The organism is Paraburkholderia sp. Ac-20340, from assembly GCF_017104965.1.
Taxonomy (GTDB): domain Bacteria; phylum Pseudomonadota; class Gammaproteobacteria; order Burkholderiales; family Burkholderiaceae; genus Paraburkholderia.
The window spans coordinates 399,888-455,554 of sequence record NZ_JAAGPR010000002.1 but is presented as its reverse complement, the minus strand read 5'-3'; the positions used below and the strand labels follow the sequence as shown (position 1 = coordinate 455,554).

Sequence of the window (55,667 nt, the reverse complement as noted above, 5' to 3'; positions counted from 1 at the left end):
CGTATTATTCGGAGATCATTCGCGCGGGCATTCAGGCGGTGCCGCGCGGGCAGGTCAACGCGTCGTTTGCGCTCGGCATGCGTTATGGCCAGGCGATGCAGCATGTGGTGCTGCCGCAGGCGTTTCGCGCGATGGTGCCGCTGCTGCTCACGCAGGCCATCGTGCTCTTTCAGGACACGTCGCTCGTGTATGTCATCAGTCTCGCCGACTTCTTCCGCACGGCCACCAATATCGGCGATCGTGACGGAACGATGGTCGAGATGGTACTGTTCGCGGGCGCATGCTATTTCGTGATCTGCGTGATCGCGTCGAGCCTTGTGAAAGGACTTCAGAAAAAGGTCGCAAGATGATTTCAATTAAGAACGTTTCGAAGTGGTACGGCCAGTTCCAGGTGCTGACCGACTGCACGACGGAAGTGAAGAAGGGCGAGGTGGTGGTGGTGTGCGGGCCGTCGGGCTCGGGCAAGTCCACGCTCATCAAGACCGTCAACGGACTCGAGCCGTTCCAGCAGGGCGAGATCCTCGTGAACGGCCAGTCGGTGGGCGACAAGCGCACCAATCTTTCGAAGCTGCGCGCGAAGGTGGGCATGGTGTTCCAGCACTTCGAGCTGTTTCCGCATCTGTCGATCACCCAGAATCTGACGCTCGCGCAGATCAAGGTGCTCGGCCGCGGCAAGGACGAAGCCACGCAGAAGGGCCTCAAGCTGCTCGACCGCGTGGGTCTGCGCGCGCACGCCGATAAATTCCCCGGCCAGCTTTCGGGCGGTCAGCAGCAGCGCGTGGCGATCGCGCGTGCGCTGTCGATGGACCCGGTGGCGATGCTGTTCGACGAACCCACTTCGGCGCTCGATCCCGAGATGATCAACGAAGTGCTCGACGTGATGGTGGAACTGGCCCAGGAAGGCATGACCATGATGTGCGTGACGCACGAAATGGGCTTCGCGAAGAAGGTCGCGCATCGCGTGATCTTCATGGACAAGGGCGCCATCGTCGAAGACGACCGCAAGGAAGACTTCTTCGCCAATCCGAAGTCGGATCGCGCGAAGGATTTCCTCGCCAAGATCCTGCACTGACCGATGCTGTGGCGCGCCGTGGGTTGCAAACCGCGGCGCACGCAACGAAAAAGCCGCGTAAGCTGTGGAGCTTGCGCGGCTTTTTTCATTCGGCGGATTCGATGCAGGAAAGCGCTTATTCGCCCCAGCTTTGCAACGCGGCGACCGCTTCCGGGTCGACTTCGCCCGGCTGCTTCGAGCAAGGCGACACGCGCGACGCGCTCGCGGAGGCATCCAGCGACGGGTTCTTGAGCTTGTCGAGCACCTTTTGCGGCACCGGCACGCTGGTCTGCGCGATTACCTCGCCGTGCTGGAACATCAGCAGGTCGCCGGGCGCGAAGCGGGTCCAGACTTCGTTGTCGGTGAGCGGGGCGGTGGCGATCACGGCCACGCGGTCTTCCGGCGTGGTGTATTTCGCGAAGTCGATGGACACGTCGGCGTCCACCAGATGCGCGGTGGAGAACGGCCAGCGCCGCACCAGATAGTGCAGATGCGTCGAGCAGTGCGCGAACAGCGCCTGGCCATTCGACATCAGGAAATTGAATACGCCGAACTGCGTGATTTCGCGCGTGAGCGTTTCGAGCGCGGCGAACAGTTCGTCGAGCGGCGGCTGCGAACCCGGAAATGCCTTGCGCAACCCTTGCAGCAGCACGCAGAACGCGCGCTCGCTATCGGTCGTGCCCACGGGCTGATACTGGCCCGTCAAGACCGGATTGAAGTCCTGCAGGTCGCCATTGTGGGCGAAGATCCAGTGGCGGCCCCAGAGTTCGCGCTGGAACGGGTGGCTATTTTCCAGCGAGCAACTGCCCTGGGTGGCCTTGCGGATATGCGCGATGGTGTTGCGGGATTTGATCGGATAGTGCTTGACCATCTCGGCGATGGGCGAGCGGGCCGATGCTTCGTTGTCGATGAACAGGCGGCAGGCCTTGTCTTCGAAGAATGCGATGCCCCAGCCGTCGGCGTGGTGATCGGTGGCGCCGCCGCGCGCCGCGAATCCTGTGAAGGAGAACGTGACGTCCGTCGGCGCGGCGCAGTTCATTCCGAGAAGTTGGCACATGGCGCGTATCTGATGCTGTGAAGCTGGGCCAAAGCCGGTCCGGGTCGGGCCCGGGTCTGGCCTCGTGACCCGGTACAATGATGATTTTCCAAGCATATCACCGGGCTGCGGCGCGCCAATACGAAATTTGTCGGATGCTTTCCCGCCTCGCGCGAAAGCCCGCCGCCAGAGCGTGTGCGCCGGATTGCGCGGCCAGCCGGCTGTCGTGTGCGCGCGACGCCTCGCGGCCGCTTGTGGCAGTTCGTGGCCGCTGACGGTCGCTAATGGTCGCTGATGGTCGCTGATGGTCGCCGCCTTCGCGTGTCATGCCTGGAAACGCTTGTAGCTGTCGTTTGCTGTCCCTTCCGCGCATCACGTATCAGATCAGAGTAGCCATGAACGCCACCACCCCCACGACTCTCACGCTCGCCCGCCCCGACGACTGGCACCTGCACGTGCGCGACGGCGAGATGCTCGCCGCGGTCCTGCCGCACACCGCCCGCCAGTTCGGCCGCGCGATCATCATGCCGAACCTCAAGCCGCCGGTCACCACGACCGAAATGGCCGCCGCCTATCGCGAGCGCATTCTCGCGGCGCTGCCGGCCGGCATGAAGTTCGAACCGCTGATGACGCTCTATCTGACCGACAACACGCCCGCCGACGAAATCCGCCGCGCCAAGGCAAGCGGCTTCGTGCACGGCGTGAAGCTGTATCCGGCAGGCGCGACCACCAATTCGGACGCCGGCGTGACCGACATCCGCAAGTGCGCGAAGACGCTGGAAGCGATGCAGGAAGTGGGCATGCCGCTGCTGGTGCACGGTGAAGTCACGAGCGCCGACATCGACCTGTTCGATCGCGAAAAAGTCTTTATCGACCGCGTGATGACGCCGCTGCGCCGCGATTTCCCGGGCCTCAAGGTGGTGTTCGAGCACATCACGACCAAGGATGCCGTCGATTACATCCGCGCCGATACCGCGGCTCCCGGCCTGCTGGGCGCGACCATCACCGCGCATCACCTGCTGTACAACCGCAACGCGATCTTCCTCGGCGGCATTCGTCCGCATTACTACTGCCTGCCGGTCCTGAAGCGCGAAACGCACCGCGTCGCGCTGGTCGAAGCGGCAACCTCGGGCGACGCGCGCTTCTTCCTCGGCACCGATAGCGCGCCGCACGCGAAGGGCCTGAAAGAGCACGCCTGCGGCTGCGCGGGTTGCTACACGGCGCTGCACGCGCTCGAGCTGTACGCCGAAGCGTTCGACAACGCCGGCGCGCTCGACAAGCTCGAAGGCTTCGCGAGCTTCTTCGGCGCGGACTTCTACGGCCTGCCGCGTGCGACCGAAACGGTCACGCTGCGCCGCGAAGACTGGCAACTGCCGACGGAAATCGAAGCGGGCGGCGTGCCTGTCGTGCCGCTGCGCGGCGGCGAAACGATCGGCTGGAAGCTGGCTTGAGCATTGCCATGCCTGCCGCGGCGCCCGGTGACGCGGTGCCTGCCGCGGCGCCCGGTGACGCGGTGCCGGACGTGGTCGATGCGGGCGCATCGATGCGCCCGGCATTGCCGCCGAAGCCGCCGCGCCGCAGCCTGCCCGAAGGCAGTTTCGCCGACATCGACTGGGCGCACCCGTGGTTCGCCCAGCACGAAGCGCGCGGACGCCGCTGGCAGCAGGCAGCGCTGGTGGGCTACGCGTGCTATCTGGAAGAGCTGAATGCCGATGCGCGCGCAACCGGCTATCGCACGGGGCGCGGGCAGACGCTGCACTTCATCGCGCAGGACGATCTGCCGGAAGGCGCGTCCTACGAAGGGCACATCGCCGCGACGGGCGGCGTGCCCACGCGCCATAACCTGCACGACTTCTTCAACGCGCTGCACTGGTTCGCATTCCCGCGCATCAAGGCGGCGCTCAACGCACGACAGGCCGATGCGATCGACGTGCTGGGCGTAGGCGCCACGCGCGGCAATGTCCGCGACGCCCTCACGCTGTTCGACGAAAACGCCGTGCTGTTCGCGAGCGCCGATCCCGCGCTCACGCAGGCGCTGCGCGGCTTCGACTGGCGTGCGCTGTTTGTCGAGGGGCGCGCGAAGTGGGAATCGGCCTGCGAAGTTCGCGTGTTCGGCCATGCGCTGCTCGAAAAGTTGATCACGCCCTATGCGGCGTGCACGGCGCACGCGTGGGTGATCGACGTGCCCGAAACGTATTTCACGTGGTCGCGCGCCGAGCGCAACGCCCATCTCGACGCAACGGTGAGCGCGACGCTCGCCGCCAATGCCGACCTGAACGGCCGCAGCTTCGCGCCGCTGCCGGTGCTGGGCATTCCGGGCTGGTGGGGCGCGAACGAAGCGCCGTCTTTCTACGACGACACCTCGGTGTTTCGTGCTGGCCGGCGTCAGCGCCCACGTTGAAGGCGTGCTAAGATCGCGCCTCGCAAAGCAGGCCAGGCAGTCGCGGCCCCGAGATTTCGGTCGAGGGGGCGAGGAAAGTCCGGACTCCACAGGGCAGGGTGATGGCTAACGGCCATCCGTGGCGACACGCGGAACAGGGCAACAGAGAACAGACCGCCGATGGCCCGATTTCGGTCGGGATCAGGTAAGGGTGAAACGGTGCGGTAAGAGCGCACCGCGTCTGCGGTGACGTAGACGGCACGGTAACCTCCACCCGGAGCAATTCCAAGTAGGCAGGCGCGCATCTTCGGGATGCAGGATGGGGCCCCCATTTCGTCTGCGGGTAGGAAGCTTGAGCGCGTCAGCAATGGCGCGCCTAGAGGAATGGCTGCCACGCGCGGCGCGTCTTCGGACGCGGCGTGTGCACAGAATCCGGCTTATCGGCCTGCTTTGCAGCCTCATTCATGCAAAAAGCCGGCGCGGTTCATCAGAACCGCGCCGGCTTTTTCTTTTCCCGCAGCGTTTTTAGACCGCGACGATCTCGAACGAATGCGTGATCTCGGCAGTCTTGCCGATCATGATCGACGCCGAACAGTACTTGTCGTGCGACAGGTTGATCGCGCGCTCGACCGTCGCCGGGTTCAGATTCTTGCCCGTCACCGTGAAGTGGAAGTGGATCTTCGTGAAGACCTTGGGATCTTCGCTCGCGCGTTCGGCCTTGAGCGTCACGTTGCAGCCGCTCACTTCCTGACGGCTCTTCTTCAGGATCAGCACGACGTCATAGGCCGTGCAGCCGCCGGTGCCCAGCAGCACCATTTCCATCGGACGCGGCGCGAGGTTGTGACCGCCGCCTTCCGGGGCGCCGTCCATGTTGACCAGATGGCCGCTGCCCGTTTCGGCTGCGAATGCCATGCCATCCTGACCCATCCAGCTTACTTTGACTTCCATGCTTTGCCCCTGCGCAAATTATCTCGATTCAGCCGGCATTGTAGCCCGCGTCATACTGGTATGTCCGGGGGGACATGGCGCATGCCGATCATGCGCTTCGCTTGAATGTTGCGGCGCGAAAGCGGCGTCTCAAGAGGATTTCCCTGTCGGAATTAGGGGTTTCGCTCTAGCTAAACGGACGGCTGCTTTCGCGGGTCTTTCGTAATGGACTGATTTATATGGAAAATATCAGCGCGACCGCTAAATTTCATCGTTTCACATTATGAATTGTACTTTCACAATGCAAATTCTCTTGCGTCGCACAAGGTCGATCTGTATAGTTCATCTCATTGGTTGTCGTGCTTCACGACACCTCAGCATGTCTCCTCCACCCTCCTCCAAAGAGTGGATTAAGCCCGAGCTAACGCGCTTGGGCTTTTTTTCGTCCGCGTTTTTTGCCCCGTCGGCCGCTTCCCGGCAGCCTCGCCGCAGATATTTTGACGGCGCTTCAAATTTCCCTTTATAATCCAAGGTTTCCCGCATCATGCCCGCGGGGAAACTGGGTTTTTCGTGGATCACTGCGGAAAGCCCGGACCAGGGAGAGCCTGCGCCGGCGCCAACGAGTGCCATCACACAAGCAGGACCGAATCAGGGCACAAGTTATTTTTTGGATCGATCATGAAGACTTTTTCCGCCAAGGCACATGAAGTGCAGCGCGAATGGTACGTGATTGACGCGACGGATAAGGTTCTCGGCCGTGTCGCCAGCGAAGTGGCGCGCCGTCTTCGCGGCAAACACAAGCCTGAGTTCACCCCGCACGTCGACACTGGCGATTTCATCGTCATCATCAACGCCGGCAAGCTGAAGGTCACGGGCAACAAGACGACCGACAAGAAGTACTACCGTCACTCGGGCTACCCGGGCGGTATCTACGAAACGACGTTTGGCAAGATGCAAGAACGCTTCCCGGGCCGCGCGCTCGAGAAGGCGGTCAAGGGCATGCTGCCGAAGGGCCCGCTGGGCTACGCGATGATCAAGAAGCTCAAGGTCTACGCAGACGCAACGCATCCGCACTCGGCTCAACAGCCGAAGGCGCTCGAGATCTAAGGGAGCCCATATGATCGGTAACTGGAACTACGGTACGGGCCGCCGCAAGAGCGCAGTCGCACGTGTCTTCATCAAGGCTGGCAAGGGCGACATCATCGTCAACGGCAAGCCTATCGCTGACTACTTCTCGCGCGAAACGTCGCTGATGATCGTGCGTCAACCGCTGGAACTCACGAACCACGGCGCGACGTTCGACATCAAGGTGAACGTGACGGGCGGCGGCGAAACCGGCCAGGCCGGCGCAGTTCGCCACGGCATCACGCGCGCTCTGATGGACTACGACGCAACGCTGAAGCCGGAACTGTCGAAGGCTGGCTACGTTACGCGTGACGCACGTGAAGTGGAACGTAAGAAGGTCGGTTTCCACAAGGCACGTCGCCGCAAGCAGTTCTCGAAGCGTTAATCCGCTTCGTGGTCCATGCGCTCCTCGCGGAGGCGCATGGCTGCTGCAAAAAACCGCCTCGCGCAGGAATGCGCCGGGCGGTTTTTTCGTTTATGAGAAGCATGACCACGCGCCACTTGCTTGACTCATATTCAAGATGTGAGTCACGAATGTGAATCAAACAAGTGGCGAGAAACCCTTGATTTCCTGGGCTTAAGCACGATCTCAGGAACAGCCCTACAATAGCGGCTAGAAGCTTTTTTGGAGAGTTCGAATGAACGCTGTCACTGAGACCCCCGTGACTGAAATGCCCGGTCCCTTCGTTTTTACCGACGCAGCGGCTGACAAGGTCAAGCAACTGATCGACGAGGAAGGCAACCCGGAGCTGAAGCTGCGCGTGTTCGTGCAAGGCGGCGGCTGCTCGGGCTTCCAGTACGGATTCACGTTTGACGAGACCGTCAACGAAGACGACACCGTGATGACCAAGAACGGCGTCGATCTGCTGATCGATTCGATGAGCTACCAGTATCTGGTCGGCGCTGAGATCGACTACAAGGACGATCTGAATGGCGCGCAGTTCGTCATCAAGAACCCGAATGCCTCGACCACCTGTGGTTGCGGCTCGTCGTTCTCGGTCTGATCGAACCGGTCTGTCGCATTGAAAAACGGGGCTTCGGCCCCGTTTTTTATTGAGCGTCGTGCAGGCGTTTAGCGCGGATAGATCGCGCCCAGCACGCGTTCGCCCGCCGCGCCCGTCACCGCCGGCAGATTGCCCGGCTCGCGCGCCACGCAGCGCATCGCCAGCCACGCGAAGGCGAGCGGTTCCACCTGTTGCGGCGGCACGCCCAGCGCTTCGGTCGTCATGACCGGCACACCCGCCACGCCGCCCGTCTCCAGCGCTTTCTGCAGCGCTGCCATCAGCGCCGGATTGCGCGCGCCGCCACCGCAGACGTACACCGCACGGCAATCGCCGGCATGACGCTCGATCTCGCGCGCGACGCTCACCGCCGTCAGCGCAACGAGCGTGGCCTGCACATCGGCGGGCGTCAGCGATTCGAAGCCTTTGAGCTTTTCGTCGAGCCACTGCGCATTGAACAGATCGCGACCGGTGCTCTTGGGCGGCTGCTGTTCGAAGAACGGTTCGTCGAGCAGCGCGTTCAGCAGCGGCTGATGCAGATTGCCGCTCGCCGCGAACTGGCCGTTTTCGTCGTAAGGCTTGCCCAGATGGCGCTCGGCCCAGAGGTCGAGCAGCGCATTGGCCGGGCCGCAGTCGAAACCGCGCACCGCGCCCGTCGCGCTCAGCACCGTGATATTGCTGATGCCGCCAAGATTGCAGACCACGCGCGTCTCTTCCTGCGAGCCGAACAGCGTCGCGTGAAACGCCGGCACGAGCGGCGCGCCCTGGCCGCCGGAAGCCACATCGCGGCTACGGAAATCGGCGATCACGTCGATGTGCGCGAGTTCGGCGAGCAGGGCGGGATTCTGGATCTGCACCGTGAAGCCCTTTTCGGGCCGATGGCGGATGGTCTGGCCATGCGCGCCGATCGCACGCACCTCGGCGGACGTCAGATTGCCCGCGCGCAGCAACTCGTGGCAGCAGACCGCGTAGCGCGCGGCGAGCGCATTGCCTGCGAGCGAGGCGCGCTCGATCTCGTTTTCGCCCGGTTGCTGCAGCGAAAAGAGCGCCTCGCGCAGGCCTTGTGCGAAGCCGACAAAGGCCTCGGCCAGCACCACCGGCCGCTGGCCATGCTCGAAACGCACGGCGATGCCGTCCACGCCGTCCATGCTGGTGCCGGACATCAGGCCGAAATACACGCCGTCGCCCGGGTGGGCGCTGTCATCTTTCTGTGCGTCGCGTGCCGCCACGTTGTGCTCCTTTCGTGAGTGCGAGGAAGATTCCGACGATGATTATCGGGGCAATAGCCGTTCGGCGTAAGCCGGAAAGCTAGTTGTGGCGCGATGGGGAAAATAGGACGCTGGTGGGCAGGATTCGCGGGCTGGGGATGACGCGGCGCTTGAGCAGGATCAATCGATGGCATGCAGCAGATTGACCTTGAACGCGTCGATTCGTATAGTGAGGCTATACGCTACACAACTCCGAACGCTCCGCGAGCTTTCTTCAATTCGCATCGTCCGGGGAATCATGATCAAGTCGTGGAAACACAAAGGTCTGCGGGATTTTTTCTTCTCAGGCAACAAGGCGGGTGTTCGGCCCGATCACGTACCGCGTCTGCGGCGTCAACTGGCGCGTCTCGACGAAGCGCAGACGCCGCAGGACATGAACGTCGTGGGCTGGCGTTGCCACGCGCTGGAGGGCAGTCTGGACGGCCATCACGCGGTCAGCGTGAGCGCCAACTGGCGGCTGACGTTCCTGTTCGAGCGCGGGCATGCACTGCTCGTCGATTACCACGACTACCATTGAAAAGAGGCGGCAACGATGAATGACTCGAAGGAAACGCGGGGTACGATCCGCATGCACAATCCGCCGCATCCCGGTGAAACGCTGCGCGAAGACATCCTTCCCGAACTTGGCCTAACGGTGACCGAAGCCGCGGCCCAACTGGGCGTCACGCGCGTTGCGCTCTCGCGCGTGCTCAATGGGCGCGCCGGTATCTCGCCGGAAATGGCGCTGCGGCTCGAGCAGTGGCTCGGCGTGGAAAACGGCGGCCGCGCCGATCTCTGGCTCGCGATGCAGGCGGCTTACGACCTCTGGCAGGTGCGCTCGAAAGCGTTGCCGCAGGTGGCGCCGGCCGTGCGTGCATGAGCGTGGCCGCGCTCAAACTCGCCCAAACCTCGGCCCTGTGTGTCGAATCACGTAAAATCCCGCTCTAGACCCAGACTTAACGACATCGAACCGATCGAAGCATGAGCGACTCCACTCCCAACAGCGGCGCCAAAGACGCCTTTCCGGTCACCGACGAAGTCCGTCACGCGCTCGCCGTCACGAAGCGCGGCGTCGACGAACTGCTGATCGAAGAAGAATTCCAGCAAAAGCTCGCGCGCAGCGCCGCCACCGGCAAGCCGCTGCGCATCAAGCTCGGCCTCGATCCGACCGCGCCCGATATTCACATCGGTCACACGGTCGTGCTCAACAAGATGCGCCAGTTGCAGGATCTCGGCCACAACGTCATCTTCCTGATCGGCGACTTCACCTCGCTGATCGGCGATCCGTCGGGCCGCAACGCCACGCGCCCGCCGCTCACGCGCGAGCAGATCGAGTCGAACGCGAAGACCTATTTCGAGCAGGCCGCGCTCGTGCTCGACCGCGAAAAGACCGAGATCCGCTACAACAGCGAATGGTCGATGCCGCTCGGCGCCGACGGCATGATCAAGCTCGCGTCGCGCTACACCGTCGCGCGTATTCTGGAGCGCGAAGATTTCACCAAGCGCTTCCAGGGCGGCGTGCCGATTTCGATCCACGAATTCCTCTATCCGCTGATGCAGGGCTACGATTCGGTCGCGCTCAACTCGGATCTGGAGCTCGGCGGCACGGACCAGAAGTTCAACCTGCTGGTGGGGCGCGAACTGCAGAAGCAGTACGGCCAGGAACAGCAGTGCATCTTGACGATGCCGCTGCTCGAAGGCCTCGACGGCGTCGAAAAGATGTCGAAGTCGAAGAACAATTACATCGGTATCAGCGAAAAGCCCAACGACATGTTCGGCAAGCTGATGTCGATTTCGGACACGCTGATGTGGCGTTACTTCACGCTGCTGTCGTTCCGTCCGCTGGACGAGATCGAAGGCTTCAAGCGTGAGATCGAAGCGGGCCGTAATCCGCGCGATTTCAAGGTGCTGCTGGCGCAGGAAATCGTCGCGCGTTTCCACTCGCAGAACGACGCCGAGCGCGCGCTCGAAGACTTCAACCATCGCGCCAAGGGCGGCGTGCCGGACGATATCCCGTCGGTGACGCTCGCGGGCGCGCCGCTCGCCATCGGCCAGTTGCTCAAGCAGGCGGGCCTCGTGCCGTCGACCAGCGAAGCGCTGCGCAATATCGAGCAGGGCGGTGTGAAGATCGACGGTGCGACCGTGTCCGACAAGGGCCTGAAGGTCGAAGCCGGCGAGTTCACCGTGCAGGTTGGCAAGCGCCGCTTCGCGCGCGTCACGCTCACCGCATGATCGCGCTGATCCAGCGTGTACTGCGCGCCGATGTGCGCGTGGACGAACGTGTGACGGGCGCGATCGGCCAGGGGTTGCTCGCACTCGTCTGCGCAGAACGTGGCGATACCGAGGCAAACGCGGACAAACTGCTCGCGAAGCTGCTCGGTTATCGCGTGTTCAGCGATGCGGCCGGCAAGATGAATCTGCCGGTGCAGAACATCGACGGCCACGGCACGGCGGGCGGTCTGCTGCTGGTGTCGCAGTTCACGCTGGCGGCGGACACCAACAGCGGTCTGCGCCCGAGCTTCACGCCGGCCGCGCCGCCCGATGAAGGGCGGCGTCTGTTCGACTACTTCGTCGCTGCTGCGCGCGCAAAGCATCCCACGGTCGAAACCGGCGAGTTCGGCGCGGATATGCAGGTGTCGCTCGTCAACGACGGGCCGGTCACGTTCTGGCTGCAAGTGCGGAATTAACCGGGCGCGAATCCATGACTACGCAGATTCTCTTTATCCGCCACGGCGAAACCGACTGGAATCGCATCAAGCGCATCCAGGGGCACATCGACATTCCGCTCGCCACGAGCGGCGTCGATCAGGCCGTATTGCTGGGCGCACGGTTCGCGCGCGAAGCGCAGGAAGGTGCGCGGCTCGATGCAGTCTGGTCGAGCGATCTGATGCGCGCGCAACAAACTGCACAGCCCGTTGCGCAGGCGTTCGGCCTCACGGTGCAACTCACCGAAGGCCTGCGCGAGCGCAACTACGGCGCATTCCAGGGGCATGACAGCGATCAGATCGCCGAGCGTTTCCCCGATGAATACGCGCACTGGCAAACGCGCGATCCTGGCTTTGCGCCGCCCGAGGGCGAGTCGCAGCGCGAGTTGTATCATCGCGTGCTGCACGCGCTGGAGCCCATTCTGGCGAAGCATCCTGAAGGGCGCATTGCATGCGTGGCGCACGGCGGCGTGCTCGACTGTATTTATCGATTCGCCAATGGGATCGAACTCGAAGCGCCGCGCGCATGGCCGTTGCTCAACACGAGCGTGAACGTGGTCGATTTCGAGCGCGACAGTGCGGGCCTGAAAGCGCGTGTCGTTGCGTGGGGCGATGTTTCGCATCTGCCCGCCAAAAGCGACGACGACAGCATCAAGCGTCGCAGCCCGCTGTAATTCCCACACCGTCTATTTCCGCGCGTCGCGTTCCCAACCGGAAGCGTCGCGCGCGTCAAGTCTCCTTCCTGCTGTTTTTCCAGAGCGTTGCGTGCGCAACGACCGCCAACCGTAACGCGCATGTGCCTGCTACCATTCATCGGACCTTTGCGCTTTGCCGCGCCGGTGGGGCCTCGCAGCGATTCTCGACGTCTGCGTGCGCCGGCCGTGCGTTGAAGAGGGACGCGCGCGCACCACGCGCTTGCGGTGCGGCGAAGCCTTGGGTTGCATACGAAACGCAGTTCCCAGAACGGGTTCCAGAAAAACGCAGGAGATTTGCAATGACGTTCAAGCTTCACAAGCTGTTGCCGGTGAGCGCCGCTGTGCTGGCGTTCGGCGCGATGTGCGCCAATGCGTCCGCCGACCAGGTCGTCAAGATCGGTCACGTCGGTCCGCTCACGGGCGGTTCGGCCCACCTCGGCAAGGACAACGAAAACGGCGCGCGCCTCGCGGTCGAAGAGATCAACGCCAAAGGCCTGACCATCGGCGGGCAGAAGGTCACGCTCGTGCTCGACGCCCAGGACGACGCCGCCGACCCGCGCCAGGCCACCCAGGTCGCGCAAAAGCTCGTCGACGATAAGGTCGTGGCGGTGATCGGCCATCTGAACTCGGGCGCCTCGATTCCGGCTTCGAAGATTTATAGCGATGCGGGCATCGTGCAGATTTCGCCGTCGTCGACGAATCCGTCGTACACGCAACAGAACTTCAAGACCACGTTCCGCGTCGTCGCGACCGATGCGCAGCAAGGTCCGGCGCTCGCGAACTATGCGGCAACGAACCTGAAAGTGAAGCGGGTGGCCGTGGTCGACGATTCGACGGCCTACGGCCAGGGTCTCGCGAACGAGTTCGAGAAGACCGCGAAATCGCTCGGTCTGAACGTGGTTTCGCACGATGCGACCAACGACAAGGCCGTCGATTTCCGCGCGATTCTCACCAAGATCAAGGGCGAGAATCCGGACGCGATCATGTACGGCGGCATGGACGCCACGGGCGGCCCGTTCGCGAAGCAGGCCAAGCAGCTCGGCCTGCGCGCGAAGGTGCTGTCGGGCGACGGCGTCTGCACGGAAAGCCTCGCGCAACTCGCGGGCGCAGCGGCGGACAACATCGTCTGTTCGCAGGCCGGCATGGCGCTCGAGCGCATGGACGGCGGCGCGGCGTTCTCGGCGAAATATCAGAAGCGCTTTGGCCACGCGATCGAATTCGATGCGCCGTTCACGTATGACGCGGTGTATATCGTCGTCGATGCGATGAAGCGCGCGAACTCGACCGACCACGCGAAGATCCTCGCGGAAATCCCGAGCACCGACTACAAGGGCGTGATCGGCGAAACCGTGTTCGATTCGAAGGGCGATCTCAAGCACGGCGTGATCTCGCTCTACAACTACCAGGCAGGCAAGAAGACGCTGCTCGACGTGGTGAAGATGTAAAAGCGCACGAACGTTGCGCACACAACGGTCAGTCCGCGTGAGCGGGCTGGCCGTTTTTTATTGCACGGCGTTCAGGAGGCGGGCGGCATGGCGGCGCGGCGGCGCGCGCGTTTCGATACGCCGTTCACGAGCGCCCAGCGCAGCACGGGCGCGACCGCACGCATGCCCGGCTGCACGACCGTGCGACGCGCGAGCGCATAACGGTCGAAGCCGAGCAGCGTCTGCGCGAACGGCGGCAGCAGGTCGATGCCCGCCTGGCGCATCAGCGCGCCTGCGGGCCGCATGGCCGGGCGCGGCGCGGGCGCTTCCATCAGCACGCGCACGACTTCGCGCGTGCGCTCGCTGGCGACCAGTTCGGCTTGCATCGCTTCGAGGTACGCGGCAATTTCCGCACGCGAATGCGGCACCTGGGTGGCGCCGAGCAATTCGGCGATGGTCGCGACTTCGGCGTAATACTGATCCTGCAACGCGCCCGGCAGCGCCGGATTCACGTAGCGCAGATACGCCGCAAGAAAGCTCGATACCTCGGCGACATGAACCCAGGTGAGCAGCGCCGGATCGCTTGCGCGATAAGGCCGGCCATCGGGCGCGGTGCCTGTCACGCTGTCATGGATGGTTTTTACGCGCTCGATCAGCTTGAGCGCGTCGGCGCGGCTGCCGTAGGTCGTGCCCGCGATGAAGGTGGCCGTGCGGCGCAGGCGTCCGAGAATGTCGGTGCGAAACGTGGAGTGATCCCACACGCCCGCCAGTGCCAGCGGATGCAGCGCCTGAAGCAGCAGCGCGCTGATACCGCCCGCCATCATCCCGGCGAAATCGGCGTGGACCTTCCAGCAGATCGAATCGGGGCCGAACAGGCCGGGGTCGCCCGGCGGATTCGAGTAGTCGAGCTTCGGGCCGCTGCCCGTGGTCAGGTGCGTGATGCTCTCGGCGAGCGCCATGCGCAGGCGCTGCGCGAGCTGGCCGGCGAAACCTTTCGGCTCGGGAGCATCGTGGCGGCGGCCGGCGTGATCGGACATGGAAGCAGCCCGGCGGCTTACGCTTCGTTCGGGTCCCAGTCGCCGCCTTTGGAGGCGTCGTCGGGAACGGTGAGGCCGAAGTGGCGGTAGGTCATCTGCGTGGCCACGCGGCCGCGCGGCGTGCGCTGCAGGAAGCCTTGCTGGATCAGATACGGCTCCAGCACGTCTTCGATGGTGTCGCGTTCTTCGCCGATTGCGGCGGCAAGGTTATCGACGCCCACCGGGCCGCCGTCGAACTTGTACAGGATCGCTTCGAGCAGCTTGCGGTCCATCAGGTCGAAGCCGACCGGATCGACGTCGAGCATGCGCAGCGCCGCATCGGCAACCTGGGCGGTGATATTGCCGTCGGCTTTCACCTCGGCGTAATCGCGCACGCGGCGCAGCAGACGGTTGGCGATACGCGGCGTGCCGCGCGAACGGCGCGCGATTTCGAGCGCGCCCTGCGGGTCGATCTGCGCACCCAGCAGCGCGGCGGAGCGCTGCACGATGCGCGAAAGTTCGCCCGCGTTATAAAACTCCAGTCGCGACACGATGCCGAAACGGTCGCGCAGCGGGTTCGTCAGCATGCCCGCGCGCGTGGTCGCGCCAACCAGCGTGAACGGCTGCAGGTCGAGCTTCACGCTGCGCGCGGCCGGCCCTTCGCCAATCATGATGTCGATCTGATAATCCTCGAGCGCCGGGTACAAAATTTCCTCGACGACCGGCGAGAGCCGGTGGATTTCGTCGATGAACAGCACGTCGTTGGCTTCGAGATTGGTGAGTAGCGCGGCAAGGTCGCCCGCGCGTTCGAGCACGGGACCGGAGGTCTGGCGCAGACTGACCCCCATTTCGCGCGCGATGATGTGCGCGAGCGTGGTCTTGCCCAGACCCGGCGGCCCGAACAGCAGCACGTGGTCGAGCGGTTCGGAGCGGCGCTTGGCGGCTTCGATAAAAATCTCGAGCTGGCCGCGGACTTTTTCCTGGCCGACGTATTCGTCGAGCTGGCGCGGCCGCAGCGCGCGCTCGAACGCTTCTTCGCCGGAGGAGACGGGCGTGGGCGCAATCACGCGGTCGGCGCCAGCGCCCGATGCGCGATTCGCGGCGAGTTTGTCGGTTTCGATCATGCAGCGATTGTACCGCGCGCCTGGCGAGCGGAACGCCGCGTTTGAGGCGTGGCAGCGGGATCTCCGGGCGTTTCCGCCGCTTCGCAACTAACAGCCAGATGTGGGCGGAAGGACCGTGCGCGCGGTGTTGGGCGGCGGTTTTACGCGCCGCGCGCATCGCCCGTGGTCACGTCGCGCGATTACTTCGCGCGTGCCGCTCGCCTGACCGCCGCCGTCTTGCGATCAACCCTTCGAAAGCGCCTTCAACGCGGCCTTGATGCCGTCGGAAACACCGGTGCCGGCCGGCACGTTCTTGATCGCGGCCAGCGCTTCTTTTTCCGAATAACCGAGTGCGAGCAGCGCGTTGAGAATGTCGTTCGCGTGATCAGAAGGCGAAGCCGCCGCCGCCATCGCGCCCAGATCGGCGCCCAGCTTGCCCTTGAGTTCGAGCAGCAGGCGCTCGGCCGTCTTCTTGCCGATACCCGGCACGCGCGTGAGCCGCGCCGAATCCTGCATGGAAATCGCCTGGGCAAGATCGTTCACGCTCATGCCCGAAAGAATCGCCAGCGCCATGCGCGCGCCGATGCCGGTGATCTTGAGCAGTTCGCGGAACGTCGCGCGTTCCTCGATGGTGGCGAAGCCGAACAGCAGATGCGCATCTTCGCGCACGATCATCTGCGTGAGCAGCACGACGCGTTCGCCGCAGCCGGGCAGGTTGTAGAACGTGCTCATCGGCACATCGACTTCGTAGCCGACGCCGTTGCAGTCGATAAGCAGGTGCGGCGGGTTCTTTTCCAGCAATACGCCGGCAATGCGACCGATCATGGCGGATTCAACGATAGGAGAAAGCGGAGAGTGTAGCGCAGCATGCCGGGCCGCAAAGCTGCCGAACGGCTAATCGGCCGAAAGGCGTAATCAGCCGATCAGGCGCCCGCGCCGCACGCGTACGCCCTTTTTCGCGAGCGTGGGTGCAATGCCGCCGAGCGTCGCGAGCGTGTCGCCGCTGTGCGCGTGACAGATCGCCATGCCGAGCGCGTCGGCGGCGTCGGTGCCGGGCATGCCGGTGAGGCACAACAGGCGCACGACCATCTGCTGCATCTGCTCTTTGGTCGCGCGGCCGTAGCCCACCACCGCCTGCTTCAGTTGCAGTGCCGTGTATTCGGCGACCGGCACGCCGCCGGATACCAGCCCGCAGATGGCCGCGCCGCGCGCCTGGCCGAGCAGCAGCGTCGATTGCGGATTGACGTTGACGAAGACCTTTTCGATCGCGGCCTGATCGGGCGCGTGCTGGCGGACCAGCGTGCTGATGCCTTCGAAGATGGTGCCCAGACGCGTGGGCAGATCGGCATCGGCGGTACGGATGACGCCGCTTGCGACATACGTGAGCTGATGGCCGTGACGTTCGATCACGCCGAAGCCGGTCACGCGCAAGCCGGGGTCGATGCCGAGAATTCTCATGAAATACGGGGAAAAACGAGTGTGTTTGGGATGGTACAACGAACGATGACGATCTCGCGAGCCATGACGCGCCGCGCAAGCACCAAGAAAAAGCCCGCTGGACCGTGAAGTCCAGCGGGCTTTGACAGCGCTACAGCGTGCCGATCGGCTATCGATCAGTGACGGAAGTGGCGGATGCCCGTCATCACCATGGCGATGTTGTGCTCGTCGGCGGCGGCGATCACTTCGTCGTCGCGCATCGAGCCGCCCGGCTGGATCACGCAGGTTGCGCCTGCGTTGACCACCACGTCGAGGCCGTCACGGAACGGGAAGAACGCATCCGACGCCACCGCCGAACTCGCGAGCTTCAGACCCGCGTTTTCCGCCTTGATGCTGGCGATGCGCGCCGAGTCCACGCGGCTCATCTGGCCCGCGCCCACGCCCATCGTCATGCCGTTTGCGCAGAACACGATGGCGTTCGACTTCACGAACTTCGCGACGCGCCATGCGAACAGCAGATCGTCCATTTCCTTCGGGGTGGGGTGACGCTTGGTGACGACGCGCAGTTCGTGCGGCTGCACGTTCTTCGAATCGAGCGATTGCACCAGCAGACCGCCGCCCACGCGCTTCAGGTCGAACGCGTTGTGGCCTTCGCCCAGCGCGATTTCGAGCAGACGCACGTTCTGCTTCGCGGCGAACACGGCCTTGGCTGCGTCCGAGAACGACGGGGCGATCAGCACTTCGACGAACTGCTTCGACACGGCTTGTGCCGCTGCTTCGTCGACTTCGCGGTTGAACGCGATGATGCCGCCGAACGCCGAGGTCGGATCGGTCTGGAACGCCTTCGAATATGCTTCGAGCGCGTCTGCGCCGACTGCCACGCCGCACGGGTTCGCATGCTTGACGATCACGCAGGCCGGCACGTCGAAGGTCTTGACGCATTCCCACGCTGCGTCGGAGTCAGCGATGTTGTTGTACGAGAGTTCCTTGCCCTGGAGCTGCGAGTAGTTCGCGAGCGCGCCGGCCGGCGAAGCCAGATCGCGATAGAACGCGGCGCTCTGGTGCGGGTTTTCGCCGTAACGCAGATCCTGAACCTTGTCGAACGCGAGGTTCAGCGTGGCCGGGAAGGCGTTGCGCGACTTGTGCTCCAGCGCTTCGGTCAGGCTCGTCAGGTAGTTCGTGATCGCGCCGTCGTACTGCGCGGTGTGCGCGAACACCTTGGTGGCCAGGCGGAAGTTCGTTGCGTAGCCGACGTTGTTGCCGTTCGCGCGCATCTCTTCGAGCACCTTCGCGTAGTCGGTCGGGTCGACCACGACCGTCACGTCACGATGGTTCTTTGCCGCCGAGCGCAGCATCGTCGGGCCGCCGATGTCGATGTTCTCGATCGCGTCTTCCAGCGAACACTCTTCCTTCGAGATCGTCTGGACGAACGGGTAGAGGTTCACGACCAGCAGATCGATCGTCGGGATGTCGTGCTTTTCGAGCGCTGCCATGTGTTCCGGCAGGTCGCGGCGAGCGAGGATGCCGCCGTGAACCTTCGGGTGCAGCGTCTTCACGCGCCCATCGAGCATTTCCGGGAAGCCGGTGTAGTCGGCCACTTCGGTAACGGGAAGGCCCGCGTCCGCGAGCAGTTTCGCGGTGCCGCCGGTCGAAAGGATCTTGACGCCGAGGTCCGACAGCGATTTCGCGAAGTCGACGATGCCTGACTTGTCGGAAACGGAGATGAGCGCTTGCTTGATCATGATGGGGGAGAGTTGCCGGGAGATCGAGGAGGGAGCGCTGGAAGTCCAGATATGCGGCGGACCGCGACGGCGCTTACAGCAGGCCGTGCTGCTGGAGCTTCTTGCGCAGCGTATTGCGGTTGATGCCGAGGTACTCGGCGGCCAGCGACTGATTGCCGCCGGCCTGCTCGAGCACCACCTCGAGCATCGGTTTTTCGACGCACGCCATCACCATTTCATAGACGTCGTGCGGATTGCTGCCGTCGAGATCCTGGAAATAGACTCCCAGGCTATCGCGGACGGATTGTTCGATATTGTGCTTGCTCATGCTGCCAGTCGATCGGTTGGTTCGCGCTCGCCTTGTGCGCCGTTTTCATCGTCTTCGTAGACGAGGCGCTCGGAAACGGCCTTCTGCTCGTCGAAGAACTGATTGACGGCGGCGAGTTGTTCGCGTGTGGTGTCCAGCGTGTTCATGCGATGCCGGAACGCGTTGGCGCCGCAAAGGCCGCGAGTGTACCAGCCGATATGCTTGCGCGCAGTACGCACGCCCGTAAACTCGCCATAAAACGCGTAGTGGTCCTCCAGATGCTCGTTCATGATCATCTGGATTTCGTCCACGCGCGGCGACGGCAACAGCTCGCCGGTGGCGAGAAAATGCTCGATTTCGCGGAACAGCCACGGGCGCCCCTGCGCCGCGCGGCCGATCATGATGGCATCCGCCCCCGTCACTTCGAGCACGTGTCTGGCCTTCTGCGGCTTCGTGATATCGCCGTTGGCAACCACCGGAATGCGCGCCGCGGCCTTCACGGCGGCGATGGTTTCGTATTCGGCGTCGCCGTGATAGAGGTCGGCGCGCGTGCGGCCGTGGACGGTCAGCATCGAAATGCCGCTCTCTTCTGCAATGCGCGCGATGGTGAGCGCATTGCGGTGATCGCGGTCCCAGCCGGTGCGGATCTTCAGCGTGACGGGCACGGCATCTGGCCCCACACCGACGGCATCGACCACGGCCTTGACGATGCGCGCGACGAGCGGCTCGTTTTGCAGCAGCGCGGACCCGGCGGCCACGTTGCAGACCTTTTTGGCCGGGCAGCCCATGTTGATGTCGATGATCTGCGCGCCGTTTGCGACGTTATACCGCGCCGCTTCGGCCATCATTTCGGGGTCGGCGCCCGCGATCTGGACGGAAATGGGTTCGACCTCGCCCGCGTGATTGGCGCGGCGCATGGTCTTTTCGCTTTTCCAGAGCTGGGCGTTGGAGGCAACCATTTCCGACACTGCATAGCCCGCGCCGAGGCGCTTGCACAGCTGACGGAACGGCCGGTCCGTGACACCCGCCATAGGGGCGACGAACAGGTTGTTGCGCAGGGTGTGGCGGCCAATTGTGAACATGATGCGCGGACAAAAGCGGTAGCGCGCCTGGCTGCGCTCCGGCAGGGCCGGGGGCGGTGGCGCGGTGCTGCTCGAAATGGGGAAACGCGTATTTTAGCGTTAACGGGATGGGAGGGTTTGGGTTGTGGACCCTGGTGTGGTTTGGGGTGCGTTGGATGTCGCGTTGTATTGCGATGCGACCCTTTAGTTGTTGTACGACCCCGCCCGACCCCAGATCAACTGCGCTGCCCAAACATCATCTGCCTCGCCAGCGCGGTTTTAACCGGCGGCACGAATTCAAGCGCAGTAAGCGCAAGCCCGCGCAGCGTTCCAAGCGCCGGAAAATCCACGGTAAAGAGCCGCGCAAGCGTATCGGTCGCGCCAATCGTCATACGCCGATCAAACGCGCGCCGCCCCGCGAACTCAGCCAGCGCAACCGGCGTCGCGCCATGCTGCGCCAGCGAATCCGCGAGCGCGTGCGCATCGCGCAAACCCAGATTCAGCCCTTGCCCGGCAACCGGATGCAGCGTCTGCGCCGCATTGCCCACCGCTGCAATTCGCCCATGCCCCGACACCAGCGTATCGAGCGCATTCAACCCCAGCGGAAACGCCGCGCGCCCCTGAATCTGCGTGAAGCGCCCCATGCGCGACCCAAACGCCTCGCCCAGTGCGGCGAGAAATTCGGCATCGGACAACGCAGCACGCCGCGCCGCTTCCACCGGCTCCGAACACCACACCAGCGCGAAATCGGCGTCGCGCGCACCACCCATCGGCAACAGCGCGATCGGGCCTTCGTCGGTGAAACGCTCCCACGCGACATGCGCTTGCGGTGCGGACACGCTCACCACGCCAACCAGCGCCGTCTGCCCATAATCCCGCGTGCGCTTTTGCGGACGTTGCACTGCGCCGGGTTCAGCCGCAGCCGCAGCCGCAGCCGCATCCGCATCGGCGTTCGCGGCAGCCTGCACGCGATACAAACCGCCTTCCGCATTCACGAGCACGCGCGTGCGCAACGTGCGCGCCACTCCCGCGCTTTCCACGCGCAACGTCACGCCATCGTGCTCGACCACCGGTTCCTGCGCATGCGTGTGATGCAGCCAGTGCACGTCAGTCCCGCGCACCGCCTGCGCAAGCGATTGCACGATCGAGCCATAACGCGCGACATAACCGAGCGCCGGCAGATCGTAGTCGTGCCGGTCGATCAACGTGCGGCCAAAGCGGCCACGCTGTGAGACATGAATACGTTCGATCGACGTTGCATCCTGCGGCCACGCGAGCGCCTGCAGCAAGGTGCGGCTGCCTTGTGACACGGCGATCGCGCGCGGATCGCCCGCGCTGTCTTCCGGCTCGCGCGCATCGATCAGCGCAACCGACAACGACGACGTCGCGCTGCGCTGCGCGAGCCAGCCCGCGAGCGCGAGCCCAACCGGCCCGGCGCCGACGATGGTGACGTCATGGTCGAAAGGGGCGGGCGTCGTTGGCTGGCTGGCTGCGTTCACTGCACTCATGTCGCTGCGTTGGTATCGGTTGATTGGCGGTTGTGATGGAAATCACGCGGAATTTACGCGGCACTCACGCTTATGCGCCGCGTTGCGCGTTCTGCATCAGCGCTTCGATTTCGTCGGCGTTCACGGGCACGCCGCGCGTAATGAGTTCGCAGCCGGTCTCGGTGACGATGGCGTCGTCCTCGATGCGAATGCCGATGTCCCAATAGCGCTCCGGCACGTCTTCGGCCGCGCGGATATAAAGCCCCGGCTCGATGGTGAGCGTCATGCCCGCGCGCAGCGTGCGCCACGGCGGCGTATCACCCGACGTATCTGGCGTGCCGCGCTCGCGATAATCGCCCACATCGTGCACATCCATGCCGAGCCAATGGCCCGTGCGATGCATATAAAAGCGCGCGTAGGCGCGATCGGCGATCACTTCGTCGACGCTCGCGTAGCGCTGGCGATCGAGAATGCCCGTATCGAGCAGACCTTGCGCGAGCACGCGCACGGCCGCTTCGTGCGGCGCTTCGAAATTCACACCGGCGCGTGTGGCGTCGACGGCCGCTTGCTGCGCGGCCAGCACGATGTCGTAGAGTTCGCGTTGCGCGCTCGTGAAGCGCCCGCTCGCGGGAAACGTGCGCGTGATGTCCGAGGCGTAGCCGTTCAGTTCGCAGGCCGCGTCGATCAGGATCAGGTCGCCTTCGCGTGCGACGGCGTTGCCGGCCGGATAGTGCAGCACGCAGGCATTCGCGCCCGCGGCGACGATCGAACCGTAGGCCGGCGCCTGTGCGCCATGCTTGCGGAACGTATAAAGCAATTCGGCTTCGATCTCGTATTCGCGCATGCCGGGGCGGCATGTCTGCATTGCGCGCACGTGCGCGAGCGCGGAAATCTCCGCGGCGCGGCGCATCGTGTCGAGTTCGTGCGTGTCCTTGACGAGGCGCATCTCGTCGAGCAAGGGCAGCACGTCATAGGCGGCTGCGGGCGCGGTGACGCCGCTGCGTCCCTGCGCGCGCACGGCATCGATCCAGCCGCGCACCTGCGCGTCGAATTGCTCAGATGCGGCCAGCGCGTAATGCAGCGCCGGGCGATTGGCGATCAGACGCGGCATCTGCGTATCGATATCGTCGATGGGAAACGCCGCGTCGAAGCCAAATGCTTCGCGTGCGCCATCGGGGCCGAAACGCAAGCCTTCCCATGTTTCGCGCTCGACGTTTTTCGCGCGGCAAAACAGGATTTCGGCGGGTTCGTTTTCGCCGGCATTCGCGTCCAGCACGAGCAGCGCCTCGGGCTCGGTAAAGCCGGTGAGGTAGTAGAAATAGCTGTCGTGCCGATAGGGATAGTCGGCGTCGCGATTGCGCATGACTTCGGGCGCCGTGGGCACCAGCGCCACGCCGCCGCCTTGCGCTCGCAGGGCAGCCAGCACGCGCTCGCGGCGCGCGCGATAGAGCGATGCGCCGCCATCGGGGCCGCGCGGTGCGTCGGCTGCAGCGGCTGCAGCGCCGGGCGCCGCAGCGTTTTCCGTAAGGGTCGTGTCCATCGTGCGATTGTAGCGCCTGAAGGTTGGCGACGTCCGCCGGAACACGGTGCCTGGACACCGCGTTATCGCCGGTTTTATGCAGGGCGCAAGGCCCGCCGCGCCGCGCGCGGTGTTGCATCCTGTCGACAAAGCACGACATCGACGCCCGCCGAATATGCGCTATCCAGCGGACAACCCGTCAGAATTTGTCGATTACCACGTATACTTCGGCCGGATTCCAGAAAAGGCAGGTGCGATGAAACTTATCGGTTCGCTCGGCAGCCCGTATGTCCGCAAGGCGCGGATCATGCTCGCCGAAAAGAAAATCGACTACAAGCTGGTGCTTGAAAACGTGTGGGCCGCCGAAACGGCGATCCACGATTTCAACCCGCTCGGCAAGGTGCCGTGTCTCGTGATGGAGGACGGCGAAGCGGTGTTCGACTCGCGCGTGATCTGCGAATACGTGGATATGCTCTCGCCGGTCGGCAAGCTGATTCCGCAGGGCGGACGCGAGCGCGTGGAAGTGCGGTGCTGGGAAGCGCTCGCCGACGGCATGCTCGACGCCGCCGTGCTGATCCGCGCGGAAGGCACGCAGCGCACGCCCGAACAGCAATCGGCCGCATGGATCGAGCGCCAGAATCGCAAGATTCACGAAGGCCTGAAAGCGATGGCCAAGGGCCTCGCAGGCAATGCGTGGTGCGCGGGCAACCGTTACACGCTCGCCGATATCGCAGTGGGTTGCGCGCTCGGCTATCTCGACTTCCGTCAGCCGGAACTGAACTGGCGCGAGCTGCATCCGAATCTCGAGAAGCACTTCGAGAAGCTCATGCAGCGTCCGTCGTTCGCGGATACGGTGCCGCAGGCCTAAGCCTTAAGCCCTGAGCCTTAAGCCCGACAAGCAGCATCATCGAAGCATGAAAAAAGCGCGCATTCAGAATGCGCGCTTTTTTTTCGTCATCGAATTTTCGATGATGGTTGCGAGCGCAACCATCACGCAAACTCATAGAAACATCAGACGATTTTTTCTTCGGCTGGCGCGAACGAATCGCTGCGCGCCACCGGCCACCACTTCTCGTACAACTGATAGCGATAGCGCGCTTCCAGCAGATCGCCGGGCTTCAGATACTTGAGCAGTTCCGACATCAGCTTCACTTCGTATGAAGAAACGCGCCGGACGATGTGATGCGCGCGCAGATCGGCGGGACTTGCGAGGCCGGCGGCCTGAATGATTTCCTGCAGCGCGTGCAGCGTGTTGCGATGGAAGTTGTAGACGCGCTCGCCCTTGTCGGGCACGTCGAGCGCGCGCTGGCGCACCGGATCTTGCGTCGCCACGCCCGTCGGGCAGCGGTCCGAATGGCACTTCTGCGCCTGGATGCAGCCCACCGCGAACATGAAGCCGCGCGCCGAATTCACCCAGTCCGCGCCAATCGCCAGCGTCTTCGCCACGTCGAATGCCGTGATGATCTTGCCGCTCGCGCCAATCTTGATCCTGTCGCGCAGGCCGATGCCCACGAGCGTGTTGTGCACCAGCAGCAGGCCTTCCTGCAACGGCGTGCCGATGTGATCGGTGAACTCGATGGGCGCGGCGCCCGTGCCGCCTTCCGCACCGTCCACGACGATGAAATCGGGCAGGATGCCGGTTTCGAGCATGGCCTTGGCGATGCCGAAGAACTCCCACGGATGGCCGATACACAGCTTGAATCCCGTGGGCTTGCCGCCCGACAGCTTGCGCAGCCGATCGACGAATTCGAGCAGGCCGCGCGGCGTCGAAAACTCCGAATGACGCGCGGGCGACACGCAGTCCTGGCCCATCGGAATGCCGCGCGTTTCGGCGATTTCCGGCGTGACCTTGGCCGCGAGCAGCATGCCGCCGTGACCCGGCTTCGCGCCTTGCGAAAGCTTCACCTCGATCATCTTCACTTGCGGCTCGTTGGCGAGACGCTGGAATTTATCGGCGCTGAAGGTGCCGTCATCATTGCGGCAGCCGAAGTAGCCCGAGGCGATTTCCCAGATGATGTCGCCGCCGTGTTCGCGGTGATATTTCGACATCGAGCCTTCGCCGGTGTCGTGCGCGAAGCCGCCTTTTTTCGCGCCCAGATTGAGCGCGCGGATCGCGTTGGCCGACAGCGCGCCGAAGCTCATCGCCGAGATGTTGAAGATCGACATCGAATACGGCTGCGGGCGGTTTGCGCCCACCAGCACGCGGAAGTCGCTGCCATCGAGTTTGGTGGGCGCGAGCGAATGGCTGATCCATTCGTGGCCGACGGCCTTGACGTCGAGTTCGGTGCCGTAAGGGCGGCTGTCGACGACATTCTTCGAGCGCTGGTACACCACGCTGCGCTGCACGAGCGAGAAGGGTTTTTCGTCGGTGTCGTCTTCGACGAAGTACTGGCGGATTTCAGGCCGCACGAACTCGAACAGGAAACGCAGATGGCCCCAGAGCGGATAATTGCGCAGGATGGCGTGGCGCAACTGGGTCATGTCGTAGAGGCCGAGCGCGACGAGCAGCGCGGGCACGATGGCGCAGAACCACGACAGGTGATGGAACGCCGCTGCGATGACACAGGCCGCGAGTAGCAGCACCGCGCACCACATGGCGAGGTAACGTCGGGAAAACATGGGGGGACTCCTCGATCTCTTGATTTGCCGCGCGAAATCCGGTCAGGTCCGCGCGAACCCGCCGCGCTGGGGTACGGCGCTGGCGTGCCCGCATAATGCCGCAAGTTTGTGAAACTGGCCGGCAAGCGGGCAGGGTTTGGCGGGGCCGGAGTCGACGCCGCGCAAAGCCGCGTGCAATAACGCGAGAGAACGAACGAGGAGGGAGCGCGGCGCAGAACGCGCCGCGCGAATCAGCTTACGCCTGGCTTTCCGTGGTGGACGAAGCCTTGGCCGCGAACTGCGGCGACTTCTTGCGCGGCGAGCGCTTTTTCTTCGGCGCAACCGGCGGCAGCACGGCGGGCACGTGCGGTTCGAGCGTCGTCACGGCTTCGATGATGCCGCCGCCCAGGCAGACTTCGCCGTCGTACAACACGGCCGACTGGCCCGGCGTGACGGCCCATTGCGCATCCGGGAAATGCAGCGAGAACTGGCCTTCGCCGAACTCGGCCGCGCCCGCGAACGAGCAGGGCGCATCGGCCTGGCGATAGCGCGTTTTCGCGCCGCACGCATGGCCTTCGGCTGGCGGCTCGCCCGCGACCCAGCTCACGTTGCCGGCGCGCAGGTCATGCGCGAGCAGCCACGGATGATCGTGACCCTGCACGACGTAGAGCGTATTGGTTTCGATGTTCTTGCCGGCGACGAACCACGGATCGCCGCTGCCGTCCTTGCTGCCGCCCAGACCGATGCCCTTGCGCTGCCCGAACGTATAGAACGCGAGGCCGATGTGCTCGCCCACGGTCTTGCCGTCGGGCGTCATCATCGGGCCGGGTTGGGTTGGCAGATAGCGGTTCAGAAAGTCGCGGAACGGCCGTTCGCCGATAAAGCAGATGCCGGTCGAATCCTTCTTCTTCGCGTTCGGCAGACCGATCTGTTCGGCGATCTCGCGCACCTTCGTCTTCGGAATTTCGCCGAGCGGGAACATCGTCTTCGACAACTGCGCCTGGTTCAGCCGATGCAGGAAGTACGACTGGTCCTTCGTATGATCGAGCGCCTTCAGCAGTTCGAAACGTCCGTTGTCCGGGTTCTGGCGCACGCGCGCGTAATGGCCCGTGGCGATGGTTTCCGCGCCCAGCGACATCGCGTGGTCGAGGAAGGCCTTGAACTTGATCTCGGCGTTGCAGAGCACGTCCGGGTTCGGCGTGCGGCCCGCGGAATACTCGCGCAGGAACTCCGCGAACACGCGGTCCTTGTATTCGGCGGCGAAGTTCACGGCTTCGACGTCGATGCCGATCAGATCCGCGACCGACACCACATCGATCCAGTCCTGGCGCGTCGAGCAGTATTCGCCGTCGTCGTCGTCTTCCCAGTTCTTCATGAAGAGGCCGACGACGTCGTAACCCTGCTCCTTGAGCAGCCACGCGGTCACCGACGAATCCACGCCGCCCGACATGCCTACCACCACTCGTTTTTTACTCATCTCTGCTGCCTTTTTGTGCTGCATCTAGTGGGCGACTAGCCCTTGCTGCCTGTCTGGTTCGCTAACCTGGGTCCGACCGCGTGCGTCTGCACGAAATCGAGCGGTACGCGCTTGCCCGCGAGGTAATCGTCCACGCACTGCATGACGAGCGGCGTGCGATGGCGCTCGCTCGCGGCGCGCAGCTCATCGACGCTCATCCAGAGCGTGCGGACGATATCGGGATCGAGCGCGCGATCTTCCGGCTCGCTCGCCACGCTGCCGCAATACGTGAAGCGCAGATAGGTCGTGCCGGACTCGCCCGGCTTGCCGAAGTGAGTCATATACATGCCGACCAGCGCTTGCGGCGCGAACGAGTAGGCGCTCTCCTCGAGCGTCTCGCGCACGACGGCTTCAAACAGCGTCTCGCCGGCTTCCAGATGGCCGGCCGGCTGATTCAGGCGCAAGCCCGCAGGCGTGTGTTCCTCGACCAGCAGAAAACGCCCGTCGCGCTCGATCACGGCGGCCACGGTGACGTGGGGTGCCCAGGTTTCATCGTTCATGGGCCGGTATTTTACCGGCACGCGCCCAAGGCTGCCCGGGGCCGGATCAGGCCCCGACCGTCCGGTCGGACGACATGCAGTGTTGTGTGCAGTGCACAAAAAGGGATAAATCCCGCTTCAAAGCCGTCGCTGCTTTCGGTTAAAGTGGTGCGTCGTTTGCCGTTGCATTGCCCGTTTCAGCCGTACCAGAACGTTGCAATAAGAGCCGGCGAGCCTCGTCGGCCTTACTCCGCTCTGTCCTTTGACACGAGCCATATCAAAAAGAGAAGCAGGCCGAGGAGGAAACAACGATGCATATCGGAGTGCCCGCGGAAACCCGGGCGAACGAAGGCCGCGTGGCCGCGACGCCGGAGACAGTCAAGAAGTACGTCGCGCAGGGCCATACGGTCACGATCCAGTCCGGTGCCGGCACCGGCGCCAGCTTTCCCGACGAAGCCTATGCGGCGGTCGGGGCGCAGATTGCCGACGCGGCGGCCGCCTTCGGCGCCGACCTCGTACTCAAGGTGCAATCGCCCAGCGTCAGCGAACTCGCGTTCATGAAACGCGGCGCGGTGCTGGCCGGCATGCTCGATCCATTCAATGCGGATAACGCCCAGAAGCTCGCCGATGCGGGCCTGACGGCGTTCGCGCTCGAAGCCGCGCCGCGCACCACGCGCGCGCAAAGCCTCGACGTGCTGTCCTCGCAGGCCAATATCGCCGGCTACAAGGCGGTGCTGGTGGCGGCGAATCTGTATCCGCGCTTCATGCCGATGCTGATGACGGCCGCCGGCACGGTCAAGGCCGCGCGCGTGCTGATCCTGGGCGCGGGCGTGGCGGGCCTGCAGGCGATTGCGACGGCCAAGCGCCTTGGCGCGGTGATCGAAGCATCGGATGTGCGTCCGGCGGTGAAGGAGCAGATCGAATCGCTCGGCGCCAAATTCCTCGACGTGCCGTACGAAACCGATGAGGAGCGCGAAGCAGCGGTGGGCGTAGGCGGTTATGCGCGACCGATGCCGCCTTCGTGGCTGGCGCGGCAATCTGCCCTGGTGCACGAGCGCGCGCGTCAGGCCGACATCGTCATTTCGACCGCGCTGATTCCGGGCCGCGACGCGCCCACGCTGCTGCCATCGGAAACGGTGCAGGCGATGAAGCCGGGTTCGGTGGTCATCGACCTCGCGGCGGGACGCGGTCCCATCGCCGATCAGGCTACGGGACGGCGCGGCGGCAACTGCCCGCTGACCGTCGCCGATCAGGTGATCACGCAGCACGGCGTACAGATCTGCGGCTACACGAATCTCGCGTCGATGGTGGCCGCCGATGCCTCGGCGCTCTACGCGCGCAATCTGCTCGACTTCCTCAAGCTCATCATCACGAAGGAAGCCACGCTCAACATCGATCTCGCGGACGATATCGTCGCGGCCACGCTGCTGGCCCGCGACGGCGCCGTCACGCGCAAGACCTGAGAGGAGACCGGCAATGGAACTGATCAACCATACCGTCATCAACCTGATCATCTTCGTGCTGGCCGTGTATGTGGGCTATCACGTGGTCTGGAATGTCACGCCCGCGCTGCATACGCCGCTGATGGCCGTGACCAATGCGATTTCGGCGATCGTGATCGTCGGCGCGATGCTGGCGACCGGCTTGACCGTGGGCGGCGCGGGCAAGTTCTTCGGCACGTTTGCCGTGCTGCTGGCGGCCGTGAACGTGTTCGGCGGCTTTCTGGTCACACGGCGAATGCTGGAGATGTTCCGCAAGAAAGAGCCCAAAAAGCTCCCCGCGGCTGGCAAGGAGGGCGCGTAAATGAGCATGAACGTCGTTACGCTGCTCTATCTGGTGGCGTCGGTTTGCTTTATTCAGGCGCTCAAGGGCTTGTCGAATCCGCGCAGCGCGCGCGCCGGCAATATGTTCGGCATGGTGGGCATGGCCATCGCCATTCTCACCACGCTTGCGCTGATCGTGAAGGAGTCCGCACAGTTCGGCTCGAATCTCGGGTTGGGGCTTGGGCTGCTGTTTGGCGCGCTGATTATCGGCGGCGGGCTGGGTGCGTTCGTGGCGGCACGCGTCGAGATGACGAAGATGCCCGAACTCGTTGCGGCCATGCACTCGCTGATCGGTCTCGCGGCGGTGTGCATCGCGTATGCGGTGGTGTCGGAGCCGGCTGCGTTCGGACTCGTCGCGGAAGACGCGCCGTATCCGGGCTTCCTGCCGTACGGTAACCGCATCGAACTGTTTATCGGCACCTTCGTGGGTGCGATTACCTTCAGCGGGTCGGTGATCGCCTTCGGCAAGCTCTCGGGCAAGTACAAGTTCCGGCTGTTTCAGGGCGCGCCCGTGGTCTACCCGGGCCAGCATCTGATCAACCTGATGCTGGCGATCGGCATGATCGGCTTTGGCGTGCTGTTCTTCATCACGCAATCGTGGCTGCCGTTCATCATCATGACGGCGATCGCGTTCGCGCTGGGCGTGCTCATCATCATTCCGATCGGCGGCGCGGATATGCCCGTCGTGGTGTCGATGCTGAACTCGTACTCGGGCTGGGCGGCGGCGGGCATCGGCTTCTCGCTGAACAACGCGATGCTGATCATCGCCGGGTCGCTGGTGGGTTCGTCGGGCGCGATTCTGTCGTACATCATGTGCCACGCGATGAACCGCTCGTTCTTCAACGTGCTGCTGGGCGGTTTCGGCGCGGAAGCGGGCGCGGCGGCCACGGGCGGCGCGCAGGAGCAGCGTCCGGTGAAGTCCGGTTCCGCCGACGATGCCTCGTTCATGCTCGGCAACGCGGAAAGCGTGGTGATCGTGCCGGGTTATGGTCTGGCCGTGGCGCGCGCGCAGCATGCGCTGAAGGAACTCACCGACAAGCTCGTCGAAAAAGGCGTGGATGTGCGTTACGCGATTCACCCGGTCGCGGGCCGCATGCCGGGTCACATGAACGTGCTGCTCGCCGAAGCCGAAGTGCCTTACGACCTCGTGTACGAGATGGAAGACATCAACAACGAGTTCGGCCAGACCGATGTGGTGCTGGTGCTCGGCGCGAACGACGTGGTGAATCCGGCCGCGAAGAACGATCCGAAGTCGCCGATCGCGGGCATGCCGATCATCGAGGCGTACAAGGCGCGCACCATCATCGTCAATAAGCGTTCGATGGCGGCGGGTTACGCGGGTCTCGACAACGAACTCTTCTACATGGATAAAACCATGATGGTGTTCGGCGATGCGAAGAAAGTGATCGAGGATATGGTGAAGGCGGTGGAGTAAGCGCCTCTGGCTGTCATGCTCGATGGTCGTGAAAAAGCCCGCTAACTGGCGGGCTTTTTCGTTTGCACGTCATCGCGATGGCGCATTCACATGGCGCAGATAATCGGCGAGCCGCCGTCCGCTGACATCGGGAAACGGTTCGAGCACTTCCACGCTATTCATGCGCTCGATATTGAAATTGCGAAAGCCCTCGCGCATCTCGCACCACGCGCCCACGGTCCATTGCGCGCCCCAATACACGAGCCCGAGCGGCCACACGCGCCGTTCCGTTTGCGCGCCGATACGGTCGCAATACGCGAAGCGCACCACGAGCCGCGAATCGACGGCGCGATGCAGCGCGTCCACTTTTTCCGAGTACGCCGGATCGACGTGATACGACGGCGCGAACACGGCGATGCGTTCGAGCACGGCGCGTTTTTCCGCCGGCATCGCAGCGGCGATTTTCGCCAGCGCCCCGCGCGCGCCGCCCGCGAGTGCCGCGCCGCCCCAGGATTCGGCCATGCGGGCGCCGACGGCGAGCGCGGTGAGTTCGTCGGCGGTGAAGGTGAGCGGCGGCAGGCTGGCCGTGCGCGCGAGCCGGTAACCGATGCCCGCTTCGCCTTCGATCGGCACGCCCGAAAGCTGTAGATCGCGCACATCGCGATAAACCGTGCGCGGCGACACGGCGAGCCATTCCGCAAGCTGCTGCGCCGTGGTGAGACGGCGCCCGCGCAGCAGTTCGGCGATCTGGAACAGGCGGTCGGCGCGACGGGTCATGGTGGGGCCGCTGGAGAAGAAGGAAGGGCGCGCTTGAGGGAGCGCATGAGGGCGCGCCCGCGGGTGAGGCTGTGCAGATGATAGCGCCGCCCGCAGCACGGCCCGCGCTGCGTGGCGGCGTGAGCGCCCGGCTTAGCCCAGCTTCGCGGCATGCAGCCCGACGCGGTTGCCTTCCGTATCGATGAAGAAGCCGATATAGCCGTAGTTGTTCGGCAACTCCAGCGCCGGGCCCTGCTTCTTGCCGCCGGCCTTCTCGACGCGATCGAGCACGGCCGTGACCGAGGGCTGCGCGTTCAGATACACGAGCACGCCTTTCGGGTCCGGCTTGGCGTCCTGCGGATTGAAAACGATGCAGCCGCCGGTGGCGTTATCGGCGTGACCGAAGATCGCCATCGGCACGCCGCCGACGACTTCGCGCTGCAGCGAAGTATCGAGCGCGGATTCGTAGAAGCGGGCCGCACGATCGAGATCGTGAGCGGGGATTTCGAACCACGAGATGACGCGGGCAGCTTGGGACAGCTGGGGCACTTCGAGCATTTCGGTGGACATGATGCACTCCTTGAGTGGCGACGGCGGATGCGGTTCGATGGCGGCGGCTGGCGGGATGCCGGGGCGCCGTCCCTGGCCGCTTGTGGCGTGCGGCGTGGGGTAGAGGCAGTGTGCAGACCCCCTGCTGACAGCGTGCTGTCAGTAGCTAGCGGTATGACCCGCCGCGCGGCGTTTCGAACTTTTTCGAGAGAGCCTCGCGCGCGGATTTGTTGTAATCGACGCATCGCATCTCCATTGCCTCGCTTTCATCTCATGTCTCCAAACGTCTCCATCATCACGCCGACCGCGAATCGCGAGGCGTTTCTGCCGGCGATTGCGCGCTGTGTCGCGCGTCAGCGCGTCGACTGGGAGTGGCTGGTGCTCGACGACAGCCCGCAGCCCAGCGCCTTCATGCAGCAACTCGCGCGCAACGACGCGCGCGTGCGCTATCACTGGTCGAAGGAGCCGATGTCGATCGGCGCGAAGCGCAATCTGCTGGTCGCCGAATCGCGCGCCGACACCATCGCCCATTTCGACGATGACGATCACTACGCCGCCCACTATCTCGAACAGATGACGCGCTTGATGCGCGAGAACGACGCGGCGCTCATGAAGTTATCGACGTTCTGGATGTTCGCGCCGCACACGCAGTTTCTCGGCTATATGGATCTGAATGCACGCGTTGGTCTGCACTACGAACTGAGCGGGCAAACGGTCAACACGGTGACGTTTCACGACAAGATGAAAATCGGCGCCGATTTCATCCTGTTTTATGGCTTCGCGTATGTGTATCGCAAATCGCTGTTCGACATCGCGCATTACGACGATGTGAATCTGGGCGAGGACGAGAGTTTCATCCGCCGCGTGGTGGCGGCGGGAGAAAAGGTGCTGGCGGCGGACGATACGCAGGCGAGCTGCCTGCATCTGATTCATCCGGCTTCGACGTCGCGCTGTTTCTCGCGGTACGCCTTGCCGATGTTTCTGCTGCCGAGATTGTTTCCCGACTACGCAGGCTATCCGCTGCCGGTCGCGCCGGGCGGCGCGCAGATCGGGCCCGCGCGCGTCTGAAGCGCGCGGCGGCCCGATGCGAGGCTATTAGCCTTCGCTGTTTTCGCTCGATGCATCCTTCGCCGGACGCTGGCGGACGCTGCCCGCGATCAGGTCGAAGCGGAACAGACGGCATTCGAGCGCGCCGTTGAAGAGCGGCGTCTTGGCGGCTTCGCGCAGACGCAACTGGCCCGGCAGCTTGCGATCCGAGGTGAGGAAGAACGCGCGCCAGCCGGTGAAACGCTGCTTGAGCGCGTCGCCGAGCGCGTGGAAGAACTCGGCGTCCGGTGCGTCGGTGTGGACGCGGCGGAACGATTCGGGTGCGTCGTAGCCGTCGTCGTCACGCGGATTGCGCTCGCGCAGTTCGCCGCGCGCGTTGCGGCCGCGCACTTCGATACGCTCGCCATACGGCGGGTTTGCCACGAGGATGCCGTCGCCCTCGGCGGGCGGCGTCATGTTGCGCGCGTCGATCTGCTTGAGCGGCACATTGCCCAGACCGGCGCGTGCGAAGTTGGCGCGGGCCTTCTCCAGCATGACGTCGGAAATGTCGCTGCCGAAAATCTTCAGATCTTTTGCGCGGCTCATGGCCGTGTTGCGCGCCGTATTGGCTTCGCTCTTCAGATGGCGCCAGGCGGCCGAATCGGACTGCTTCAGACGCTCGAAACCGAAGCTGCGCGACAGGCCCGGCGCGATATCCAGCGCGACCTGGCAGGCTTCGGCGAGGAAGGTGCCGGAGCCGCACATCGGGTCATACAGCGGCTGTTCGGGCGACCAGTTGGTCAGACGCAGGATGCCGGCGGCGAGGTTTTCGCGCAGCGGCGCCGCGCCCTTGTCCAGACGCCAGCCGCGCTTGAAGAGCGGCTCGCCGGACGTGTCGAGGTAAAGCGTGCAATCGGTCGCGGTCAGGAAGGCGAAGATGCGCACATCAGGGTACGCGGTATCGACGCTCGGACGCGAGCCGGCCTTGTCGCGCATGCGGTCGCAGATCGCGTCCTTCACGCGCAGCGTGGCGAATTCGAGGCTGCGCAGCGGCGACTTGATCGCGGTGATGTCGATGCGGATCGTCTCGTTCGGCGAGAACCATTTCTCCCACTGCTGCTCGCGGGCGAGCGCGTAGATGTCCTGCTCGCCGCGATAGGGACGCTGGGCGAGCTTCAGGAGCACGCGGCTCGCGATGCGCGAATGCAGGTTCGCGGCCATGCCGCCGGCCCAGTTGCCGCGGAAATGCACGCCGCCGGGGACTTCGGCGCCGACCTGGAGCGCGCCGGGCGGCAGACGCCGTTGCGCGGTTTCGGCCAGTTCGGCGGCGAGCGCGGCTTCAAGGCCACGCGGGCAGGGAGCAAAGAAATCGAAAGACATGAGGAGAGAGGTGACGCTGCGGGGAAGGCGCTATTGTACGCGGGTTAGGCGGCGGGGCCGGTGGGCGTGGTGTTCGCAACATGTTTGCAGCATGTTCGCCACATGTTCGCCGTCCGGACAGACCTCACAGCGTATCCCGAACCAAAGGTTTGATCTTCGGCCGGGGCTGCTGGCTGGCCTGCCACAAATCCCACTGGTTCTGCATGCCGAGCCACAGATCGGTCGACGTGCCGAGCCACGCGGACAGGCGCAGCGCGATATTCGCCGTCACGTTGGCCTTGCCGTTCAGCAGATTCGACAGCGTCACGCGGTTGATCTGGAGCGCATTTGCGGCTTCGGTCACGGTCATGTCCTGCGGAATCCAGTCGCGCAGTACCTCGCCGGGGTGCGGCGGGTTGTGCATTCTGCTGCTCATGCCTGTCCTTTAATGGTAGTCCTGATAATCGAGGAGAATGGCGTCCTCGCCTTCGAACGTGAAGGTGAGACGCCAGTTGCCATTTACCCAGACGGCCCAATGATCGCGTAGATTGCCGCGTAGCGCATGCAGGCGCCAGGGCGGCGAGTTCATGTCCTGCGGGCCGCACGCCAACTCGAGCGCGCCCAGCAAAACGCGCAATCGCGGAGCGTGATGCGCCTGAATACCTGCCTTGTTGCCGTCCAGAAAAAACGATGCAAGACCTTTGTGCCGAAAGGTTTTGATCATGCGACTGTAGCCTATGTGACTACACGAGGCAAGCGCCTTGCGATGCCACGCCATCGTGCAGAAAGTTGAGGAACGCTCCCTGGAAACACGGAGCGCGAGCGTTCCTCAGCGTGGCATCAAGGCTGGCCGGACAGTTTGGGCCGCATCAGGGCGACCCGCATCACTGGCCATCCGGCATACAAAACCGCACGCTCATTCGTTGTCCTCGCGCAACTGTGCGCGCCGGATCGGCCAGACCAGATCGATCGGATGGCGCGTGACGCGGCGCCAGAATGCGCGCATCAGCGGGCGCACGTCGCGGCGGCCAAGGTCACGCGAGCGCAGCGCCATTTGCAGCGCGAGCGCAAAACTCACCGACACGTTGAGCACCGCCATGCTGGCGACGCCGGCCACGGCCCACCAGAGTTCGCCGCTTTTCAGCGTGCTGGTGCCCAGCACGCCCATCGCCACGCCGATCGAGCCCGCCGACAGCGTCACGTGCCGCACCTCGAAGTGGAACGCCACCGCCGACACGATCGCCGGCACCACGCCCAGCATCATGCCGAGCACGACATTGCCCCACACGCCCGCCGCGTTGATTCGGCAAAAGTGCGCCAGACGCGCCGCGCCCGAAACGCCCAGCGTCATGCGCAGACGCCGGTTCCACGCAAGCGCATCTTCGACGCGATGGAGTACGAACCAGTTGTCGGCCCAACCGGCGAACAGGCTCGACGCCCACAGCAGCACGCCCGTGAGCGCGGCGTAGAACGGCGTAGGCCCGAGCAGCGAGAACGATTGCAGCGTCGCGTGCGCTTTCTGCGGCGAGATCAGGTTCGCGTGGAACAGCCAGCCGCACACCAGTTGGATCGCCAGACACGCCGGGAACACCAGCAGCACGTTGCCGAGCACCGCCGCAGCCTGGGTGCGGATCAGCGCCACCACCGACGAGACAAAGCGCGCACGTCCCGCCGCCACATGCGTGCCGTCGAGTTCGCGTGCGAGCGTGGGCGCGGTCATGGCGGGCTGCTTGGTCGCCAGCGAGAAGTGGCAGAAGTGCATCACCAGAAAGCTCACCGCGTAGTTGAGACCGGCGAACACCCCTTCGATCATCGATGGCAGATGCGCGCCCGTCACGCCGAACTTCACATACACCGTCACCGCGGTGACCAGGCCGCCGCCGGCTGCCATGCGCAGCATCGTCAGATATTCGGCGCGATCGCGTGCGATGTAGTGCTCGCCGGTGTCGGCGGACAACTCCACGACCTTGCGCGAAAGCAGCGCGAAGTTGCTGCGCACGAGATGCGAGACGCTCTGGCTGCGCTGGTTCGCGCGCACCAGATCGGCGATGAGGCGCGCTTGCGTCGGGGCATCGTCGGCGGCCATCCAGGCGTCGAGCAGGCGCTCGGCGCGCACGATGCGCATGCGCATGCGCTGCACCTGAAACACCGTGTCCACGCGCACGCCATGGCGATAGAGATGCGCGAAGACATCGTCGGTGGCCTTGCGGCAGTCGTCGAGCAGCAGACGCAGCCAGCTCACTTCCTGCAGCAGCCGCGCGGGTTCGCCCGCGTCGCGGGCGTTTTCCACCGCGAGCATCGCGCGCGTGAGGCGGAAGAACGGCAGCTTTTCGACGGCGACGCGCGCTTCGTCGCTGGACAGGCGGCTGCGCACCGTCGGCGAAAGGCCCGTCGAGCTGATCTGGCAGGTCAGGTTGTGCAGCGCCGTAAGCAGGTCGAGCGAAAAATCGCCCGGCAGTTTCACCGTCGCGGCTTCGGCGGGCGGGTCGCTTGCCAGCACGGGCGCGGGTTCGGCGATCAGCGCCTGCAGGCGCTTGAGCAGATCGGCGGGCAGCGTCGAGATCCACTCGGGATCGTAAGCGGCCGGAAACATCAGCGTGACGAGCGCGGCGAGGTCGCGGCGATTGGGCGCGGGCGGGATCAATTGAGCCTGCACACGCTCGACCAGCGCGCCGACCAGGCCCGAATGCACCGGCATGCCGGCATCGCAGAGCAGCGAAATGCTGTCGCTATCGCGCAGCAGCTTGCGCACCATGGCGCCGACGTTCGCTTTCCAGGCCGGATTGCGCTCGAGCACGTGCAGCAGATAGCGCACGCGCACATGCTCGGGCGGCGTGCGCTGCGGGGCGTCGTCGGCGGGAACGGTGTTGAGCGCAGCGTCGGTGTCGAGCTTGCCACGGCGGTGGAGCCAGTGCGCAAGCTCGATCAGCCAGTCGCTGCGTTCGGCGTAAGGGGCGTCGGCGTCGGCGCTCGCCAGCAGCGCGTCGAGTTGCTGTCCGGCGCTGCGCGAGGCGCGCCATTTTTTCCAGAGCGTGGTGATCGAACGAAACATACAGAAGAGTCGGGCAGCGAGGCAAACCGCCATTATCGCGGGCCGCGTGCTTCGAGCCGGTTTTGTTGGGCCGACTTTGCCGGACCGGCTGCGCGCGGGCGCAGAAATGCAACGAGGGATGAGGCAGCGCATCGCGCCGCGTCATCCCTCGTTGTGAAGCGGGTCGGAAACCCGAACGCGTCAGCTTGCCGATGCCGCCGGAACGAGCGTCGGGCAGGCCACGCTGGTTACGGGCTTTGTCGGCATGGCGGATTTCGCGCCTTTCTTCGTCGCCGCAGGCACGCTCACCTGCGGCATGGCGGCGAGCGAGCGCACGCCGCTCGAAATCGCCATCGACAGATCGGATACCGCGCGGCGATGACCGATCACCAGCGCGTCGTAACCGTCGCCCACCGGTTCGTTGAGCACGCTGCGGCAGGTCATGACGGTCTGCGAATCGAGCGCGCGCACGCTCCACACCGCGTCGATGAGCGCGTGCGAGCCGGGCCACGATTCGAAGCGCTGCACGTTCACGCTGACGCGATACACCGGCACGCCGTCAGGACGCGGCGAGCCATAGACGTCGATGGTATCGAGCTGCTGGGTGAGATCGCCCGACAGCGCGCGGCGGATTTCGTCGCCGGGCATCGACGCCCAGCGCTCCTGTTCCAGCACCTTCACCTGCGTGGCGTCGGTCTGCACGACCAACTGGGCCTTGGAGACCTGCGGCGGCACATCGACAGGCGCCAGTTCGATCAGCCACGCCGGATTGCCGGCGGTGGCGGCCGGGGCCGTGCGCGCCGTGTCGTCGCTTGGGCTCAGCGTGTAGAAACGGCTGCCTGGCGAGGCGCAGCCCGCGAGCGCCGCCGCGAGTGTCACGGCGATCGCCAGCGCTGGGGCGAGCGTCGAAAGGGCGGCGGGACGCCGCAGGGGAGGCAGGCGAAACGTCATGGCTTGTCTCCTGATTTGCCGCGCAGCAGCGATTCGGGATGGCGCTCCAGATAATCCGAGAGCGAGTTGAGCGATTGCAGCGTGCGCGTGAGTTCCTGCAGCGCCTGATGCACGTCCGATTGCAGCGGCGAATCCTGCTGCAGTGTGGATTGCGCGGCGCTGAAGGTCTTTTGCGCTTCGTCGAGCGTGCCCTTCATCTGCGGCAGCAGTTCGTCGTTGACCTTGCCGAACAACTGGTTCGCGTTCTTCAGCGACTCGTTCAGGTTGTTGCCGATCTTGTCGAACGGAATCTGATTGAGCTTCTTCGTGATGTCGGCGACCTGCTGTTGCAGTTCTTCCAGCGAGTTCGGTACCGTCGGCAGCTCCATCGGGTCGCGGTCGAGATCCGCCTTCGCGGGACCGGCCTTCGGGAACACGTCGAGCGCGATATACAACTGGCCGGTGATCAGGTTGCCCGTGCGCAACTGGCCGCGCAGCCCGCGCGCGACGAGTCGCTTGACCAGCTCGCGGCTTTGCGGCGTGTGCGGCGTGGGCGCTTCGCCACGCGTGCGGCGCGACAGCCGCAGCGGGTAAAGATCCATCGTCACCGGCATGGTGAAGTTATGCGCCTTCGGATCGTATTCGATGCCGATATCCGTCACCTGGCCGAGCGCGATGCCGCGGAAGTCCACCGTCGCGCCCACCGAAAGCCCGCGCAGCGACTGGTTGAAGTACATCACCACGCGCACCGGCGCGCCGTCCGGTTCGCGCATCCCTTCGCTTTCGTCCGAGGCGAGCGTGAAGGTGGCGTTGTCGGGCGCCTGCGGGCCCATCGTCTGGCCGGCCGGCGACTGGAAGGCGAGGCCGCCCACCACGACGGTCGCGAGCGACTGCGTGTTGACCTTGATGCCGCTCGAATCCAGTTGCACGTTCACGCCGCTGGCATGCCACCAGCGCGTGTTGGTGCCCACGTACTGGTCGTAAGGCGCGCTGACGAACACCTGCACCGTCACGCCCGTGCCGTCCTTGTCGAGCGAATAGCCCGTGACCTGGCCCACCTGGATGCGGCGATAGAAGATCGGCGTGCCGATATCGAGCGAGCCGAGCGTTTCGCTATGCAGCGTGTAGCGATGGCCTTTTTCGTCGATGGTCACGGCGGGCGGGGTTTCCAGCCCGGTGAATTCGCTGGCGGTTTCGTCCGAACGGCCGGCATCGGCGCCGATATAGGAGCCCGAAAGCAGCGTGCCGAGACCCGAAACGCCGCTCGCGCCCACGCGCGGACGCACCACCCAGTAGTGGCTGTCCTTCTTGGCGAAGTTTTCGGCGTCCTTGGTGAGTTCGACCGTCACCAGCACGCGCGAGAGATTCGGCGAAAGCTTGATGGCCCGCACCGAGCCGATCTCGACGTCCTTGTACTTGACCTTGGTCTTGCCGGGCTCCAGGCCCTCGGCGGTCATGAAGCTGATCGTGATGGTCGGCCCGCGCATGGCGACCGACTTCACCACGAGCGCCACGCCGATCAGCGCCGCCACGAGCGGCACGATCCAGACGAGCGAGGGCAGCCAGCGTTTGGGCTTGACGATGTCCGGCTCGGGCAGGTCGGGCGGCAGCGAGCCCCCGCCCGGCGGCGGATTCGGTCCTTTCGGACTATTCATGTGGGTGATCCTGAGAGTGTTGCGTGGGTTGCTGTTTGTCTTCGTCCACCGGGTCCCAGATCAGGCGCGGGTCGAACTGCATCGACGCCATCATCGTCAGGATCACGACCGAGCCGAATGCGATTGCGCCGGGCCCCGCCGTGATCACCGCAAGCGACTGGAAGCGTACCAGCGCCACGGTCAGGGTGACCACGAAGATGTCCAGCATCGACCAGCGGCCGATGAATTCGACCAGCCGGTAGAGCTTGGTGCGCTCGACCGGGCGCCAGGTGGAGCGGCGCTGCGAGGTGAAACAAAGCAGTGCGATGACGCTGAGCTTGAGCATCGGCACCAGAATACTGGCGATGAAGACGATCACCGCGAGCGGCGCGTCGCCGGAGGTCCAGAAGTACACGACGCCGCTCATGATCGTGTCGTCTTCGTCGCCGACGAGCGAGGCCGTGTGCATGACCGGCAGCAGGTTCGCCGGAATGTAGAGCAGCGCGGCCGCGATCAGCAGCGCCCAGGTGCGCGCGAGGCTGTCGGGATGGCGCAGATGCAGCGGCGAGTTGCAGCGCTGGCAGCGCTGATGGGCGTGGCCGGCGCGCGTGCGGGCACGCGGCTGCAGATGGCCGCAGGCGTGGCAGGAGATCAGGCCGGCGTCGGTGGCGGTGAGGTATTTCATCGGCGTGCCTCGGTGCGCGCGGTTTTCTGCGGACGCTTCAGTGTCGGTTTCATCGCGGCTTCCATCCGGGCGTGGTCGGGCCGCCGGGCTTCGGCGCGGAAGGATCGCGGATCTCGGGTTCGCCGACAGGATGCTCCGCGGCAGGGGCGGGATTCACTGCGCTTCCCGCCTCGGGCCCGCCCAGCGTGGGCGGCACGCCGGGGTCGCTCAGCCCGTCGGGATCGATCTCGTGGCCGCCCAGCCCAGCGCTGCCAGCCGGACGACGGGCCTGGCGCGCACCCGCGCGCAGCGCGTCGGCGATATCCCAGAGCGTGCGCGAATCGAACGTCACCACCACGGTGAACATCAGCGTGAGCACGCCGAAGGCGAACAGCGCCGTTTCCGGGATCACGCGCGCGAGGCTCACCATTTTGACGATGGTGATGAGCACGCCCAGCATGAAGACTTCGAGCATGCCCCACGGCCGCACGAACTGGATCGCACGCAGTACCTGGTTAAAACCTGGTGGAATGAAGCCGCGCCGGATCGGCAGCAGCACGTAGAGCAGCGCGACCATCTCGGTGAGCGGAAAGAGGATGGTTGCGCAGAAGACCATCACCGCGACGATCTCCATGTCCTCGTTCCATAGCACCACGAGTGCGCCGAACAGGCTCGACTCCGAGGTGATGCCGTTGGCGTCGAGTTCGATGATTGGAAACGACTGCGCGATGATGAAGGTGACGAGCGCGGCGACGGTGATCGCACAGATGCGGTCGAGTTGCGCCGAGCTGCTTTGATAGAGCGCGGCGCCGCAACGCGAGCAGCGCGCGGACTGTCGCCCCAGCAGGCGAGGCTTGCGGTAGAGCGCGTCGCATTCGTGACACGCGATCAGATTGTCCTGGGCCATGCGGATAGATGACGCAAAACGACGTGAACGGGGACGAGCAGCGCGGGCGCGGCTGTCGATCGAGTCTGCATTGCCGGTAGAGCCCTCGTTGTTCATGTTACCAAAGGCGGCTTGCGCCGCGCATCTGGTTTGCCGAGGCAGCTCGGCGGGCGCAGGAGTGTGCCATGTTTGCCGCGTCGGTGCGCGCGAGCGCGGCAGGGGGCGATCTGCTCAGGCCGCTTCTGCTTGTTTGCAGCCGTTGGGCTATCTTTGCAGTTGGGCGGCCGGTTTGGCCGGCTGCGCCTCCAGTGCATCCGCGCGGGCGTCGGGTGCGCGGAGCTGCGGGAGCGCCCGGCTCGGGGTGGGCCATGGATAGATCGACAAGACGGGCACGCGTCGTGGCGTACGCCTTGCTGGCGGGCGCGCTGGCGCTCGACGCGGGCTACGCAGGCGCACAACTCGACGCGGACAGCAGCACGGTCGAGGCCATCTCGCGCCAGTTGGGCGTGCGGGTGGCGGGCAGCTTCACGAAGTTCGACGCGCGGATCGACTTCGATCCGGCGAAGCCCGCGGCGGGCAGCGCGCGGCTGACGGTGGACACGGCCAGCTACGATCTGGGCGATTCGACCTATAACGAGTCGGTGCGCGGGCCCGAGTGGTTCGATGCGGCGGCCTGGCCGCAGGCGACTTTCGTTTCCACCTCGATCGCCACGACCGGGCCGAACCAGTACAGCGTGAGCGGCGATCTGACGATCAAGGGACATACGGAGCGTGTCGCCGTGCCCGTCGTGCTCACGCAGCAGGGTGCGACGCAGACCTACGACGGCACCTTGCCGGTTCACCGCCTGGCGTTCGGCATCGGCATGGGGCAGTGGAAGGATACGTCGCGCGTCGCCGACGAAGTGCTGATCAAGTTTCACATCGTCGTCGCACGGCGTTAGTGCTGTTTCGCTTCACCGCCAGTGCGGCGATGCGGTTCCGGTATCACCACCACGTAGCGAAGAAAGGAGGCGTACTTGAATAATTTCGTGTTGAAAAGCGTCATGACCGCCGGGGCTGCCGCGCTGTCGATTGCCGCGTCGCTCGCCCCGTCGATGGCGCAGGCCGCCGACACCTATCAGCTCGATCCCAATCACACTTACCCGAGCTTCGAAGCCGATCACTTCGCCGGTTTATCGGTGTGGCGCGGCAAGTTCACGAAGACCACGGGCACGGTCACGCTCGACCGCGCGGCGAAAACCGGCACGGTCGACGTCAGCATCGATCCCGCTTCGGTGCAGACCGGCAATACGGAGCTCGACAAGCATTTGCGCGGCACAGAGTTCTTCGACGTCGCGAAGTATCCGGCCGCCACTTACAAGGGCACGCAGATCGTATTCGACGGCGACAAGCCGAAGGAAGTGATCGGCACGCTCACGCTTCATGGCGTGACGAAGCCCGTGAAGCTGGAAATCGACTCGTTCAAGTGCATGCCGCATCCGATGCTCAAGCGCGAGGTCTGCGGCGTGGAAGCCGAAGCCGAATTCGATCGCGACGACTTCGGCATGGATATGGGCAAGAAGTACGGCTTCAGCATGAAGACGAAGCTGCATATTCAGGCCGAGGGCATCAAGCAGTAGGTCCGACGCTTGAGGCCAACGCTTAAGCCCAAAATCGGCCGCCCGGAAACGAAAAAGCCCCGCGAGATTCGCGGGGCTTTTTATTCGACGAAGGACAGGTGCTTAAACCTGTGCGCCTGCGTTCGGATCGTTCGGATCGAACTTGTCCTTCTTGTCCTTGATGAGGTCTTCGCGCTTCACGCCGAGCCACATCGACAGCGATGCCGCCACGAACACCGACGAGTAGATACCGAACAGAATACCCACCGTCAGCGCCAGTGCGAAGTAGTGCAGCGTCGGGCCGCCGAAGAAGAACATCGACAGCACCATCATTTCCGTACAGCCGTGGGTGATGATGGTTCGCGACATCGTGCTCGTGATCGCGTGGTTGATCACCTCGGTCACGCTCATCTTGCGTTCGCGGCGGAAGGTTTCGCGAATCCGGTCGAAGATAACGACCGATTCGTTCACCGAATAACCGAGCACAGCGAGCACCGCGGCCAGCACGGAGAGCGAGAACTCCCACTGGAAGAACGCGAAGAAGCCCAGAATGATCACCACGTCGTGCAGGTTGGCGATCACGCCGGCGACGGCGTATTTCCACTCGAAGCGGAACGACAGATAGATGATGATGCCGGCCACCACGCAGGCGAGCGCGAGCAGGCCGTCGGTGGCGAGTTCCTTGCCGACCTGCGGGCCGACGAACTCCACGCGCTGCAGCTGAACCTGCGGTTCGGCGGCTTTCAGCGTGGTCATCACCTGGTCGCTCTGCTGGGCCGAGGAAAGGCCCTGCTTGATCGGCAGGCGGATCAGCACGTCACGCGAGGTGCCGAAGTTCTGCACCTGGGCGTCGCCGTAACCGATCTTCGCGAGCGAATCGCGCACCGGTTCGAGCGGCACCGCCTGCGGATACTGCACTTCGACGACCGTACCGCCGGTGAACTCGATCGACAGATGCAGGCCGCGGTGGAACAGGAAGAACACCGCCGCGATAAACGTAATGAAGGAGATCGCGTTGAAGATCAACGCGTGCTTCATGAACGGGATGTCTTTGCGGATGCGGAAAAATTCCATTTTCTAGTCTCCGTATCAGCGGGACGAACCGGTGTTGTCGGGGCTGCTGGGGTCGTTCCGGCGGCGAACCGTCGGCTTCGCGCGTGCGCCACCCTTGGCGCCGGCCTTCGCAGGCTGAGCGGCTTGACGCTTTGCGGCGTTCGAGGCGAGCGCGCGGCCCGTGTCGGTGTCCGTGTCTTCGGCGCTCAGTGCGGGTGCACCCGCCGCTTCCGGTTCCGGACGCCACACCTGACCGACTGCCAGCGTCTTGAGCTTCTTCTTGCCGCCGTACCAGAGGTTCACGAGACCGCGCGAGAAGAACACGGCCGAGAACATCGAGGTCAGAATGCCGATACAGTGCACGATCGCGAAACCGCGCACCGGGCCCGAACCGAAGGCCAGCAGGGCGAGACCGGCGATCAGCGTGGTCACGTTCGAGTCGAGAATCGTCGCCCAGGCGTGCGCGTAACCATTCTGGATCGCCAGTTGCGGCGGCGCGCCGTTGCGCAGTTCTTCACGCACGCGCTCGTTGATCAGCACGTTCGCGTCAATCGCCATACCGAGCGCGAGCGCGATAGCGGCAATACCCGGCAGCGTCAGCGTGGCCTGCATCATCGAGAGCACGGCCACCAGCAGCAGCAGGTTCACCGACAGGCCGATCATCGAGATCAGACCGAACAGCAGGTAGTAGCAGAGCATGAACACGGCGATCGCGGCAAAGCCGTAGACCACCGAATCGAAGCCCTTGCGGATGTTGTCCGCACCGAGGCTCGGACCGACCGTACGTTCTTCGATGATGTCCATCGGCGCGGCGAGCGAACCGGCGCGCAGCAGCAGCGCGAGATCGGTTGCGGCTTGTGCCGTGGGCTGGCCCGTGATCTGGAAGCGGTCGCCCAGTTCCGACTGGATGGTCGCCACCGTCAGCACTTCGCCCTTGCCCTTTTCGAACAGCACCATCGCCATCGGCTTGCCGATGTTGTCGCGCGACACCTGACCCACGGCGCGGCCGCCGGCCGAGTCGAGGCGGATGTTCACGGACGGACGCTGATGTTCGTCAAAGCCAGCCGATGCGTCGATGATGCGGTCGCCGGTGAAGATCACCTGCTTGCGCAGCAGCACCGGTGCGGCGTTGCCTTGCGTGAACAGCTCGTCGCCCGGCGGGACCGGATCGGTCGGGTTCGGGTGCAGGCCGTTCGGGTCGGCGAGGCGCGCTTCGAGCGTCGCCGTACGGCCGATGATGTCCTTCGCCTTCGCGGTGTCCTGCACGCCCGGCAGTTCGACCACGATGCGGTCGTCGCCTTGCTGCTGGATCACGGGCTCGGACACGCCCAGTTCGTTCACGCGGTTATGCAGCGTCTGGATGTTCTGCTTGAGCGCGGCATCCTGCACGGCCTTCTTGACCGCCGGCGTGAACGTGCCGACCAGCTGCACGCCGCCTTCAGGATTGTTCTGCGTGGACCACGACAGTTCGCTCACGCCGCCCGTGCCCGAGAGCACCTTGCTGGCCTGATCGGCCACGGCCGGATCGGCGAAATTGATCACCACCGTCTGACCGACGCGGTTCACGCCGCCGTCACGGATGGTCTTGTCGCGCAGGATCGAGCGGGCGTCCGAAGCGTCGGAATCGAGCTTCTTGTTGAGCGCGCCGTTCATGTCCACCTGGAGCAGGAAGTGCACGCCGCCGCGCAGGTCCAGACCGAGGTACATCGGCAGCGCGTGCAGCGCCGTCAGCCAGCGCGGCGAGGCGCTTTGCAGATTCAGCGCGACGATGTACTGCGGATCGCTCGGATCGGCGTTCAGCGCGTGGTTCAGTGCGTCCTTCAGACGCAGCTGGGTGTCGGTGTCGGCCACACGCACGCGGATATTCGCGTTCATCGACGAGTTGTCGAAGGTGACGTCGTCGGCCTTGATGTTGGCGGCGGCGACGGCCGATTCGACCTGGGCGAGCGTGTCGGAGCCGAGCTTGACGGTCGCTTTACCGCTCGACACCTGGACCGCGGGCGCTTCGCCGAAGAAATTGGGCAATGTGTACACGAGGCCGATGGCAAGCGCCACGACCATCACGACATATTTCCAGAGGGGATAACGGTTCATTGGTTGGCCCAACGGGGGAGAGGAATTGCCATCTCGATGCGCGCGCGTCCGGCGAGGCCTTCGTGCCGCCCGGTCTGGGTGCAATCAGGGCCGGGCCGGACGCGCTGGACCGCAGAATGAGTGCGGCCGGAAGTGATCGATCGTCTCGCGCTTACAGCGACTTGATCGTGCCCTTCGGCAGGATGGTCGTCACCGACGACTTCTGCACGGTCACTTCCGTGCTGTCGCTGATTTCGACGCCAACGTAGGCTTCGCTGACCTTCGTGACCTTGCCGACGATACCGCCGCTGATGATGACTTCGTCGCCCTTGGCCATGGCGGCGAGCATGTTGCGGTGTTCCTTCTGGCGCTTCATCTGCGGACGAATCATGATGAAGTACAGCACGGCGAACATCAGAATCAGCGGCAGGAAGCTCATCAGGCTGGATTCTGCGCCGCCAGCTGCGGAGCCTTGGGCGAAGGCATTGGAAATAAACGACACGTTGGTCTCTCCGTTTATACGATCAGTACGATCAAAGATACGATCAAAAGCGAGCCGGTTATTCTACCACCGGCAACTAACGCGACGATGGCGCCAAATGGGCTTTCCGATCAAGCTGTTAGCCGCTTTGCCCGGCTGGGCGGGGTGGGCGGCACAGGTCTGGAAGGTCAGCCGCACATCGGGTGTGGCCCGGGCGCAGTCGTCGCGAAAGGTAATTGTAAAGTGTCGCCGGTTTCGCAGTGACGCGCCATCAAAAACCTTCTAAAGCTTGCTGGCGCGCACCTTGTTCGACCGTCGCGCCACTCAATCCACGCCGCGCGCGCGGTTTTCGGCGAAACGCTGACGGAAGGCCGTGAAGGTCTTCGTCTCGATCGCCGAGCGGATTTCGCTCATCAACTCCAGGTAGTAATGGAGGTTGTGGATCGTGTTGAGCTGCGCGCCGAGAATTTCACCGACGCGATGCAGGTGATGCAGATAGCCGCGCGTGAAGTTGCGGCAGGTGTAGCAGCCGCATTGCTCGTCGAGCGGGCGCAGCGAATTCTTGTGCGTGGCGTTGCGGATCTTGATGTCGCCGAAACGCGTGAAGATCCAGCCGTTGCGCGCGTTACGCGTGGGCATCACGCAGTCGAACATGTCGACGCCTGCCGCCACGCCTGCCACCAGATCTTCCGGCGTGCCCACACCCATCAGGTAGTGCGGCTTGTCGGCGGGAAGCTTCGGCGCGATGTGCTGGAGCACGCGCATCATGTCTTCCTTCGGTTCGCCCACCGACAGCCCGCCAATCGCGTAGCCGTGGAACGGCATCTGCGAAAGACCTTCGAGCGACTCGTCGCGCAGATCCTCGAACATGCCGCCCTGCACGATGCCGAACAAGGCGTTCGGGTTGCCGAGGCGGTTGAATTCGTCGATCGAGCGCTGCGCCCAGCGCATCGACATGCGCATGGAATCGGCCGCTTCCTGATGCGTGGTCGTCACGCCGTTGGTCGCGTAGGGCGTGCATTCGTCGAACTGCATGACGATGTCCGAGTTCAGCACCTTCTGGATCTGCATCGACACTTCGGGCGAGAGGAACAGCTTGTCGCCGTTCACGGGCGAGGCGAAGCGCACGCCGTCTTCCGAGATCTTGCGCAGATCGCCGAGCGAGAACACCTGGAAGCCGCCCGAATCGGTGAGGATCGGCCGGTTCCAGCCCATGAAGCGATGCAGGCCGCCGTGCGCCTCGATGGTTTCCAGACCCGGGCGCAGCCAGAGGTGGAAGGTATTGCCGAGGATGATCTGCGCCTTCATTTCCTCCAGCTCGCGCGGCTGGGTGGCCTTGACGGTGCCGTAGGTGCCCACGGGCATGAAGATCGGCGTTTCGACCACGCCATGATTGAGCGTGACGCGGCCGCGGCGGGCGAGGCCGTCGGTGCCGAGCAGTTCGAATTTGAGGCCGTTTTGCGGGCGTTCGCCCAGGTATGCGCCGTGTTCGGCGCGTGCGTTGTTTTGCTGACCGTCGGTCATGCGGTGGACTCCTGTGCAACCGGAAAACAGTCCGGCGCAGATAGTGAAACGCCGCCGCGCGCTCGTGCGAGGCGTGGCGGCCGGGAAACGTTCAGGCTTGTTTCAAGCCTTCAGTGCGTCTGCGGTTTTCGTCAGCAACATGGCGTCGCCATAGCTGAAAAAGCGATAGCGCGCTTCGATGGCGTGTTTGTACGCAGCACGAATCGTCTCGATGCCCGCGAACGCGGAAACCAGCATCAGCAGCGTCGATTTCGGCAAATGGAAGTTGGTCACGAGCCGGTCGACCACGCGGAACTGATAGCCCGGCGTGATGAAAATATCGGTTTCCGCCTGCGTGGCCGCGAGTTCGCGGTTTTCGTTCGCGGCGTCGCGCGCGGCGGCTTCGAGCGCGCGCATCGAGGTCGTGCCCACGGCGATCACGCGGCCGCCGCGTGCGCGCGTGGCGGCGATTTTATCGACGAGCGATTGCGGCAGTTGATACCACTCGCTGTGCATCTTGTGTTCGGCGATGTTTTCCACGCGCACCGGCTGGAACGTGCCCGCGCCCACGTGCAGCGTGAGCGTGGCGCGCTCGACGCCCATGGCATCGAGCTTCGCCAGCAGTGCGTCGTCGAAGTGCAGGCCGGCGGTGGGCGCGGCCACGGCGCCCGGATTCTGCGCGAACACGGTCTGATAGCGCGTTTCGTCGCCGGCATCGGCGTCGTGCGTGATGTAGGGCGGCAGCGGCAGACGGCCGAACTGCTCGATCAGCGTCAGGCAGTCTTCGGGGAAGTGCAGCGTGTAGAACGGCTCGACGCGCTCGCCCACGGTGACGTCGAAGGCATCGGCCAGACGCAGCACCGTGCCGGGGCCGGGGCTCTTGCTCGCGCGGATCTGCGCGAGCGCCGTGCGCGCGCCGGTCAGACGCTCGACCAGCACTTCGATTTTGCCGCCGCTGGCCTTCTGGCCGAAGAAGCGCGCCTTCAGCACCTTGGTATCGTTGAACACGAGCAGATCGCCGGGCGCGATGCACGCGGGCAGATCGGCGAAAGTGCGGTCGGTCAATCGCGCCGGGAGCGCGGCATTGTCGACTTCCAGCAGGCGGCTCGCGCTGCGCTCGGGCAGGGCGGTCTGCGCGATCAGTGCTTCGGGAAGATCGAAATCGAAATCGGAAAGCTTGAACATACGGCCTGAAAACACGGTAAGCGGTAAGGCGCCGACAATGCGGCGCGGCGGCCAGCGGGCGGCTTGCGCGTGTTGCAACGCGCAGCGCTTGTACCCTAAAAACGGCCTTGATGCCCGCCCTTACGGAGCGAACAGATATGATTGCGGAACCGGCCTGAACGGAGCGTCGACAGCAGCATTGCCCGCAGCAGGCCGATGCGCGGACGTGCCGCGCCATGCCGGAAAGCCGATATTGTACTTGTGAAGCAGCCCATGCCCTCGTCCGTTAGCCGAATGATTGCCGAATCCGATCCCGCGAGCGTCCCTGATGACGACTCGCAGCCGGGCACGCAGCCGGACACGCGCGCGGACGTACAGGACGCAGCGCCCGACGCTGCCTCGCCGCGCAAGCGTGCCGCGGCGAAGAAAACCGCCGCGCAGTCTGCTGCGAAGTCTGCAGATAAATCCGCCGACAAAGACAAGCCCAAGCTCACCAAAACCGCCGATCGCCTCGCCAAACTGGGCCTGAAAAGCGCCATCGACCTCGTGCTGCATCTGCCGATGCGCTACGAGGACGAAACCACGCTCACGCCCATCGGCGAACTGCTGCCGGGCGGCATCGAGCAGACCGAAGGCGTGGTGTTCGACAACGAAGTCGCCTATCGCCCGCGCCGCCAGCTGGTCGTGAAACTGCGCGACCACAACGGCGACGAACTGCATCTGCGTTTCCTGAACTTCTACGGCTCGCAGGTCACGCAGATGGCGGTGGGCAAACGCCTGCGCGTGCGCGGCGACGTGCGCGGCGGCTTTTTCGGGCTGGAAATGGTGCATCCGGCCGTGAAGGTGGTCGAAGGCGATGCGCCGCTGCCGCAGGCGCTCACGCCGGTTTATCCGTCCACGGCGGGCGTGAGTCAGGCGTATTTGCGCAAGGCCATCGACAACGCACTCGAACGCGCGCATCTGCCCGAACTGCTGCCGGAGCCGATCGAGCAGGAGTTTCTCGCGCCGCTGAACGTGCCTGGCCTCATGGATGCGGTGAAAACGCTGCACCATCCGCCCATCAACGCCGATCAGAACGAACTGATCGACGGCACGCATCCCGCGTGGACGCGCATCAAGTTCGACGAACTGCTCGCGCAGCAACTCTCGCTCAAACGCGCGCATGAAGAGCGCCGCACACGCGCCGCGCCGGCGATGGCGCGTCATATCGCGGGCCGCAAGAGCGAGGAAACCTTGCTCGCCCGTCTGCGCGAAGCCTTGCCGTTCAAGCTCACGAATGCGCAGGAACGCGTGGTCGGCGAGATCGCGCAGGATCTGGAAGCGCCGCATCCGATGCAGCGTCTGCTGCAAGGCGACGTCGGCAGCGGCAAGACCGTGGTGGCGGCGCTCGCGGCGGCGCAGGCCATCGACGCCGGTTATCAGGCCGCGCTGATGGCGCCCACCGAAATTCTCGCGGAGCAGCACGCGCGCAAGCTGCGCGGCTGGCTCGAACCGCTCGGCGTGCAGGTGGCGTGGCTTTCGGGCAGCCTCAAGGCGAAGGAAAAGCGCGCCGCGCTGGAAGCGGCGGCGCTGGGCACGGCGCGGCTCGTGATCGGCACGCACGCGATCATTCAGGACGCCGTGGAATTCGCGCGCCTGGGCCTTGTGATCGTCGACGAACAGCATCGCTTCGGTGTCGAGCAGCGGCTGGCGCTGCGCGCCAAGGCGCAAAACGCGAAGTCGCCCGACGAAACCGCGCGCGAGTTCCAGCCGCATCAACTGATGATGACCGCTACGCCGATCCCGCGCACGCTGGCGATGACCTATTACGCGGACCTCGAAGTGTCCACCATCGACGAACTGCCGCCAGGCCGCACGCCGATTGTCACCAAGCTCGTTTCCGATGCGCGCCGCGAAGAAGTGATCGCGCGGGTGCGCGCGGCCGCGCTCACGGGGCGGCAGGTCTACTGGGTGTGTCCGCTGATCGAGGAAAGCGAGACGCTGCAGTTGCAGACCGCGGTGGAAACCTGGGAAACGCTGGTGGCGGCACTGCCGGAACTGGCGGTCGGGCTCGTGCACGGGCGGCTGGCTTCGGCGGACAAAGCCGCCGTCATGGACGCGTTCACGCGCAACGAAGTGCAGTTGCTGGTGGCGACCACGGTGATCGAAGTGGGCGTGGACGTGCCGAACGCCTCGCTGATGGTGATCGAGCACGCCGAGCGCTTCGGCCTTGCGCAGCTGCACCAGTTGCGCGGGCGGGTCGGGCGCGGCAGCGCGGCGTCGGTGTGCCTGCTGCTCTACACGGGGCCGCTTTCGCTCACCGGCCGTCAGCGTTTGCAGACGATGCGCGAAACCACCGACGGTTTCGAAATCGCCCGCAAGGATCTGGAAATTCGCGGTCCGGGCGAATTCCTCGGCGCGCGTCAGTCGGGGGCGGCGATGCTGCGCTTCGCCGATCTCGAAAACGATGCCTGGCTGATCGAGCCCGCCCGCGAAGCCGCCGAGCGTCTGCTGCACGAATATCCGCACGTGGTCACCCAGCATCTGAACCGCTGGCTCGGCGCGCGCGAACAGTATCTCAAAGCCTGAATAGTCCATTGCGCGGCTTCGTGCACGCGTTGCGGAACCTGTGCGCCGCAATTTCGTCTGACCCTGTTCATGATCGCGCCCCGGATAGGGGCGTTGATTATTGGCGAATCGCCGCCATAGGTGTATAAGTACAAGCTATTGATTCACCCTTTTTGATTGGTCCCCAATGAAATGACGCTCACTGAATTGAAATACATCGTCGCGGTTGCCCGCGAGCGCCACTTCGGACGGGCCGCCGAAGCCTGCTTCGTGAGCCAGCCGACGCTGTCGGTGGCCATCAAGAAACTCGAAGACGAACTGAACGTGCAGATTTTCGAGCGCGGCACGAGCGAAGTGAGCGTGACGCCCATCGGCGAGCAGATCGTCACGCAGGCGCAGCGCGTGCTCGAGCAGACGCTCGCCATCAAGGAAATCGCCAAGCAGGGCAAGGACCCGCTGATCGGGCCGCTGCGTCTGGGCGTGATCTACACGATCGGGCCGTACCTGCTGCCCACGCTGGTCAAGCAGATGATCAAGCGCGTCCCGCAGATGCCGCTGATGCTGCAGGAAAACTACACGCTCAAGCTGATCGAATTGCTCAAGCAGGGCGAAATCGACGTGGCCATCATGGCGCTGCCGTTCCCCGAAACCGGCCTCACGCTGCGCCCGCTCTATGACGAGCCGTTCGTCGTGGCGCTGCCTTCGGGGCACGCGTGGGAAAAGCGCCCGAAGATCGACCCGGACGATCTCAAGCAGGAAACCATGCTGTTGCTCGGCAGCGGCCATTGCTTCCGCGATCACGTGCTGGGCGTGTGCCCGGAACTGATGCGCTTCTCGCAGAACGCGGACGGCATCCAGAAGACGTTCGAAGGTTCGTCGCTGGAAACCATTCGCCATATGGTGGCGAGCGGTGTCGGCATCACGGTGCTGCCGCGCATGTCGGTAACCGAGGTGAAGCCGCATGCGGGCGGTATCGATTCCGGCCTGCTGTCCTATGTGCCGTTCGACGAACCGGTGCCCGACCGCCGTGTCGTGCTGGCGTGGCGCAAAAGCTTTACGCGCATGCCGGCGATCGAAGCGATCGTCGAAGCGATCCATGCCTGCGAACTGCCGGGCGTGAAGAAGATCGAGGCGCCGGTCGAAGCGGCTTGATACGCTGACTGTTTGACGCGCCGCGCTCCCCGCGCGGCACTCCCCGCGCGGCGCTTTGCCTGACCTGACGCGTCGCTCGCTCGCGTTTTCAACTCCCTTCTGAGTTTGCGCCGCTGCTTTGCATCGTCGATAAATCGCGGCTATTCGATATATAAAATAAATCAAATTATAAATATCGATAGTTATTGATAAAGTCTCTCTCAACCCGCCAGACAACGAATCAACGAGAGGACGCGATGCAAAACACGACTGCAACAACCACCGCAGCAACGCCATCGACGTTGGCGTCGAGCCTGCGCACCGTCGCGTTTTCGCTGCTCGTGGATCGCGCGCTGGCCGCGTGAATTGCTTGGATCGCTGGAACGCGGTTGAGCGCAATTGAAATAACAAAGCAGGCAAAAAAGCAGGGAGCCGCGGCGGGGCGCATATCGCGCCTCGTCGCACCAGATTCGCAGGTAACGCCAAAGCGCAGGAACAGTTAGGAGCACGATCATGACCAGAACGATGACGATGACACGCAAGGCGATGGGCGCGGGCCGCGGTGCAGAAATGGCGCGTTCGCGCGCCGACGGTACCCAGATGGTGCGGCGTGTCGTGGGTTTCGCGATCATCGCCAGCGTGTTCGTGGCGATTGCGTCGCACGCGTTCACGCAGTTGCCCGCGCATTGAGCGTGGATTGCGCGTGAATTGAGCGCATCGGCACCGCCATCGGCTTCATGACGCGATATGTCACAGCAGGCACGCTCGCTGCTTGACCTCTGTTGAACTGTGGGGCCGGATGACCCTGTTTTCCGGCGTTAATAAGATAAACTGAGGCCCGATCGAGCGTTCGCGAGCCAGCACTGGGCATCGGTGCGCAAGCGAAGATTTACAGCGTCTCGGATGGGTAGTCTCACTGCTACAAAAGGAGTCGTCATGGCCAAAAAATCTGCTGTGCAGCACGTGAATATCGGCATCACCGACAAGGATCGCAAGAAGATCGCGGACGGTCTCTCGCACCTGCTCGCGGACACGTACACGCTGTACCTCAAGACGCACAACTTCCACTGGAACGTCACGGGGCCGATGTTCAACACGCTCCATCTGATGTTCGAAACGCAGTACAACGAACTGGCGCTGGCTGTGGACGCCATTGCCGAACGTATCCGCGCGCTGGGCGTGCATGCGCCGGGCAGCTACAAGGAATTCGCGAAGCTCTCGTCGATCCCCGAAGCGGACGGCGTGCCGGCTGCCGAAGACATGATCCGTCAGCTGGTGGAAGGTCAGGAAGCCGTGGTGCGTACCGCGCGCGCGATCTTCCCGGCCACGGAAGCCGCCCACGACGAGCCGACCGCCGACCTGCTCACGCAGCGCATGCAGACGCATGAAAAGACGGCGTGGATGCTGCGTTCGATGCTCGCCTGATCGCCGTTCGAAGACGGTGGTCCGAAATAGAAAAACCCGCTGGCTGGTCCGGCGGGTTTTTGTTTTTGTGCGCTTATTTGTGCGCTTGTTTGTTGGTTACGCGCGGATCTGCTGACGATAGCGCCCGATTTCCCGCGCGTCGCGCTGGCAAGGATGGCGGCGAGCTGCCGCATGCGTGGCCTACAATAGCGCATCGTCTTTCCCGCATTCATCGTCATTCCCGCCCCGAACATGTTCGCCCGACTTCCGCTCTATCTGCGGCTCGTCCGCATGGACAAGCCGATCGGCAGCCTGCTGCTGCTGTGGCCGACGCTCAACGCGCTGTGGATCGCCTCGAACGGCCATCCGTCGCTTTCGCTGCTGGTGATCTTCACGGTCGGCACGGTGCTGATGCGCTCGGCGGGCTGCGCGATCAACGATTACGCGGACCGCGATTTCGACCGTCACGTCAAGCGCACAGCCGAGCGGCCGATCACTTCGGGGCGCATCCGCGCCTGGGAAGCGGTGGCGATTGCCGCAGCGCTCGCGATCGTCTCGTTCCTGCTGATCCTGCCGCTCAACGCGCTCACCAAGCAGCTTTCGGTGGTGGCCCTGTTCGTGGCGGCGTCGTATCCGTTCACCAAGCGCTTTTTCGCGATTCCGCAGGCGTATCTGGGCATCGCGTTCGGCTTTGGCATTCCGATGGCCTTCGCAGCGATTCAGGATCACGTGCCGATGCTCGCGTGGATCATGCTGATCGCCAACGTGTTCTGGTCGGTCGCCTACGACACCGAATACGCGATGGT

At 64.3% G+C, this 55,667-nt stretch carries 54 protein-coding genes, 1 other RNA gene and 1 pseudogene (2 of these 56 cut by a window edge); 26 read left to right on the top strand and 30 right to left on the bottom strand.

Features of this window, described 5'->3' with window-relative positions; genetic code table 11:
- A protein-coding gene (gene gltK / locus G3N59_RS04980; protein WP_205981432.1) for a glutamate/aspartate ABC transporter permease GltK crosses the window boundary here: on the top strand, positions 1-350 show its 3' portion. It extends 328 nt beyond the left edge of the window; 350 of the gene's 678 nt are visible here — the last part of the coding sequence; its start codon lies beyond the left edge, outside the window; the stop codon is at positions 348-350.
- Entirely contained in the window at positions 347-1,072 is a 726-nt protein-coding gene (locus G3N59_RS04975; protein ID WP_205981431.1) for an amino acid ABC transporter ATP-binding protein, read from the top strand. The genes gltK and G3N59_RS04975 overlap by 4 nt, the downstream gene beginning before the upstream one ends.
- A gap of 115 nt (positions 1,073-1,187) precedes the next feature.
- Here the strand turns inward: G3N59_RS04975 and G3N59_RS04970 are convergent, their stop codons facing one another.
- On the bottom strand, positions 1,188-2,108 hold the full coding sequence (locus G3N59_RS04970) for a class II glutamine amidotransferase (protein ID WP_205981430.1): 921 nt from the start codon (positions 2,106-2,108) through the stop codon (positions 1,188-1,190).
- A 374-nt stretch (positions 2,109-2,482) separates the two neighbouring features.
- On the opposite strand from G3N59_RS04970, the gene pyrC reads away from it, so the two are divergent.
- The 3 genes from pyrC (at position 2,483) to rnpB (ending at position 4,923) form a co-directional block, all read left to right on the top strand.
- Positions 2,483-3,538, top strand: coding sequence for a dihydroorotase (gene pyrC, locus G3N59_RS04965; RefSeq protein ID WP_205981429.1), 1,056 nt, complete (start codon positions 2,483-2,485; stop codon positions 3,536-3,538).
- Between the two features lie 92 nt (positions 3,539-3,630).
- On the top strand, positions 3,631-4,488 hold the full coding sequence (locus G3N59_RS04960; RefSeq protein WP_205981498.1) for a DUF3025 domain-containing protein: 858 nt from the start codon (positions 3,631-3,633) through the stop codon (positions 4,486-4,488).
- A 24-nt stretch (positions 4,489-4,512) separates the two neighbouring features.
- Positions 4,513-4,923, top strand: an RNA gene (rnpB, locus tag G3N59_RS04955) — RNase P RNA component class A.
- 69 nt (positions 4,924-4,992) lie between these two features.
- Here the strand turns inward: rnpB and G3N59_RS04950 are convergent.
- Positions 4,993-5,415: an OsmC family protein gene (locus G3N59_RS04950; RefSeq protein WP_167061121.1), complete on the bottom strand. Its 423-nt coding sequence runs from the start codon at positions 5,413-5,415 to the stop codon at positions 4,993-4,995.
- Between the two features lie 657 nt (positions 5,416-6,072).
- Here G3N59_RS04950 and rplM point away from each other — a divergent pair.
- The 3 genes from rplM (at position 6,073) to erpA (ending at position 7,523) form a co-directional block, all read left to right on the top strand.
- On the top strand, positions 6,073-6,501 hold the full coding sequence (gene rplM, locus G3N59_RS04945; protein ID WP_065065130.1) for a 50S ribosomal protein L13: 429 nt from the start codon (positions 6,073-6,075) through the stop codon (positions 6,499-6,501).
- A gap of 10 nt (positions 6,502-6,511) precedes the next feature.
- On the top strand, positions 6,512-6,904 hold the full coding sequence (rpsI, locus tag G3N59_RS04940; RefSeq protein ID WP_027816868.1) for a 30S ribosomal protein S9: 393 nt from the start codon (positions 6,512-6,514) through the stop codon (positions 6,902-6,904).
- Between the two features lie 253 nt (positions 6,905-7,157).
- Complete coding sequence (gene erpA, locus G3N59_RS04935; RefSeq protein WP_027816867.1) at positions 7,158-7,523, top strand: iron-sulfur cluster insertion protein ErpA; 366 nt, start codon at positions 7,158-7,160, stop codon at positions 7,521-7,523.
- Between the two features lie 68 nt (positions 7,524-7,591).
- Here the strand turns inward: erpA and G3N59_RS04930 are convergent, their stop codons facing one another.
- Positions 7,592-8,749: an anhydro-N-acetylmuramic acid kinase gene (locus tag G3N59_RS04930; RefSeq protein ID WP_205981428.1), complete on the bottom strand. Its 1,158-nt coding sequence runs from the start codon at positions 8,747-8,749 to the stop codon at positions 7,592-7,594.
- Positions 8,750-9,026: 277 nt separating this feature from the next.
- Here G3N59_RS04930 and G3N59_RS04925 point away from each other — a divergent pair, with 277 nt between their 5' ends.
- The 6 genes and pseudogenes from G3N59_RS04925 to G3N59_RS04900 all read left to right on the top strand — a co-directional run bounded on the left by G3N59_RS04925 (position 9,027) and on the right by G3N59_RS04900 (position 13,612).
- Positions 9,027-9,305 carry a type II toxin-antitoxin system RelE/ParE family toxin gene (locus tag G3N59_RS04925; protein WP_205981427.1) on the top strand — a complete coding sequence of 93 codons (279 nt, stop codon included), beginning with the start codon at positions 9,027-9,029 and terminating at the stop codon, positions 9,303-9,305.
- Positions 9,306-9,320: 15 nt separating this feature from the next.
- Positions 9,321-9,647 carry a HigA family addiction module antitoxin gene (locus tag G3N59_RS04920; RefSeq protein ID WP_205981426.1) on the top strand — a complete coding sequence of 109 codons (327 nt, stop codon included), beginning with the start codon at positions 9,321-9,323 and terminating at the stop codon, positions 9,645-9,647.
- A gap of 101 nt (positions 9,648-9,748) precedes the next feature.
- Positions 9,749-10,999: a tyrosine--tRNA ligase gene (tyrS, locus tag G3N59_RS04915; RefSeq protein ID WP_205981425.1), complete on the top strand. Its 1,251-nt coding sequence runs from the start codon at positions 9,749-9,751 to the stop codon at positions 10,997-10,999.
- A pseudogene (dtd, locus tag G3N59_RS04910) lies at positions 10,882-11,454 on the top strand (D-aminoacyl-tRNA deacylase); the annotation flags it as partial. The gene tyrS and the pseudogene dtd, both read left to right, overlap by 118 nt.
- A 14-nt stretch (positions 11,455-11,468) precedes the next feature.
- A complete protein-coding gene (locus G3N59_RS04905; RefSeq protein WP_205981423.1) occupies positions 11,469-12,146 on the top strand; it encodes a histidine phosphatase family protein in 678 nt (225 codons plus the stop codon).
- A gap of 320 nt (positions 12,147-12,466) precedes the next feature.
- Positions 12,467-13,612 carry a branched-chain amino acid ABC transporter substrate-binding protein gene (locus G3N59_RS04900; protein ID WP_205981422.1) on the top strand — a complete coding sequence of 382 codons (1,146 nt, stop codon included), beginning with the start codon at positions 12,467-12,469 and terminating at the stop codon, positions 13,610-13,612.
- 71 nt (positions 13,613-13,683) lie between these two features.
- On the opposite strand, the gene G3N59_RS04895 is transcribed toward G3N59_RS04900, so the two are convergent.
- The 9 genes from G3N59_RS04895 to G3N59_RS04855 all read right to left on the bottom strand — a co-directional run bounded on the left by G3N59_RS04895 (position 13,684) and on the right by G3N59_RS04855 (position 23,263).
- Positions 13,684-14,550 (bottom strand): oxygenase MpaB family protein, encoded by an 867-nt coding sequence (locus G3N59_RS04895; RefSeq protein WP_241023202.1) that lies wholly within the window; start codon positions 14,548-14,550, stop codon positions 13,684-13,686.
- A gap of 95 nt (positions 14,551-14,645) precedes the next feature.
- Positions 14,646-15,731, bottom strand: a complete 1,086-nt coding sequence (gene ruvB / locus G3N59_RS04890) for a Holliday junction branch migration DNA helicase RuvB (RefSeq protein ID WP_205981420.1) — start codon at positions 15,729-15,731, stop codon at positions 14,646-14,648.
- A 222-nt stretch (positions 15,732-15,953) separates the two neighbouring features.
- Positions 15,954-16,535 carry a Holliday junction branch migration protein RuvA gene (gene ruvA / locus G3N59_RS04885; protein ID WP_205981419.1) on the bottom strand — a complete coding sequence of 194 codons (582 nt, stop codon included), beginning with the start codon at positions 16,533-16,535 and terminating at the stop codon, positions 15,954-15,956.
- Positions 16,536-16,625: 90 nt separating this feature from the next.
- Positions 16,626-17,168, bottom strand: a complete 543-nt coding sequence (gene ruvC / locus G3N59_RS04880) for a crossover junction endodeoxyribonuclease RuvC (protein WP_205981418.1) — start codon at positions 17,166-17,168, stop codon at positions 16,626-16,628.
- Positions 17,169-17,323: 155 nt separating this feature from the next.
- On the bottom strand, positions 17,324-18,889 hold the full coding sequence (purH, locus tag G3N59_RS04875; protein ID WP_205981417.1) for a bifunctional phosphoribosylaminoimidazolecarboxamide formyltransferase/IMP cyclohydrolase: 1,566 nt from the start codon (positions 18,887-18,889) through the stop codon (positions 17,324-17,326).
- A 73-nt stretch (positions 18,890-18,962) separates the two neighbouring features.
- Entirely contained in the window at positions 18,963-19,196 is a 234-nt protein-coding gene (locus G3N59_RS04870) for a Fis family transcriptional regulator (protein WP_027816854.1), read from the bottom strand.
- A complete protein-coding gene (dusB, locus tag G3N59_RS04865) occupies positions 19,193-20,257 on the bottom strand; it encodes a tRNA dihydrouridine synthase DusB (RefSeq protein WP_205981416.1) in 1,065 nt (354 codons plus the stop codon). The genes G3N59_RS04870 and dusB overlap by 4 nt, the downstream gene beginning before the upstream one ends.
- A 215-nt stretch (positions 20,258-20,472) precedes the next feature.
- Positions 20,473-21,744, bottom strand: a complete 1,272-nt coding sequence (locus G3N59_RS04860; protein WP_205981415.1) for a UbiH/UbiF/VisC/COQ6 family ubiquinone biosynthesis hydroxylase — start codon at positions 21,742-21,744, stop codon at positions 20,473-20,475.
- A gap of 70 nt (positions 21,745-21,814) precedes the next feature.
- Positions 21,815-23,263: an aminopeptidase P N-terminal domain-containing protein gene (locus G3N59_RS04855; protein WP_205981414.1), complete on the bottom strand. Its 1,449-nt coding sequence runs from the start codon at positions 23,261-23,263 to the stop codon at positions 21,815-21,817.
- A gap of 235 nt (positions 23,264-23,498) precedes the next feature.
- Between G3N59_RS04855 and G3N59_RS04850 the strand changes: the two genes are divergently transcribed.
- A complete protein-coding gene (locus G3N59_RS04850) occupies positions 23,499-24,110 on the top strand; it encodes a glutathione S-transferase (RefSeq protein WP_205981413.1) in 612 nt (203 codons plus the stop codon).
- Positions 24,111-24,253: 143 nt separating this feature from the next.
- Here the strand turns inward: G3N59_RS04850 and G3N59_RS04845 are convergent, their stop codons facing one another.
- The 3 genes from G3N59_RS04845 to G3N59_RS04835 form a co-directional block, all read right to left on the bottom strand.
- A complete protein-coding gene (locus G3N59_RS04845; RefSeq protein ID WP_205981412.1) occupies positions 24,254-25,861 on the bottom strand; it encodes an FMN-binding glutamate synthase family protein in 1,608 nt (535 codons plus the stop codon).
- A gap of 235 nt (positions 25,862-26,096) precedes the next feature.
- Positions 26,097-27,317 carry a tRNA 2-thiouridine(34) synthase MnmA gene (gene mnmA, locus G3N59_RS04840; protein WP_205981411.1) on the bottom strand — a complete coding sequence of 407 codons (1,221 nt, stop codon included), beginning with the start codon at positions 27,315-27,317 and terminating at the stop codon, positions 26,097-26,099.
- 35 nt (positions 27,318-27,352) lie between these two features.
- The gene (locus tag G3N59_RS04835; RefSeq protein ID WP_205981410.1) at positions 27,353-27,856 is read right to left on the bottom strand and encodes an NUDIX hydrolase; all 504 of its coding nucleotides are present in this window, start codon (positions 27,854-27,856) and stop codon (positions 27,353-27,355) included.
- 290 nt (positions 27,857-28,146) lie between these two features.
- Here G3N59_RS04835 and G3N59_RS04830 point away from each other — a divergent pair, with 290 nt between their 5' ends.
- From G3N59_RS04830 to G3N59_RS04820, 3 genes are read left to right on the top strand one after another with little or no spacing between them, the layout of a single operon-like run.
- The gene (locus G3N59_RS04830) at positions 28,147-29,298 is read left to right on the top strand and encodes a Re/Si-specific NAD(P)(+) transhydrogenase subunit alpha (RefSeq protein WP_205981409.1); all 1,152 of its coding nucleotides are present in this window, start codon (positions 28,147-28,149) and stop codon (positions 29,296-29,298) included.
- Between the two features lie 13 nt (positions 29,299-29,311).
- Complete coding sequence (locus G3N59_RS04825) at positions 29,312-29,638, top strand: NAD(P) transhydrogenase subunit alpha (protein WP_205981408.1); 327 nt, start codon at positions 29,312-29,314, stop codon at positions 29,636-29,638.
- Positions 29,639-31,093 carry an NAD(P)(+) transhydrogenase (Re/Si-specific) subunit beta gene (locus G3N59_RS04820; RefSeq protein WP_205981407.1) on the top strand — a complete coding sequence of 485 codons (1,455 nt, stop codon included), beginning with the start codon at positions 29,639-29,641 and terminating at the stop codon, positions 31,091-31,093. It begins immediately after the preceding gene.
- A 69-nt stretch (positions 31,094-31,162) separates the two neighbouring features.
- On the opposite strand, the gene G3N59_RS04815 is transcribed toward G3N59_RS04820, so the two are convergent.
- Both G3N59_RS04815 and G3N59_RS04810 read right to left on the bottom strand, forming a co-directional pair.
- The gene (locus G3N59_RS04815) at positions 31,163-31,849 is read right to left on the bottom strand and encodes a YafY family protein (protein WP_205981406.1); all 687 of its coding nucleotides are present in this window, start codon (positions 31,847-31,849) and stop codon (positions 31,163-31,165) included.
- 132 nt (positions 31,850-31,981) lie between these two features.
- On the bottom strand, positions 31,982-32,398 hold the full coding sequence (locus G3N59_RS04810; protein ID WP_241023181.1) for a VOC family protein: 417 nt from the start codon (positions 32,396-32,398) through the stop codon (positions 31,982-31,984).
- A 252-nt stretch (positions 32,399-32,650) separates the two neighbouring features.
- Here G3N59_RS04810 and G3N59_RS04805 point away from each other — a divergent pair, with 252 nt between their 5' ends.
- Complete coding sequence (locus G3N59_RS04805; protein ID WP_205981405.1) at positions 32,651-33,445, top strand: glycosyltransferase family 2 protein; 795 nt, start codon at positions 32,651-32,653, stop codon at positions 33,443-33,445.
- Between the two features lie 27 nt (positions 33,446-33,472).
- Here G3N59_RS04805 and G3N59_RS04800 read toward each other — a convergent pair whose 3' ends face one another.
- From G3N59_RS04800 to G3N59_RS04765, 8 genes are all read right to left on the bottom strand, one after another.
- Positions 33,473-34,783: a class I SAM-dependent RNA methyltransferase gene (locus G3N59_RS04800; protein ID WP_205981404.1), complete on the bottom strand. Its 1,311-nt coding sequence runs from the start codon at positions 34,781-34,783 to the stop codon at positions 33,473-33,475.
- 124 nt (positions 34,784-34,907) lie between these two features.
- Positions 34,908-35,198 carry a HigA family addiction module antitoxin gene (locus tag G3N59_RS04795; protein WP_205981403.1) on the bottom strand — a complete coding sequence of 97 codons (291 nt, stop codon included), beginning with the start codon at positions 35,196-35,198 and terminating at the stop codon, positions 34,908-34,910.
- A 9-nt stretch (positions 35,199-35,207) separates the two neighbouring features.
- Positions 35,208-35,486: a type II toxin-antitoxin system RelE/ParE family toxin gene (locus G3N59_RS04790; protein ID WP_205981402.1), complete on the bottom strand. Its 279-nt coding sequence runs from the start codon at positions 35,484-35,486 to the stop codon at positions 35,208-35,210.
- Positions 35,487-35,678: 192 nt separating this feature from the next.
- Positions 35,679-37,814, bottom strand: coding sequence for a site-specific recombinase (locus G3N59_RS04785; RefSeq protein ID WP_205981401.1), 2,136 nt, complete (start codon positions 37,812-37,814; stop codon positions 35,679-35,681).
- A gap of 180 nt (positions 37,815-37,994) precedes the next feature.
- The gene (locus tag G3N59_RS04780) at positions 37,995-38,744 is read right to left on the bottom strand and encodes a PqiC family protein (protein ID WP_205981400.1); all 750 of its coding nucleotides are present in this window, start codon (positions 38,742-38,744) and stop codon (positions 37,995-37,997) included.
- Complete coding sequence (locus G3N59_RS04775; RefSeq protein WP_205981399.1) at positions 38,741-40,378, bottom strand: MlaD family protein; 1,638 nt, start codon at positions 40,376-40,378, stop codon at positions 38,741-38,743. Before G3N59_RS04775 ends, G3N59_RS04780 begins: the two co-directional genes overlap by 4 nt.
- Positions 40,371-41,042, bottom strand: a complete 672-nt coding sequence (locus G3N59_RS04770; protein ID WP_205981398.1) for a paraquat-inducible protein A — start codon at positions 41,040-41,042, stop codon at positions 40,371-40,373. The genes G3N59_RS04775 and G3N59_RS04770 overlap by 8 nt, the downstream gene beginning before the upstream one ends.
- A gap of 49 nt (positions 41,043-41,091) precedes the next feature.
- A complete protein-coding gene (locus G3N59_RS04765; protein ID WP_205981397.1) occupies positions 41,092-41,928 on the bottom strand; it encodes a paraquat-inducible protein A in 837 nt (278 codons plus the stop codon).
- 347 nt (positions 41,929-42,275) lie between these two features.
- Between G3N59_RS04765 and G3N59_RS04760 the strand changes: the two genes are divergently transcribed.
- Positions 42,276-42,848: a YceI family protein gene (locus tag G3N59_RS04760; protein WP_205981396.1), complete on the top strand. Its 573-nt coding sequence runs from the start codon at positions 42,276-42,278 to the stop codon at positions 42,846-42,848.
- Between the two features lie 102 nt (positions 42,849-42,950).
- Complete coding sequence (locus G3N59_RS04755; protein ID WP_205981496.1) at positions 42,951-43,526, top strand: YceI family protein; 576 nt, start codon at positions 42,951-42,953, stop codon at positions 43,524-43,526.
- A 102-nt stretch (positions 43,527-43,628) separates the two neighbouring features.
- Here G3N59_RS04755 and secF read toward each other — a convergent pair whose 3' ends face one another.
- The 5 genes from secF to queA all read right to left on the bottom strand — a co-directional run bounded on the left by secF (position 43,629) and on the right by queA (position 49,800).
- A complete protein-coding gene (gene secF, locus G3N59_RS04750; RefSeq protein ID WP_205981395.1) occupies positions 43,629-44,579 on the bottom strand; it encodes a protein translocase subunit SecF in 951 nt (316 codons plus the stop codon).
- A gap of 15 nt (positions 44,580-44,594) precedes the next feature.
- Positions 44,595-46,652, bottom strand: coding sequence for a protein translocase subunit SecD (gene secD / locus G3N59_RS04745; protein ID WP_205981394.1), 2,058 nt, complete (start codon positions 46,650-46,652; stop codon positions 44,595-44,597).
- A gap of 151 nt (positions 46,653-46,803) precedes the next feature.
- A complete protein-coding gene (gene yajC / locus G3N59_RS04740) occupies positions 46,804-47,133 on the bottom strand; it encodes a preprotein translocase subunit YajC (RefSeq protein WP_205981393.1) in 330 nt (109 codons plus the stop codon).
- A 303-nt stretch (positions 47,134-47,436) separates the two neighbouring features.
- On the bottom strand, positions 47,437-48,636 hold the full coding sequence (tgt, locus tag G3N59_RS04735) for a tRNA guanosine(34) transglycosylase Tgt (RefSeq protein ID WP_205981392.1): 1,200 nt from the start codon (positions 48,634-48,636) through the stop codon (positions 47,437-47,439).
- Between the two features lie 102 nt (positions 48,637-48,738).
- Positions 48,739-49,800, bottom strand: a complete 1,062-nt coding sequence (queA, locus tag G3N59_RS04730) for a tRNA preQ1(34) S-adenosylmethionine ribosyltransferase-isomerase QueA (RefSeq protein ID WP_205981391.1) — start codon at positions 49,798-49,800, stop codon at positions 48,739-48,741.
- A 252-nt stretch (positions 49,801-50,052) separates the two neighbouring features.
- On the opposite strand from queA, the gene recG reads away from it, so the two are divergent.
- The 5 genes from recG to ubiA all read left to right on the top strand — a co-directional run.
- Positions 50,053-52,347 carry an ATP-dependent DNA helicase RecG gene (recG, locus tag G3N59_RS04725; RefSeq protein WP_205981390.1) on the top strand — a complete coding sequence of 765 codons (2,295 nt, stop codon included), beginning with the start codon at positions 50,053-50,055 and terminating at the stop codon, positions 52,345-52,347.
- Positions 52,348-52,518: 171 nt separating this feature from the next.
- Positions 52,519-53,478 carry a hydrogen peroxide-inducible genes activator gene (locus G3N59_RS04720; protein ID WP_205981389.1) on the top strand — a complete coding sequence of 320 codons (960 nt, stop codon included), beginning with the start codon at positions 52,519-52,521 and terminating at the stop codon, positions 53,476-53,478.
- A 492-nt stretch (positions 53,479-53,970) separates the two neighbouring features.
- Positions 53,971-54,147 carry a hypothetical protein gene (locus tag G3N59_RS04715; protein WP_205981388.1) on the top strand — a complete coding sequence of 59 codons (177 nt, stop codon included), beginning with the start codon at positions 53,971-53,973 and terminating at the stop codon, positions 54,145-54,147.
- 246 nt (positions 54,148-54,393) lie between these two features.
- A complete protein-coding gene (locus tag G3N59_RS04710) occupies positions 54,394-54,882 on the top strand; it encodes a Dps family protein (RefSeq protein WP_205981387.1) in 489 nt (162 codons plus the stop codon).
- A 231-nt stretch (positions 54,883-55,113) separates the two neighbouring features.
- Positions 55,114-55,667, top strand: the 5' portion of a protein-coding gene (ubiA, locus tag G3N59_RS04705) for a 4-hydroxybenzoate octaprenyltransferase (RefSeq protein WP_205981386.1). It continues 310 nt past the right edge of the window; only the first 554 of its 864 coding nucleotides appear in the window; it begins with the start codon at positions 55,114-55,116; its stop codon lies beyond the right edge, outside the window.

Bases quoted from the DNA above. Each gene is read 5' to 3' on its own strand.
- G3N59_RS04975 (WP_205981431.1), top strand. From the start codon at position 347: ATGATTTCAATTAAGAACGTTTCGAAGTGGTACGGCCAGTTCCAGGTG.
- G3N59_RS04970 (WP_205981430.1), bottom strand. From the start codon at position 2,108: ATGTGCCAACTTCTCGGAATGAACTGCGCCGCGCCGACGGACGTCACG.
- pyrC (WP_205981429.1), top strand. From the start codon at position 2,483: ATGAACGCCACCACCCCCACGACTCTCACGCTCGCCCGCCCCGACGAC.
- G3N59_RS04960 (WP_205981498.1), top strand. From the start codon at position 3,631: ATGCGCCCGGCATTGCCGCCGAAGCCGCCGCGCCGCAGCCTGCCCGAA.
- G3N59_RS04950 (WP_167061121.1), bottom strand. From the start codon at position 5,415: ATGGAAGTCAAAGTAAGCTGGATGGGTCAGGATGGCATGGCATTCGCA.
- rplM (WP_065065130.1), top strand. From the start codon at position 6,073: ATGAAGACTTTTTCCGCCAAGGCACATGAAGTGCAGCGCGAATGGTAC.
- rpsI (WP_027816868.1), top strand. From the start codon at position 6,512: ATGATCGGTAACTGGAACTACGGTACGGGCCGCCGCAAGAGCGCAGTC.
- erpA (WP_027816867.1), top strand. From the start codon at position 7,158: ATGAACGCTGTCACTGAGACCCCCGTGACTGAAATGCCCGGTCCCTTC.
- G3N59_RS04925 (WP_205981427.1), top strand. From the start codon at position 9,027: ATGATCAAGTCGTGGAAACACAAAGGTCTGCGGGATTTTTTCTTCTCA.
- G3N59_RS04920 (WP_205981426.1), top strand. From the start codon at position 9,321: ATGAATGACTCGAAGGAAACGCGGGGTACGATCCGCATGCACAATCCG.
- tyrS (WP_205981425.1), top strand. From the start codon at position 9,749: ATGAGCGACTCCACTCCCAACAGCGGCGCCAAAGACGCCTTTCCGGTC.
- G3N59_RS04905 (WP_205981423.1), top strand. From the start codon at position 11,469: ATGACTACGCAGATTCTCTTTATCCGCCACGGCGAAACCGACTGGAAT.
- G3N59_RS04900 (WP_205981422.1), top strand. From the start codon at position 12,467: ATGACGTTCAAGCTTCACAAGCTGTTGCCGGTGAGCGCCGCTGTGCTG.
- G3N59_RS04895 (WP_241023202.1), bottom strand. From the start codon at position 14,550: ATGGCGCTCGCCGAGAGCATCACGCACCTGACCACGGGCAGCGGCCCG.
- ruvB (WP_205981420.1), bottom strand. From the start codon at position 15,731: ATGATCGAAACCGACAAACTCGCCGCGAATCGCGCATCGGGCGCTGGC.
- ruvA (WP_205981419.1), bottom strand. From the start codon at position 16,535: ATGATCGGTCGCATTGCCGGCGTATTGCTGGAAAAGAACCCGCCGCAC.
- ruvC (WP_205981418.1), bottom strand. From the start codon at position 17,168: ATGAGAATTCTCGGCATCGACCCCGGCTTGCGCGTGACCGGCTTCGGC.
- purH (WP_205981417.1), bottom strand. From the start codon at position 18,889: ATGATCAAGCAAGCGCTCATCTCCGTTTCCGACAAGTCAGGCATCGTC.
- G3N59_RS04870 (WP_027816854.1), bottom strand. From the start codon at position 19,196: ATGAGCAAGCACAATATCGAACAATCCGTCCGCGATAGCCTGGGAGTC.
- dusB (WP_205981416.1), bottom strand. From the start codon at position 20,257: ATGTTCACAATTGGCCGCCACACCCTGCGCAACAACCTGTTCGTCGCC.
- G3N59_RS04860 (WP_205981415.1), bottom strand. From the start codon at position 21,744: ATGAGTGCAGTGAACGCAGCCAGCCAGCCAACGACGCCCGCCCCTTTC.
- G3N59_RS04855 (WP_205981414.1), bottom strand. From the start codon at position 23,263: ATGGACACGACCCTTACGGAAAACGCTGCGGCGCCCGGCGCTGCAGCC.
- G3N59_RS04850 (WP_205981413.1), top strand. From the start codon at position 23,499: ATGAAACTTATCGGTTCGCTCGGCAGCCCGTATGTCCGCAAGGCGCGG.
- G3N59_RS04845 (WP_205981412.1), bottom strand. From the start codon at position 25,861: ATGTTTTCCCGACGTTACCTCGCCATGTGGTGCGCGGTGCTGCTACTC.
- mnmA (WP_205981411.1), bottom strand. From the start codon at position 27,317: ATGAGTAAAAAACGAGTGGTGGTAGGCATGTCGGGCGGCGTGGATTCG.
- G3N59_RS04835 (WP_205981410.1), bottom strand. From the start codon at position 27,856: ATGAACGATGAAACCTGGGCACCCCACGTCACCGTGGCCGCCGTGATC.
- G3N59_RS04830 (WP_205981409.1), top strand. From the start codon at position 28,147: ATGCATATCGGAGTGCCCGCGGAAACCCGGGCGAACGAAGGCCGCGTG.
- G3N59_RS04825 (WP_205981408.1), top strand. From the start codon at position 29,312: ATGGAACTGATCAACCATACCGTCATCAACCTGATCATCTTCGTGCTG.
- G3N59_RS04820 (WP_205981407.1), top strand. From the start codon at position 29,639: ATGAGCATGAACGTCGTTACGCTGCTCTATCTGGTGGCGTCGGTTTGC.
- G3N59_RS04815 (WP_205981406.1), bottom strand. From the start codon at position 31,849: ATGACCCGTCGCGCCGACCGCCTGTTCCAGATCGCCGAACTGCTGCGC.
- G3N59_RS04810 (WP_241023181.1), bottom strand. From the start codon at position 32,398: ATGTCCACCGAAATGCTCGAAGTGCCCCAGCTGTCCCAAGCTGCCCGC.
- G3N59_RS04805 (WP_205981405.1), top strand. From the start codon at position 32,651: ATGTCTCCAAACGTCTCCATCATCACGCCGACCGCGAATCGCGAGGCG.
- G3N59_RS04800 (WP_205981404.1), bottom strand. From the start codon at position 34,783: ATGTCTTTCGATTTCTTTGCTCCCTGCCCGCGTGGCCTTGAAGCCGCG.
- G3N59_RS04795 (WP_205981403.1), bottom strand. From the start codon at position 35,198: ATGAGCAGCAGAATGCACAACCCGCCGCACCCCGGCGAGGTACTGCGC.
- G3N59_RS04790 (WP_205981402.1), bottom strand. From the start codon at position 35,486: ATGATCAAAACCTTTCGGCACAAAGGTCTTGCATCGTTTTTTCTGGAC.
- G3N59_RS04785 (WP_205981401.1), bottom strand. From the start codon at position 37,814: ATGTTTCGTTCGATCACCACGCTCTGGAAAAAATGGCGCGCCTCGCGC.
- G3N59_RS04780 (WP_205981400.1), bottom strand. From the start codon at position 38,744: ATGACGTTTCGCCTGCCTCCCCTGCGGCGTCCCGCCGCCCTTTCGACG.
- G3N59_RS04775 (WP_205981399.1), bottom strand. From the start codon at position 40,378: ATGAATAGTCCGAAAGGACCGAATCCGCCGCCGGGCGGGGGCTCGCTG.
- G3N59_RS04770 (WP_205981398.1), bottom strand. From the start codon at position 41,042: ATGAAATACCTCACCGCCACCGACGCCGGCCTGATCTCCTGCCACGCC.
- G3N59_RS04765 (WP_205981397.1), bottom strand. From the start codon at position 41,928: ATGGCCCAGGACAATCTGATCGCGTGTCACGAATGCGACGCGCTCTAC.
- G3N59_RS04760 (WP_205981396.1), top strand. From the start codon at position 42,276: ATGGATAGATCGACAAGACGGGCACGCGTCGTGGCGTACGCCTTGCTG.
- G3N59_RS04755 (WP_205981496.1), top strand. From the start codon at position 42,951: ATGACCGCCGGGGCTGCCGCGCTGTCGATTGCCGCGTCGCTCGCCCCG.
- secF (WP_205981395.1), bottom strand. From the start codon at position 44,579: ATGGAATTTTTCCGCATCCGCAAAGACATCCCGTTCATGAAGCACGCG.
- secD (WP_205981394.1), bottom strand. From the start codon at position 46,652: ATGAACCGTTATCCCCTCTGGAAATATGTCGTGATGGTCGTGGCGCTT.
- tgt (WP_205981392.1), bottom strand. From the start codon at position 48,636: ATGACCGACGGTCAGCAAAACAACGCACGCGCCGAACACGGCGCATAC.
- queA (WP_205981391.1), bottom strand. From the start codon at position 49,800: ATGTTCAAGCTTTCCGATTTCGATTTCGATCTTCCCGAAGCACTGATC.
- recG (WP_205981390.1), top strand. From the start codon at position 50,053: ATGCCCTCGTCCGTTAGCCGAATGATTGCCGAATCCGATCCCGCGAGC.
- G3N59_RS04720 (WP_205981389.1), top strand. From the start codon at position 52,519: ATGACGCTCACTGAATTGAAATACATCGTCGCGGTTGCCCGCGAGCGC.
- G3N59_RS04715 (WP_205981388.1), top strand. From the start codon at position 53,971: ATGACCAGAACGATGACGATGACACGCAAGGCGATGGGCGCGGGCCGC.
- G3N59_RS04710 (WP_205981387.1), top strand. From the start codon at position 54,394: ATGGCCAAAAAATCTGCTGTGCAGCACGTGAATATCGGCATCACCGAC.